The following is a 57,450-nucleotide window of genomic DNA, read 5'->3' on the forward strand; positions in this document are numbered from 1 at the left end:
GGCCATGCTCGACCCCACCATGAGCTACTCCTGCGCCTACTGGCACAACGCGGCCGGGCTGCGGGACGCGCAACTGAAGAAACTCGACATGATCTGCCGCAAGCTGGAACTGAAGCCTGGCGAACGCATGCTCGAAATCGGTTGCGGATGGGGCGGGCTGGCCCGCTATGCGGCAGAACACTACGGCGTCGAGGTGGTCGGTATCACCATCTCGAAAGAGCAGCAGAAACTGGCGCGGGCGCGCTGCGAGGGCCTGCCGGTATCGATCGAGCTGATGGACTATCGGGACCTTACCGAACAATATGACAAGATCGTTTCGGTGGGCATGTTCGAGCATGTCGGCCCGAANAACTACGCCGTCTATTTCGACACGGCGCATCGTGCGCTCAAGGACGACGGACTGTTCCTGCTGCACACCATCGGCAATTCCGTCACGTCGCCGAAGACCGATGCCTGGATCGACAAATACATCTTTCCCAATGGCAAGCTGCCGTCGGCCAAAGAGATCGCATCAACCCTGGAAAGCCGCTTCCTGATCGAGGATTGGCACAACTTTGGTCAGGATTACGACCATACCCTGATGGCCTGGTGGGAAAACTTCGACACCGCCTGGCCTTTCCTGGAAGCCAAGTACGGCAAGCGCTTCTATCGCATGTGGAAATACTATCTGATGAGTTGCGCNGGGTTTTTCCGTTCCCGCCAGGGCCAGCTCTGGCAGCTGGTCCTGAGCAAGCAGGAAAGGGGCGGCACCTACCGTTCGGTGCGGTAACGCGCTTTACAGCAAGCCCAGTTCCGCATCGGTCGCGCTGTGCGCATACTTGTTTCGCGGCGGCCAGGGGCGGGTGCGCCAGTCGGGTGCCGGCGACAAGGAAGACTTCGTTCGGCCGGGCGGCAAGGCGCCGTTCCCGGCTCCCTTCGAATAGTCGTAATAGAGCTTGACCACTTCCTCCAAGGTCGTCTGCTGGGCGGCCGGATGCGAAATACAGGCGTCGACCCACGCGCGCACGCGGGCGTAGCGAGTGTCACCAGGCAGCGTGAAGCCTTCGTAATATTCCAGAAACCAGAAGCGCTCGAAGAACGGCGTGAACACGGTCTCCGCCCAGCCGAACGTTTCGAACAGGAACGGGCCGGACGGCGCGTGTTCCAGCAGGAAATCGTTCAGCAGGGCATATTGCTTCAGCATGTCTTCCCGCAGGGCCGCACAGCGTGCGGGGTCCTGGTTCATCAACCAGGTGTAGCCCTGGCTGAAAANATCGGCATCCATCCGAGTCAGCATGTTTTCCACCGCACGCCGGTAAGGGTCGCGCTGGGCGACCGGCTGTTCCGGATAGATGTCCTCGAGATACTGCAGGATGACCAGGCTTTCCTTGATGATGTGCCCGTCGGCCGTTTCCAGCACCGGCAACGCCGTGGTGCCGCGGGTCTNTTTCAACAGCCAGTCGGGACGCGGCTGAGTGATGTCGATCACCTGAAAGTCGATTTCGTCGCGACGGCCCTTCAACGTCAGCAGAATGTCCAGACGCTGGCAGAACGGACAGACAGGGATGTGGTAAATGATGGGCTTGCTCATGGTCGGGATGGGGTATGGCCCTGGAGAAAAGCTGACGATAACGCAAATGACCAACGTTTGTCCTAGCCAGGCTCAAGGGTATGTCAGGCTGATTCATTCGGGCACGGGCATCGGGGATTTCGCATGATTTCGGCGTGCAAGCGTTCGGCCCGGTAGCACACGGCATAGCCCCGCGCGGCGGCAAGCTGCACGGTAGCCGCGCCAATGTATCGGCTGCCGCCCGTCGTGAGCATGATCTCTTCAATTTCAGCGATTCTCTATTTTCGTTGCAGGGTTTGAGACACCCGGCTTGCCCGGGAAGCCGGGAAGACATCCCGGGATGAGCCTCACCGTCCGTTCGCAGCCTNCCCTCGAAGAGTCATGACCGTACTCGTTGCGCGTGCGACCGGTTTGCCGTCGTCCCGGACGATCTCACATTCGTAGTGTGTCAGCGTCTTTCCGTGCTGGACCTGCCGTGCGGTCGCGGTCAGCACGGATCGCCACACAGGCCTGAAGAAGCTGATCCTGAGATCGATGCTGGCGAAGGTTTCGCCTTCCGCGATGGCGGTCGAGTGCGCGGTTCCGATGGTGGCGTCGGCCAGTTCGCACAACATGCCGCCGTGCACGGTGCCCTGCTGGTTGCCATGGATGGCCGCATCTGCATCCAGTTCGATTTGCGCATACCCCACGTCGACATCCGTAATCCTGAACCCCAGAAGTTGCGAGATTGCAGTGGGATAACGCATCTCCGTTGTGGCATCCGCAGGCAGGCTGCCATCCAGTTGCCGTCGCAGAAACGCGAGCGTAGACAGTTTGCTGTTCATGCATCCTCCGATGAATGACCCCATGAACCGTTCATGCGGATCTGGGCGGCCAGTCTACGGTCGCGCTACAAATATTTATAATCGATTGTTGTTATTGAAAATAATAGGAGAAACCTATTATGAAAATCCAGCATCTCCGCTTTCTGGCTGCGGTGGTGGAGTATGGCGGCGTGATCAAGGCGGCCGAGCGGCTGCATCTTTCGCAGCCCTCCGTGTCGGCCGGCCTCAAGGCGCTGGAGCAGACGCTGGGCCGGCCGCTCTTCGACCGATCCATCCCGGCCAACCGGCCACTTCGCCTGACGCCGGCAGGCCGCCGCTTCTATCGGCATGCGCGCGAGATCCTCAGGCAATGCGATGTGGCGCGTGCCGATTTTCTGGGTGAGGCCGAGGAACTACGACGGATTCGCGTGGGCGTGCTCAATACCCTGCCGCACGAGGCGATTGCCGCGCTGGTTCAAGCGGTGGCAAAACAGGCGCCCAACGTGCGGCTGGAGGTTTGGGAAGCCTCNCCCGAGCGTGTGGCCGGATGGCTCGCCCAGGCGCGGATCGACTTCGGCTGGACGAACGTTAGCGATCTCGCCGCCAACGCGCGCGTATTGTGGCGCGAACCCCTGGTCGCCGTGGTGGCGCCGGACCATCCGCTCGCACAGACGTCTGGGCCCATTTCGGTCCGGGATTTGGGGGCGTATCCGTTTGTACACCGATCGACTTGCGAGCTGGATGCGGTAGGCCGCGCGCAGTTGAAGGCCGCCGGCGTGACGCTGCGTGTGACGGTGCGTGCCGAACGTGAAGAACTTGCTTTCCGGTTGATACGAAACGGGACGGGAATGACCCTGGCGCCGCGCAGCCTCGTGCCGGACGACCTGGTGGCCGTGCCGGTCTCGGGCTTGGGCGTGGCGAGAACCATCGGGCTTGAATGGCGTGAGGGCTTGGATCCGATGTTGCCTGGCCTGCTCGCCGATGCGATGGAGGAGGTGGTGTCGCTGATGCCCGTGTCGGCGGAAACGGGGAGGCAATCGAAACGAGCCGGATAGGAGCGGCGCCGGACCGCACTGATCTGCGTTTAGATCGAGGCGTGCACGTTGCGCTCGACGTTCACTCTGTCGGAAGGCGTGTGGATTTCAGGAACGGGTAGCGTGCGGCGCTTTGCACGCTCAATGGACATCTGGATCATCGTTTTCGCGTGCCCGACAAAGCGTGTCAGCGCCTCGCATTTTTCGCGGCAGATGCAGCTTCGGTCCTCGATTAGGCGGGATACCGTCACTGCGAGCGCATCACACGCGTTCACCAGGCGATCGAAACCCGCCGTGCTGGCGCATTCGCGCAGGCGCATCAGTGCCAGGGCATAGGCCGTGATCCGGTCTTCGGTCAAGGTCTCGGGATGAGTAAAACATTGATGGGCCGTGATGTTTCCCATCTCGTTCAGTGCGTCCACAGCCGCTGCAACCAGATCCTCGGAAATATCCGCCCACTGTTCCAGCCTGGCGGGTGTCGTGACACCGATCCGATGTTTGGAAGTCAGATATTGCATGTTGCGCATGGCATATCTCCTGGTTATCGAGATGGTCAGCAGCGTACGGAGGGGGCTGACTGGCCTGATGATTACGACTGGTGCAAGGCAAACTTTAACGTCTGTACCACTATAGACAGGTTTATTTGTACTACCAGGTGGATTTGAAGCCTTTCCGATAAAACATAGTCCGGATACGGGCGTTGTCGAGCCCGCGATCCGCCCAAGAAAAATAAGACCTGGCTGGGCCGTATTCGTTCTCGGAAGGGAGGGATTCGTGAAGGCCGTATTCGTGGGGAAAGCCGATCCCCGGCGGGTGTGTCAGATGGATTGCGTCTGATCCCGGCCCAGCGCCTTGGATTTATAGAGGGCTTTGTCGGCGCGGGTCAGCAAGGCATCCAGGGTGTCGTCCGGGTCCTGCCATGCCGAAATGCCGATGCTGACCGACCAGGCGACAGGCTGGCTTCCCCTTCCGGTTTCCTGAAATCGATTTGCAACGATCCGGGCCTGTTCGAGATCGGCGTCAGGGAGAATGGCCATGAACTCATCTCNCCCAAAACGCGTGAGCTGGTCCGATGCCCTGAGCGAGGCTTTGACCTTTCTTGCGAACTCGACCAGGATCCTGTCGCCTTCGAGGTGGCCATGCGTGTCGTTGATATCCTTGAAGTTGTCCAGATCGAACAGCATGATCGCCAGCTTGTTGCCATGGCGCCGGGTATGGGCAATCTCCCGCTCGAGCTCTTCCATCGCCGCATTCTTGTTGAGGCATTTGGTCAGGCCGTCGTGGCGGCTGATGAACTCCAGGTCGTGCCGCAGCTTTTCCGACGCGAGCAGGATCAGGCTGATCGTGCCGAGCGGAATCGTGAGGGCGGGAATCGCCACATAGACAAGCTGCGAGGCCGACGTGTCAAACACCCCGGTCGGGGGTGNAANACCGATGAGCAGGGCGCCCAGGCGAACCAGCCGCGAAACGATCATGATCGCCAGCGACGAGACCCAGATATGACGCCCCATCGTCCTGGGCAAGGCCCGCAGCACAAGAAAGAGCTGATCCAGGACGACGATGAGCGTGAACAGGACCATGGTTCCGACGCGCATCCGGATATCGGGCTGGACATACGTGAACCAGACAAACAGCACCACGAACGTCAGCACGAACAGGGCCAGCAGGAGGCGGTTGTATTTCGGCGGCGTGCCGGCGAACTTGCGGGTGCCGACGTTCAACGCCATGAAGGCGAGCAACAGCGTCAGGTTGGCCAGGATGATGCTCAACAGGTCCGGGATATGATCCCGGGCGATGAAGAGCGGAAAACACAGCGCGATGGCCAGCGCGCCCAGGCTCCATTCGCGCAGGCCCCGTATGGTTTTGGGGTAGGTCTGCGCAAGGATCAGCAGGATCCCGCTCATGGCCAGCGCCACGAAGAAGGAAATAATGAAAATGAGCAGCGAGGGGTTCATCTACGGGACAGCGTATGTTCTGGTGGTGCAGCGACCGGGCACAGTCTAGCGTATCGCGCCGTTTCAGCCATCGATCATGGCCGGATCGGGGCGATTTTCCTGCCCCGAGGGGCATTTATTGGGGCGGTTTGTGGCAGATTGGCCCGTCGACCGGATTTTCCACGCTTTCGGCAATCGCGGTGGCGATCTCGTGGACTTCCTCGGGCGTGAAGTGCTCGAAGAGGCGGCGTGCAATCGNGGGCGGAATGCGGACGGCGCGGGTCGTGCCGTCCGACAGCGTCACGGTGACGCCGGCGACGGCGTGGCTGACCAGATCCTCGTCCGATTCGGCGAGCAGCATCTGTGCGTCCATGATCGCGTCGTACTCGGCCTCGAGCGTGTCCTGCAGCTCGTCGTCCAGCCCGTCCGGCAGTTCGATGACAAAGCCATCGATCTCGTCCTGTCGCATCGTGCTCGCGATGCCGTGCCCCGCCGCAAACGCCACGAAACGGTCGCGCAGCGCCTCGTCGAAAAACATGTACTCGAAACCCATTTTGTCGTCCTTTCGCTATGCGCCTGCGCGTCGTGCGGTCATCAAAAACACCGGATAGTCCCGCGTCCCGGTCTCGCGTGCCTTGGCAATGCTGAACACGGTCTGGAACCGCACATCGGCAAACCCTGTCGCAGCGGCGCGCCGGCCCAGGTCGGCGCGGTCGAAGCCGTGATGCACATCGACTTCCGGACCGTGGAACGAGCCGTCCTCCTGATCCAGGTCGGCGATGCACAGGGTGCCGCCGGGATTCAGCAGATCGTGGAAGATGCGCAGGATAGCGTCGGTGTCGGGCACATGGTGCAGCGTCATCGACGTGACGATCAGGTCGAATTGTTGGGTCGGGGCCGGATCGGCGAGCAGATCCAGCTTCATCGGCGTCATGTTGGCCACGCCCTGCGCGGCGATCTTTCCCGCCACCACCTCGAGCATGCCGCCCGAGCTGTCCGCCATCAGGATGGGGCCCAGCTCATCCTTCAGCGGAAAGGACAGCAGGCCCGTGCCGCAGCCGTAGTCGAGTGCGCTCATGCGTTTGTTCAAGGCTACGGCCTGCCGGATGGCCTGCGCAATCTTCAGCCCGCGTTCCTGGAACACCGGGTTGTCGTCCCATTGGCGGGCCTTGGCGTCGAAGTGGGCGGCGTCGAGTTGAGTCGGGCGGGTCGTCATGGTGCAGGAAACGGCGTCAGTTGGCAGGGGCGATGCAGGGCAAAGCCAGACGGGAGACAGGACTATTCTAATTGCCCTGGGCCGAATGGCGTGGATCGCCTGTGTTTTCGGTATCAGCGCTGTATCGCCATCTGGCGCAGATAGGCCAGCAGATCGTCCAGTTGCGCCTCACCCAGCACCGTCGGCGCGAAGCCCGGCATGCTGCGCCGCCCCCAATTGCGAACCGATGCCGGGTCGCGGATCAGCTTACGCAGGAACGGCTCGTTGAAATATTCGGTCGGATTGAACGGCCGGTTCAGGTCGGGGCCCACCGCCGCATCGCCGCCGCCGTTGATCGTATGGCAGGCCGCACAGTGGGTCACGAATACCAGCATTCCGCGTCGCTCCGCACTGTTCGCGGCCGTCCTGGGCTGGATTTGTGGATAGCGCGTTTCCAGCGGCGCCGCGTCCGCAATCCTGGCGATCTGGTAAGGCCATTGCTCGGGCGAGATGCCGGCTTTTTCCGGCGCCCGCCACACCAGATAGAAAGTCCCGGCACTGCCGCCTCCCGGCTTGAGCGCCGGCCACGCGGCATCCGCCGGTTCGATCGCCAGCCAGGGCTGCGCCCCGCCGGCAAGCAGGCCACCCGGGATATTGGCGACAAAGCCGTCGCGTGCGATGAATTGCAGCGACTCGACCTGCGGCAATGACGCGATCAGCGCTGAGAGCGGTATCGCCAGGTAGCGCATCGTGCGGTGGTAGGCCACATCATTTCGAATCTCGATGCTGCGAAGCGCAGGGTGCCTCAGCAGTTCGGTGCGAGTGAAGCGGTGCGGCTGCGTGCCAACGGCAATATCGATCGAGGGTTCTGCCGCACGTGCCATTCCGGACCACGCAATGACCAGCAGGACAGAGGCGGCAAGGTGGAGCAGGTTGCGGACGATGACGGAATGGTGAGCGGGCATGGCGACGTGGAGGAAGGGATGACTCGCGGCCGCATCAAGAGTGGCCGCCCGTTGGAGGCGTCAATTCTGCAGCACGGCTGCCCAGCGCGTCAGTTNTTCTTCGAACGGCATGGCCGCATGGGCCGGGCTGGTCGAGGGCAGCGTGGCGTATCGGATGGCGCGGAGCGTGTCGGGCAGGCTGGGCAGCACGAGCCGGCGATAGAGTTCGGCCGCTTTGCTGCCGTTGAAGCAGACCAGTCCGACGTCCGGATGGTTTGCCAGGAACGCGGCGAGCGCATTCGGCACCACGCTCGAATGCACGATGGCGGCGTCGAGGCTGCCCGGTCGTTGCGCCGCGGCGCAGACGTCCCACAGCGCGATCCCGTTCCGGACCAGGTCTTGTGCGCGGTCTTCGTAGGGCAACTCAGGGCCCGCACCGAAGAGGCGGCCCATGATTTTCCAGAACGCATTCTGCGGCTGTGCGTAGTACTGCTGCCGCTGGAGCGACACCTGGCCGGGCAGGCTGCCGAGGATCAGGATTCGTGTATGCGCGTCGGCGATGGGCGGGAAACCTTGGGCGTGCATCGGCTAGTGTGCGTGAGATGAGTACCTGATGACCTGGCTGATCGAATGGATGCCCGGTACGTAGGCTGCCATGGACACGGCGGCAATTGCAATGAAACCGCCGGGCATCGACATTGCGCCCATACCCGACATGGCCGCGCTCCAGACGATCGTCGCCGCTGCGCCTGCCGCGAAGCGCAGCGGCGATACGCCAAGAAAGACGTGCTGGGACGCCCGCGCGGAAAGCATGGCCTGTCTTCAGCGCTTGCCGTACTCGTCGTGACGGCGCCACCACATGCTCGTTTCGTTGCGTCCCCTGGGTGCGCGGTCGAGCCACTGATACATGCCCCAGAGGCCGTCCAGCCCGCGCGCATAGGTGGAGTAGGTGTGGTAGACGACGCCGCCCTCGAGCGCGAATGCGCTCATGCCGGGCCGCTCGCGCAGATAGGTCGAGACGTCGGTTCCGGTCATGATGGCGTTCTGGACGGGCGGCGATTGGTCGCCGGCTTCCTTGCCCATCGTAAATGGAATCGGTGCCATCGGCGGCTCGCGCCGATAGTTGTATTCGATGCCCGTCTCGCGCTGCTGCGCCTCGGAGTACGAGGCGTCGAAGTCGAAGTTGAAGTCGCCGTCGAGCGATGAGGCCCAGGGAAAGGTCCAGCCCATCCGCTGCTTGTACGCCTGGAGTTTGGCGAACGGTGCCCGCGACACCGCCGCCAACGTGACGTCGTGGTTGGCCAGGTGAACGGCGAAGCCATCGAAGCCGTCCGCAATCGACGAGCACGTCGGACAGCCTGCCTTGTAGTCGGGTCCAAACATGAAATGGTAGACGAGGAGCTGCGAATTCCCGCGGAAGAGGTCAACCAGCGAGGCATTCCCCTCGTCGGTATCGAAGCGATAGTCCTTGTCGACGCGAACCCACGGCAGCGCCTGCCGCCGCCGTGCCATCTCGTCGCTGCGCCGCGTCAGTTCCTTCTCGTCCTCGAGCAACTCGAGCCTTGCTGCGAGCCAGGCTTCACGCGTTCCGATCGTGTGTTTGGTCATCGTATCCATGTCTGTCTCCTTGTTCATGATCTGCCTTGTTTCGGACGCCGCACGGCACGGACCTTTCCGCTCGGGCCGCCGCCGCAATAAAACAGGTTCGCGCCGTCGGACTCCAATCCGCTGACGCCGATGCCGGGCGGCATCTCGAGCCGTTCGAGCACGGCGCCGTTCTCCGGGTCGATGCGGCGGATGTCGCTGCCGTCGTTTTCCCAGGTGCCGTGCCACAACTCGCCGTCGACCCAGGTCACGCCGGTGACGAAGCGGTTGGACTCGAGAGTGCGCAGGATGTCGCCGGTGGCAGGATCGATCTGGTGGATCTTGCGGTCGCGACACTGTCCCACCCACAGGCTGCCTTCGGCCCAGGCGAGCCCCGAGTCGCTGCCATGCCCGGGTGCAGGGATCGACGCCACGACCTCGCCGGTGACGGGATCGATCTTGTCGATGCGCGCGTCTGCGACCTGGTAAAGATGGGTGCCGTCGAAGGCGGTGCCGGCGTCGCCGGCGCGATCGAGCGTATGCGCGAGCTGTCCGCTTTCGGGATCGAAGGCGACCAGCCTGGGTCCGGTTGCGGCCCAGACGTGGTGGCCGTCGTGGGTGACGCCGTGGATCTGGTCGGCACCGGCGAAGGGGCCGTATTCACGCACGATCTCGGCGGCACGTGCCGGTGTCTGGGAGGGGGATTCGACGGTCTTGGCTTGGGGTGCGGTCATCAAATTGACTCCTTTGGGTGCGCCGGAATGGCGCCGTGAGACTCAATTTAGCCGAGCGGCAGCGCGGGGGNGAGTAACAAGATCGTCGTGAATCCGGCCAGCGGCGGCGCCATCCAGCGTTGCGTGCGGGCGCGCCCGATCGAGCGCACCTTTTNCTCTGCCTCCAGTTCGACGAGCGCGCGCTGTACCGTACGCTGGCTGGCCCCGAGCGCCAGCGCGAGGGCCGAGGTCGACCAGGCCGTACCGTCGGCCAGCAGCGCCAGCAGCGACGCCTGGTCGCCGTCGATGGGAGGCACCAGCACGACCACGGCGTCCGCGTCGCGCGGCGTGAGCGCAAAGCCGCGCGTGGTGGCCTCGATATGTGCGAGCGGCGCAGCCAGTGCGCGCAGACGGCCGATTTCCACCCGCAGACGCGCGCGGTGCGTCTCGTCAGGGCGGCGGGTGTGGAACGCGCGCGCGATCAAGGCGTCTCGGCTCACATCGCCCGGCCACGCCTCTGCGAGCGCGCGCGCCAGCGCGAACAGCACCGGCCTGCGCGCCAGCGGCCGCCAGATCGTGCCGGCGCGCAGGCCGCGGCGGCAGGCGTCGACCACCAGTGCGCCCGAGGCGAACAGGGCTTCCACCTCGTCGAGGCGCAGCGATTGTTCGCGGTCCGCGTGGACGCGGCGGGCGGCGGGACGATCGAGCACAGCGCGCGCGTCGCCTACCTCGGCAAGCAGGGCGGGCACGTCCGCGCGTCCGGCCGCATCCAGGGCACGCGTGAGCGCAGCTTGTGCTGTTGCCGTCCGCAACGAGCGCAGCGCCACCTCGGCCGCGGCCAATTCGGCGATCGCCTGCAGCGACGGCGGCAGGCCCTGCGTGTCGAGTGCGGACAGGGTGGATGCGGCCTCGTCGAGGCGGCCGAGCAACAGCAGCCGGCGCACCAGGATCAGACGCGCGTGCAGCGCATTGGCACGATCGGCTCGCGCCTCGAGCGTGACCGTCGCGGCTGCCAGCGTGCGCGGCGAGCCGAGGAGATCGCGCATCGCCAGCGCCACCTCCGCCTCTGCGACCACGCAGCGGGCGTGCGCCACGTGCTCGCGCGCGCCAAAGCTGCGGGCGGCGCGACGCAGCAGCTCGCGGGCGCGCGGGTAGTCGCCGAGCTGGGCCAGGGCGGTGCCGCGCAGGGCGAGCGCCGGCGGGTCGTCGCGCAGGGCGACGCGCTTGAGGGCACCGAGCGCGTCGCCGGCAGCGAGCGCGCGCGCGGCCGCGGCGATCAGGGAATCCATCGCGACAGGGTACCCATCAAGGGAGCCGCGATCAAAGGCGCCGGGCCCTTTCCCGGTCACGGCCCGGTCGTGGCGGACTATTTCCGGGTGATCACGACCTCCAGATACTCGCTGGGGACGACCAGCGAATGCGCGCCTCCGACGTTCTGGCGTTCGAGCAGCGCGCCGATGTCCCGGGTCAGGCTCGCCTGCCGATCGGGGTCGAGTGCGGCGTACACCTTGTAGGTGGGGCCGTAGAAGTTGCGGAACACCTCGATCCAGTGCGCGGCGGATTGATAGCGAAAGTTGAAGCGGCGCCGCTCGCAGCGGATGTCGGTGGCGTCCGGGCCGAACAGCTCGACGATGCGCGGCTCGGTTCCCCACCGCATCGGCGACTGCACGCCGGCCGGCGGCGGCACATAGGAAGCGATCAGGCGAAACAGGTCGCCGATGAAGCCTTCGGGCGTCCAGTTCGCCAGGCCGATGCGGCCGCCGCCACGCACCACGCGCGTCAACTCACGTGCCGCGCGGGCCTGGTCGGGCGCGAACATCACGCCGAACGTGGACAGCGCGACATCGAAGGCACCGTCGGCAAACGGCAGATCTTCCGCATCGGCCGTCTGGAAGCGAACTTCCAGCCCATTGGCGCGGGCGCGTTCGGCGCCTTTTTCGAGCAGCTCCGGCACATAGTCGGTCGAGGTCACGCGGGCAAAGCGGCGCGCCGCCGCCAGTGTGGCGTTGCCGTTGCCGGCGGCCACGTCCAGCACCTCTTCGCCGGCACGCAGGTCCACGGCTTCCGCCAGGTGTTCGCCGACGATCTGCAGCGTGGTGCCGACGATGGCATAGTTGCCGCTCGCCCAAGTGGCGTGCTGGCGCTGCTTGACCGCGCCGAAATCGACCTGGCCCGGGCCGGGGGCAGGCGCCATGGACGGTGCGGCCGGGGTGCAAACATTCAGTTCGGTAGTCATGGGGATGCTCCTCTCCTCATTCGGATGGAATGGGACCGGCGGGGCCGGTCGTCCGCTGCCTGGTTGCCCGGCTTTCAAAGCGATGCGTCGTCCCCGCATCGCAGCCGGCCAGTCAGCGCCCTCATTGTCACGAAGCCCGCTGATTGACACTTCACTTTGCGTCGCGCAAATATGCTCAAGCGTCCGGGATTCGTTGCCCCCGATTGCAGGTTTGCGCTTCCCGATCGATCGCCCGTCGAAAGGTCCACGCCCATGAGTCGAGACACACTTTCCGATCTGCTGCGCACCGTGCGCGTGCGCGGTGCCGTGTTCTATTACGTGAGCTGCAGCGATCCCTGGTCCACCGAGGCGCCGCCGGCCGGCGAGATCGCCGAAGCGGTGATGCCCGGCTGCGAACATGTCATCGAGTACCACATGATCGCCAAGGGCAACGGCTGGGCCGCGGTCGCCGGCCAGCCGCCGGTGAAACTGGCCACCGGCGACATCGTCATGTTTCCGCAGGGCGATCGCCACGTCCTGTCGAGCGCGCCGGGCATCGAGCCGCTGCGCCGGACGGCAGAGTGGGTGTTCTCCACCCGCAACGTTCCCAAGCCCATGCCGATCGCCTTTCATCATGGCGTGGTCGAGCCGGGGTCGCCGCTGCCCGTCGAGGCGGCCGACATGATCGCCGTGTGCGGCTTCCTCGGCTGCGACCTGCGGCCGTTCAATCCCCTGATCGCGGCACTGCCGCCCATCCTGCATCTGCCGGCTGAACGCGCCAGCGGCTGGGCCGCCCGCGTGATCGAGCAGGCGGTCGCCGAATCCAGCAGTCCACGGCCCGGCGGCGACGCCGTGCTCGAACGGCTTGCCGAGATGATGTTCGTCGACGCCGCGCGCCGCTATCTCGACACCCTGCCCGAGAACGCGACCGGCTGGCTCGCCGGACTGCGCGACCGCTACGTCGGCAAGGCGCTCGAACGCATGCACGAACGTCCGGACCAGCCCTGGACGGTCGACGACCTCGCCCGCGAAGTTGGCCTGTCGCGTTCGGCGCTGCACGAACGCTTCATGCAAACCCTCGGCGATCCGCCGATGCACTACCTCGCCAGCTGGCGCATCCAGCTCGGCAGCCGGCTGCTGCGGGAATCGAATCGCACCGTGGCGACCATTGCCCTGGAAGTGGGCTACGAATCCGAAGCCGCGTTCTCGCGCGCGTTCAAGCGTATGGTCGGCCTGCCGCCAGCGGCATGGAAGCGGGCGCAGGCCGGCCGGTAGGCGATGGGGACTGGAAAGATCCGGCCTTGCGTCTTGAAGCCAATGCCTTAAGGTGAAAGCACCTTACGACACAATGGTCCTCACACCGTATCCTCAACCGGGAGCATGACGATGAAAAACAATCTGGACGATATCGGCAAGCTGGTCTTGCGTCTCACCCTCGGCGCCCTGATTCTGCTGCATGGCATCGCCAAGCTCCGGCACGGCATCGCCCCGATCGAGGGCATGGTGACCGGCATGGGCATGCCCGCCTTCTTCGCCTACGGCGTGTATGTCGGCGAAGTGCTCGGCCCGCTCCTGCTCATCGCCGGCTTCTACGCGCGCATCGGCGCCGCGCTGGTCGCCGCCAACATGTTCTTTGCCTTCGCGCTTGCCCACCTCGCGCAGCTCACAAGCCTCAACGAGCAGGGCGGCTGGGCGCTGGAACTGCAGGGCATGTTCTTGTTCACCGCGATTGCGCTGCTACTCATGGGGCCCGGGCGGATCAGTATCAATCGGCGCTGATCGCCGAGGCCAGCGCAATGGCATTGGGACATCCCCGGCCGGACTCGAAACCCGTCAGGGTTGCGAGGTATTTTGACCCTGGCCCGTTTATCCGCCTTTAATCCGCGAGTCTCGTCGCGCGCTTCAGTTGGCGGGGCCAATGGGTGGTGTCTGCGAGCCGCGCGTCGCCGATACCCCTTCAGCGTTCGCCCGCCTCCCGCCACTCGACTGCGCCGAACCTGGCATCGCCGAAATAGTAGGTGTAGAGCAGGCTCACGGTTCTCACGGTCTGCAGGGTGTTGGGAATATCGGGGTATCGCGCATCCCGTCGCGAGGCGTTGTACTTGAGCGTGAGAGCGTGGGGGCCGTGGATGCGCATGGTAAACGCCGCATCTCCCCGGAAGATGCGCTCGGTGCCCCGGTCCTCGGTCGACGCCACATCGCTGACGTAGTAGGAGCGTGCCGTCAAGTCGACGTTGACGCGCTCACCCAATAGCAGGCGCAGCGACAGGAGCGCCTGCGGCGTGGCGCCGTAATGGTAATTGCGCTCACCCTGACCGTGTATGGTCCCGGCGGCTCCGTAGCCCACACCCGCAAGGGCGGTGCCCAGTAGTGCCACGTTGTCCGAAATCCACCATTGCGCGGTCGTGCCGAACGACACCGCGGTGCTCGAGACGCGAAACGTCTGCGGCGAGATGTAGTCGTAACTGCCATAGAGGCCCCAGATGCCGCGGTAGTTGTCGCCCGCCGCGTATTCCTTTCCGATCAGGAGGCCGCGGCTCATGATGTTCTCGAACACGTTGGCGGTCGTCGCGGTGAAATCGAAATCGAAGTAGTCGAACGGACGCGTATAGCGATAGCCGTTCTTCCCGGGCAGCCCATAGGACATGTGAAAGTCTGCGGTGGCCGTATCGCGTTTCACCGTCTGGCCCACGATGCCATCGAGTGCGTCATCGATCTTGTTCCAGCCGAAACGGACATAGCTGTAGGTGGCTGGGTTGTGACTCTGAAACACCGCGCGGAAGCGGTCGCCGAAGGCGAGCCGGTTGAAGCCCAGCGGCGGGGAGATCGCCGCTGCCCCCGTTTCACGCCAGAATCCAGGCGTGTCGCCGCCGTGCTCCAGCAGCAGGTTCGCCATGCGGAACAGCGGTTCGCCGAGAAACGTCCCGCCGAGGCCGGTGGTGACGAAGTCGTTGATGGAAGGCGGCCCCGTCTCGCCGGCGATCTCCCAGATCAGGCTGCCGCCGAAGGTATAGCCAAGCGATTTCCAGTAGTCGAGGCCGGACGAGCGTGCGAGCCCGAAATAAACGGAGCCCTGATACGGATGCATGAACTGGTTCACCGCGAACGGATCGGTGTCGACCACCCATTTGGCGCTCAAATTGTCCCGGATCGTTTGCAGGCTGGTGTCGTAGACCGGTTTGTCGATGAAGTGGTAGTTGAACCGGTTGAGCAGGAAATTGAATCCGATAATCTCCACGGCCGGAAGGGCATAGTTGGGGCGAGCCTCCCTTTTACGGAACCTTCGAGCTGCGCGACAGGNGGTGTCGGTAGGTGTGGGCGCGGCTGGAGACGTGACATCCGTCGCGCTGGCAATATCTTGCGCGAGGAGGGATGGGTCGAAACGATTGGGCGTGAGTTGCCAGCCAGGATTAAACGGCACGAGCACGCGTTCAGGGGTGTCCGCCTCGGCTTCCGCGGCAGGAGCCGGGCCCGGGCTCGCGAGCGCACAAGCGAAAACCGACCCCATGAAGAGCATCCTGAACGTCATGCGGTGCATCGGTCGATCGGTGCCCTGCGGGGTAGCAGCCGGGGTTTTGAGCGTGGTCGTGGCAGAGCCATACATCGGCCAAGACGCCGCCGCGGCATGTCTATTTGATTGCATGATTGCCTCCACTTACGGTCTGAAACGAATCGCGCAAACCCACTTTATACCCTATGTTGCGGCTGTATTAAGTCCAGTCTCGCGTCTTTGAATTCGTGCAAATGAACCGCAGTCACCCTGGCGGGTCTGACCAGGAGCCCACGCAGATGAACTGATATGCCGGATTCCCACGCCGCCTTCGTCGCGCCGCATCCCTGGTCGATCGAGCAGATTGCGTTCGACCGCATCGCGCACGACCGCATCGCCCATGAAGAGACGTGGTTCCATGTGCTCGCAGCGGCCTCGTTTGTGGAGAGCCTGGCGGATTTGTACACCCACAATCTGCTGGACCACATGAAGGGCGATGCCGAAGCCAGCCAATGGCTGCGCGAGCGATGGGAACCGGAGGAACTGCAGCACGGACGCGCACTGCGACGCTACGTGGAGACGGTGTGGCCCGCATTCGACTGGCAGACGGCGTTTGACGGGTTCTGCACGGACTATCGCCCGTATTGCCAAACGGAACTGCTGGAGCCCACGCGTGCACTGGAAATGGTTGCACGCTGCGTCGTGGAAACCGGTACCTCGGGGCTGTATGGTTTGCTGCAGCGAGTCAGTCCNGAGCCCGTGCTGGCCACGCTGGTGGGCCATATCCGTGACGACGAAGTGGGGCACTACAAGTACTTCTATCATGCCTTCCTGCGGTATCGTGAACGGGAACGCCCTTCGCGCTGGCAAGTGGCCCGCGTCATTCGGCAGCGACTCGGGGAAATCGGCCAGGAGGACGCCTACCTGGCGTTGAANAACGCCCATGCCGTGCGCCACCCTGGACAGACATTCGGNCCCCGGGACTTCCAGCGCTTTCAACACACGGCCGGGCATTGGGCGCGTGCCCACTATCCTTACGAGATGACGGTGAAAATGCTGCTCAAGCCGCTGCACCTGCCGGGCCTGGTCAACCGCATGGCGCTTCCGCTGCTGGTGCGTCATGCGCGGCGCGTAGTGGCGCCGTAACGGGGGCTGTCGATAGGCGGGTGTCGCCGGTTGCCGGTTCACCGCAGGGTTCCATCCGCCTGGCGCCGCACCCCATCCGGGAAGGACTGGTTGGCCCAGCAGAACCGAATGTGCAAGGCCGGTCTAGCCCCCGCTCAAGGCCGGGAAAATGTATACAGTCCNCCCATCGGGGACACGATCGGAGAGTGTCTTTCTGTCAATCACGACGGTGTCATCGATACTGAGCATCACATGCCGGCGCAACGCGCCATGTTCGTCGAGCACGTAATCGGCAAAGCCCGGGGCGATCTCGTTGACTGCGCGCAAAACTTCGGAGACCGAGCCGGCAGGCACCGTAATCGTCCGGTTCTCCAGTTGCGGAAAGAACCGGTAAAGATGTTGCGTCATCTGAACAGTAGGCATGGCGTTCAGCCGAATGCACCGAATAGATCGGCGGGAAATTGTTGCCGAGGCATTGCCATGACTCCCCACGGTCCTCCGACACATAGAGATTCCCGGTGGTGCTGCCAAAACATAAACGATCGCCCGCCACATCGAGCGCATGCCTCAGGACGATGTCGTAGGCATTCTCCTGCGGCAGGCCGTGCCGACAAGTCTGCCATGACTGCCCGCCATCGATCGTCCGCGCAACAAACAAACCGCCCGCAATCGCCATGCGTTCCGAATCCGCGCGCGCCGGCACGACCCACGCGGTACGCCCGTCATTCGCGTCTGCTGCGATGGGGAAACCGAAATGCACACCCGCATCGGGCATGCTGACTTNTTTCCAGTTCCGTGCAGCGTCGTCGCTGTAAAAAACGCCGCAGTGGTTTTGCTGCCAGAGATGGTCCGGCTGCCCGGGGCAGGCGGTCACGAAATGCGGGTCATGGCCCCAATCCGCTTCCGGGGTCGGAAGATAGTCCATCGTCATGCCGCGATTACGTCCCGTCCAGGTCCGGCCGCCATCGGTGGTCTCGATGACACCGGCGGTCGATACCGCAACATGAACATGATTCGCATCGCGCGGATCGACAATAATGGAATGGATGCCGGGTTCGAACACCCCGTAATCTATGCTCGCAGGCGTGCCATTCCAGCGGTTCTCGGACGTCGCATCGCCGGCGAACAAATCGCCACCGCGACTCTCGTGGTTCCATAGCGGCTGATTGAGTTCCCAGCTATCACCGCCATCATCGCTGACGAACAGGCCGCCGGGGATCGTGCCGGCATACAGCCTGCCCGGCTGGCTGGCATGGCCAAACGCAATGTTCCAGATCTTGTATACGCTTGCATTGGCATACTCGGGCCGCGCGGACGGCGAGGCCGGATCGAAGTCAGGGGTAGGCAGGTACTTGACGATATAGCGTGCGCCCTCGGGATACTTGAGCGACGTCACATCATCCCAGCTGGCGCCTCCGTCACGCGAACGCGCCAGCTTGGGCCCCCAATGCCCGTGGTCCAGGGAAGCCCACAGGGTGCCATCACGCGGATCGCGCGCCGCGTAACAGACGGGAATGCCCGCATGGACGATAGGACGGGGACGCCAGTTTGAATGGTTGCGATCGAATATGACGGTGCCCTTGCGCGTCCCTAACAGAATCATGTCAGACATCGGTTTCCCTCGCGTATTGGTAACGGCCATGCTCACTCTCCTTTCGCCGGGTCGAACGGGATGGCAACGTGCCCGGCGGTCAACACCTCGATTCACGGCGGGCATAAAGCCCTCGGCAGGCACTCCACACGACAGGATAGCGTATGGATTTGAAAGGCCTAGTTGATTGCCGGTGGGCTTGGGACGGGCAGGGCAGTGGAATGGCCAGGTCTCGCATGTGCCTGTCGAATTGCCAGGCCCGACCCCGTTTCGAGGTGTCTGCTCGCAACGGATTTACGCCAGGGGTTGCAATGCCGCCTGCATCGCCTGCTCGCTCACCGGGTAGGCCAGCACCGCATGGATGGGAAACAGTTCCAGCAGCTTGTCGATATGGTCCTCTTCACGCGGATGCATGAACACGATGACCTTCGCCTGCGGCGCGAAGCGCTGCAGGGTGCGGATCGTGACGTCCAGGTTCGAGACGTTGGCGCCGGCGTAATTGTTACCCCAGCCGTAAATAAATTCCCNCACGAAGAAATCCGGCGGCTGTTTCTGCATCGCCCGATGAAGATTGCGGGCCGAGTCGAAACGCTGCGCCGCAATGCCCAGCTTCTGGTACAGGGCGCTGAAATCGGGGTGGAAGGNGGATTCGATCAGGGAGAAAAGGGTTTGCATGCTACTTTCAGTCGGGTTACCGCTGCGCTTCCATTCGCTCAATCCAGCGCACTTTNTAGCGTGTGCCACTGGATCGGCGCAGGCCGCGTGTTCTCCAGCGCCTCGGCCTGCTTGCGTTTGGCGTATTCCTCCGCACGCTGCATGAATTTCTGAAGATCGGCGTTGGCGATGCGGGTCTGTTCCGCCATCTCGTCGGCGGTCAGTGGCGCGTCGATCAGCTGCACCTCGATACGCAGAACGGCAGGATATTTTTCGGTCAGCGCCTGCAAGATCGCGTCGAGCTTCTTGCCAGGCAGACCATAGCGCAGCGTCTTGGTGAGAAACAGCCGCAAAATTGCCCCGTCGCCCGGGTTGGCGCGGTTGTTGATTACCGCCGCCTCCTTCTGCAGCCAGCCACGCAGCCGCAGCGGCGTGATCTCGACGCCGGGATTCAAGATGGCGATGTGGATTTGTCCCGAAGCCATGCGGAACTCCTGTCATGCAAAGGCGGCATTGTGCAGAAGATTTGCGGTCAGCGCCAACCAGGGTCAGTTCAGCCTGCCCCTTTGGTTTTCTACCGAGTCGTCCGCATCACCGCGCCATCAGCGCGAACACGCCCCAGCCCAGGTATTCACGCGTGTAAGCGGCATAGCGCGCGGGCTCCGACGTCAGTTGGGCGCGCACCTCCTTCGCCAGCTCGTCGTCGGGGTTGGCTTCAAGCCATCGGCGCATGGTCAGCCACTTGGCCGCCTCGTACCGGTCCCAGCTGTCCTGGTCTGCCAGAACCATTTCCACCACGTCGTAGCCGAGACGGCCGAAAGACGCGAGCAGTTCCGGAAGCCGGAGAAAGTCGGAGATCGAACCGGCAAGACACCNCCTGGCAACGTCTTCCGTCGGCGGCATCTGCCGCCAGTAGGGCTCGCCGATGAGGACGATCCCTCCCGGGGCAAGGCTCTGCGCCAGAAGCGCGATCGTGCCCGCGACACCTCNCCCGATCCACGAGGCGCCGACACAGGCTGCCACCCCGGCCTTCTGGTCGGAGACGTAGCCTGTCGCATCGCCGTGGGTGAACTCGACCTGGTCGGCGACACCGAGTTCTTCAGCCCGACGTTTCGCCTGCTCGGTGAACAGCTGGCTCAGGTCGATGCCGGTGCCGACGACGCCGTGATCGCGTGCCCAGGTGCACAGCATCTCTCCCGAACCGCTGCCGAGGTCGAGCACCCGGGTTCCCGTTTCCAGACGCAGCGCCGCGCCGAGCGTGGCGAGCTTTTCGGGCGTGAACGGGTTGTGGATGCGGTGCGCGCTTTCGGTGATGTTGAATATTCGAGCGATGTCCACGGTGGATAGCCTCCTTGGCGTGATGGTTCACCCGGCCGCATCAGCGTTGCATTGCAGGACGTGCCCCACTGTTTTATTACCCGCGGTTTTCAGGTGGGCGGATGGGTTAATGCAAGACCTAAGCCCGTGGCGGTGCGGTCAGTTACCGCGATACGCCAAAATATTCGAGCCAGGGCTCTTTGATTCCTTTAGTCGCTATCGAGACGCTGGCCGAGTGCGCATCTGACGATTATGTTATTTGTTTCATTCATTCCATTGAGTCGGATTCTGCTGTTAAACGTCTCTGCACCGAGCTGCAAATATAGTTTCGCTATGTACTCGTCTGCGAAGCTTGAACTCACAATGCCTACTCCCTCGAAGTCTATGATGACGCGAGTCTCGGTCTCATTTAGTAGGTTTCTCGTGTAGGTGCGAAGAAGCTCACCAGATTGGCGCGTGCCTGCGCCAATCTTCATGTCTCTCAGAAGAACTCTGAGGGCACCATCTTCATCCTCCAAGTTCTCCACCCGCAGATTCACTGGCGTTGCACGAGTATCGAACATTTCGCTCATTTGAACTTCGACCGAAGCGTCGATCTGGGCATCTATGAACGTACCCGGATAGCTGCGGTCGAGCACCAGAACTTTTGGGACGGATTCGGCCTGCCCATTTGCGCGATTGAAGTAGAGAGCAGCGCCACCGCTACTGATTGTGATCTGACCTTTGGTTCGCGCAATGATTTCCGTAGTGCCCCAAAGCCCATTGCCCATGTTGGATCTTGGATTGCGCGTCACGCCCTTCCGGACAGCAAGAGTAATAGCATCAAGAGGGCTGGCGGGTTTATGTATTGAATTGCGGAGCGAACTGTATATGCCGCATCCTTGGTCTGCTACACAGTAGGAAAGCCGGCGTTGCTGCTGCTGCACTTGAAACATGAAGAAACCAGCATGGACCCCAGAATGTTGAAAAACGTTATCAAGCACCTCGTATAACGACCATTCCAACGCATGCAGGGTCCCCCGCTCCCACTCGAGCTGGAAGGAGAGATGATCGATAGTGGCAGCAAGAAGTATGTATGCATCTTCGGGCGTTTCGTACTTCCACACCCGGCCAGCAGGAGACGTTCCAGCCAACTGATCGGCATGAGCGACACGGGGCGTTAAGTAGCTGGTTTCCTCAAGTTCATCAAACGTCTTGTTGACTCGAACGTTTCTGCCGTTGCGACGCAAGTGATCGATCGCGCAAGCGAGGGGCACTAGAATATTTGGGAATGGGCGGAAGCGTTCCTTAAAGTAGAGGACAACTTCACGTGTCTGGGGATTCTTGAAGACGAACTCAATCTCGCAGAGTAAGGCGCTTAAATCGCGATGCTTCTCAAGTGATGTAATGAAGAAAAGTTTTCCTTTTCGCGTGAAGGCGGAGGTTTCATATGGCTTGGACATTTGTTGCGTGCGGAACAAGCGGGGTCAGACACCATATCCATTCATCATTGGTGAACCGGCGTAGCCGATAGCTTGACGCCCAGCGCGTGAAGCAGTTTGAGCATGGTGTCGTAGCGGGGCTTGGCGCCGGNGGTCAGGGCTTTGTACAGGCTTTCGCGTCCCAGCCCGGCATCCTTGGCGAGTTGGGCCATGCCGCGGGCGCGGGCCACGTCGCGCACGGCGGTGAGGAAGACATCGGGGTTGGGGTCGTCCAGTGCGGCGGTGATGTATTCCGCGATGGTTTCCTCGTTGTCGAGATAGTCGGCGGCGTCGAAGGTGGAAAATTTGGCCATGGTTCACTCCTTGTCCAGTGCACGCGCCATCTCGATGGCCCGTTTGATGTCGCGCTTCTGTGTGGACTTGTCGCCGCCCAGCAGAAGCAGATAGATCACCTCGCCTCGCCGGGTGTAGTAGACCCGATAGCCTGGCCCGAAGTGTATGCGCATTTCGGAGACCCCTTCGCCAACCGGTTCGCAGTCGCCAAAATTGCCATGCTCGGCGGAGCGGATGCGGTGGATGATTCGGGCGCGCCCGATTTTGTCCTTCAGGGCTGAAAGCCAGGCATCGAATTCTTCCGAACGCAGAAAGGTGTTCATGCTTCAATGTATCCAATCGGATACCGTATTGCAAGCCTGTTATCACGGGCGGGCATGAAAAGCGCGACTGATTGCTCAATCGCGCTTGGAACAACGATTAAGGTCTTTCGTGTTTCGATCGTTCGACAGGCTCACGATCAACACGAACGGTCTTTTGCTTGCTTAGCCCGGCAACATCGCCAGCAACCCATTCAACCGCCGGACGAAGCTCGCCGGATCGTCGAGCTGGCCGCCTTCCGCCAGCAGCGCCTGCTCGAACAGCAGGTTGGCCCAGTCGGCGAAGCGGGCTTCATCGGACTCGCTGCTGAGCCGCGTGACCAGGGCGTGGGTCGGGTTGATCTCCAGCGTGGGCTTGACGGTCGGCGCGGCCTGGCCGGCGGCCTTCAACAGGCGTTCGAGGTTGGCGCTCATGTCGCCTTCGCCGGTGACCAGGCAGGCGGGCGAGTCGGTGAGCCGGTGGGTGACGCGGACGTCCTTGACGCGCTCGCCGAGCGTGGCCTTGATGCGCTCGACCAGCGGCTTCATCGATTCCTCGGCTTCCTTCTGCGCGGTCTTCTCGGCTTCGTCTTCGAGTTCGCCGAGGTCGAGGCCGCCCTTGGCGACGGACTTGAGCGGCTTGCCGTCAAATTCATTGAGGTTGCTCGCCAGCCATTCGTCGACGCGGTCGGACAGCAGCAGGACCTCGATGCCTTTCTTGCGGAAGATCTCGAGGTGCGGGCTGTGCTGGGCGGCGGCGAAGCTGTCGGCGGTGATGTAGTAGATCGCGCTCTGGCCTTCCTTCATACGGCCGATGTAGTCCTTGAGCGAGACGACCTGGGCGTCGGTGTCGGTGTGGGTGGAGGCGAAGCGGAGTAGCCCGGCGATCTTCTCGCGGTTGGCGAAGTCCTCGCCCGGGCCTTCCTTCAGCACCTTGCCGAAGGCGTTCCAGAACGTGGCGTATTGCTCGGGCTGGTTCTCGGCCATGTCTTCCAAGAGGCCCAGCACCTTCTTCACCGAGCCATTCTTGATGGCGTCGATGTCGCGGCTGTTCTGCAGGATTTCGCGCGAGACGTTGAGCGGCAGGTCGGCCGAGTCGATGACGCCACGCACGAAGCGCAGGTATTGCGGCATCAGCTGCTCGGCGTCGTCCATGATGAAGACGCGGCGCACATACAGTTTTATCCCATGCCGCTTCTCGCGGTCCCAGAGGTCGAACGGCGCTTTCGAGGGCACGTAGAGCAGCGAGATGTATTCCTGCTTGCCCTCGACGCGGTTGTGCGACCAGGCCAGCGGCGGCTCGAAATCGTGGGCGACGTGCTTGTAGAACTCGGTGTACTCGTCCTCGGTGACGTCCTTCTTGGCGCGCGCCCACAGGGCGGAGGCGCGGTTGACGGTTTCGTCCTCGTCGGTGGGCGTCTCCACGCCGTCCTTCCATTCCGTCTTCTTCATCACGATGGGCAGGGTGATGTGGTCGGAATAGGTGCGGATGACCGACTTGATCTTCCAGTCGGACAGGAACTCGTCCTCGCCTTCGCGCAGATGCAGCACGATCTCGGTGCCGCGCGTGGGCTTCTCGACGGTTTCCAGCGTGTAGTCGCCGGCGCCGGCGGATTCCCAGCGCACGCCGTGTTCGGACGTGAGGCCGGCGCGGCGGGTGGTGAGCGTCACCTTGTCGGCGACGATGAAGGCGGAATAGAAGCCGACGCCGAACTGGCCGATCAGCGCGGCGTCCTTCTTCTGGTCGCCGGACAATTGGCTGAAGAATTCACGGGTGCCGGACTTGGCGATGGTGCCGATGTGGTCGATGACTTCCTGCCGGCTCATGCCGATGCCGTTGTCGGAAATCGTCAGCGTGCGCGCCTCTCGGTCGAAGGCGACACGGATCTTGAGGTCGGGGTCGTTTTCATACAGCGCGGCATCCGACAGGCCTTCGAAGCGCAGCTTGTCGGCGGCGTCGGAGGCGTTGGAAATCAGTTCGCGCAGAAAAATGTCCTTGTTGGAATACAAGGAATGGATCATCAGCTGCAGCAGCTGTTTGACTTCGGCCTGGAAGCCCAGGGTTTCTTTGGTGGTGGCGGACATGCCTTGATCTCCCGTAAAACAAACACGACGCAACGGGAAATGGGGGCGGTGCCGAGGTTTTCAAGTCCGGAAGATCGGAACCGGCTGCGACGCCGTCAATCGCAGCGCATGCCTCGCGTCCTGGGGGCGCCGCCCATGCCGACAAAAAAACGGGAACCTGGGTTCCCGTAGATCCACTCAGGGAGAGCGGTGGAGAACGCGTTTATTCCTTGATCTGGTTCAGTTCGACGCGGCGGTTCTGGGCCCTGCCTTCGTCGGTGTCGTTGCTGGCGATCGGCTGCGATTCGCCGTAGCCCTTGGCCACCAGACGGTCGGCGCGGATGCCTTTACTGATCAGATAGTTGCGAACGGTATTGGCGCGGCGCAGCGACAAGCCCATGTTGTAGCGGTCGCTGCCGATGCTGTCGGTGTGGCCCGCCACTTCTATCTTGACGTCGCCCCACTCCTTGAGCTTGGCGAAGTCTTTGTCGATGACGTCGCGGTCTTCCGGACGCAGCGCGGCGCGGTCGAAATTGAAATTCACGCCTTCGAGCACCATGCGATGCGGCGCCGGGACCGGCACGGGGTGACGACCTGCTGCTCAGCCTCCGGTTTCTGCTCCGTCACGGGGCCGGTGCCGGCTCAACGGGCGCGGCGACTGGAATGGGACACCCGTTGGCGTCGACCTCGGTGCCCTTCGGCGTGTCGGGACATTTGTCCTTGCTGTCGACGACGCCGTCGCCATCGCTGTCGACATCTTTCGGAACCGGGCNNACGGCGTGTCGAGCAAGCCCCGGCCGGGACATCCGATCGTGCGGTACAGCTCGTAGCCGATGGTTTTTCCGGTGGGACTGGCTGCATNTGCGGGGTCGTAGAAACGGCCGTCGGCCGCGTGGGTAGAGACAGTGCCCGCGGAAAGAAGGGCAGCGCCCAGGAGATTGAATATCAAGGGGTTGGTTCGCATTTTTGGCCTTTCGTCTAATTGATATCGATTGGGTCTCGATGCAACACAATAAAAGTTGCGTCGCCTGAGCCTTGTATTCGTTGGCAGGGGCGTGGAGCCCTTGCATCAAGCTGCATATGCTCGCTGAACGCTGAATGGTTCACGCGGGCTTGTTCTTGGGCTCAGTGGACTGGAAGTCAGCTTAAGGCTTGGTGGGGTGTGAACGTATCAGTGGGATACGAACACTTTGTAGGACAAATCCCATCCACGTCGCTGATCGGACGCGCAGCAGGCATCGGGCGAGGTCGCAGGCGAGTGCGAAACGCCGCGTCGGAGTAGGGGAAGCGCTTCTAGGCTGACTTGGTCAGCAGTGCCAGCAGTTCGACCTGCGCACTGTAGGCCTTGGCGCGGCGCTTGGTACGGCGGCGGTAGCTGCCGTCGGGCAGCATGTCCCAGGCCTGCACGTTGTCGCGCAGGTAGGGTTTCAGGCCTTCGGCGATCACGCGTTTCTTCAGCTTGGGATTGAGGATGGGGAAACCGGTCTCGATGCGGCGGAAGAAGTTGCGGTCCATCCAGTCGGCCGACGACAGGAAGACCTTGTCGTCGCCGCCGTTCCTGAAATAGAAGATGCGCGTGTGTTCGAGGAAGCGGCCGACCACCGAACGCACGCGGATGTGTTCGGACAGCCCGGGAATGCCGGGCTTGAGCGCGCACACGCCGCGGACGATGAGATCGATCTTCACCCCGGCCTGACTGGCGGCGTAGAGGGCGGCAATGACCTGCGGTTCCAGCAGCGCGTTCATCTTGGCGATGATGGCGGCGGGCTTGCCGGCGGCCGCCAGTTCGGCTTCGTGGTTGATGGCGGCGACGACTTCGCTGTGCAGGGTGAACGGCGACTGTCACAGGCGTTTCAGCTTGCCGGCCTTGCCCAGCCCGGTGATCTGGGTGAACAGGCTGCTGACGTCGGCGGTGATGGTCTCGTCGGTGGTCAGCAGGCCGAAGTCGGTATACAGGCGCGCGGTGCGGGCGTGGTAGTTGCCGGTGCCCAGGTGGGCGTAGCGTCGCAGTTCGCCGTCTTCGCGGCGGATGACCAGCGCCAGTTTGGCGTGGGTCTTGTGGCCGACGACGCCGTAGACGACATGGGCGCCGACTTCCTCCAGCTTGGCGGCCCAGTTGATGTTGGCTTCCTCGTCGAAGCGCGCCATCAGTTCGACCACCACGGTGACCTCCTTGCCCGACTGCGCGGCCTGGATCAGCGCCTGCATCAGCTTGGAGTCGGTGCCGGTGCGGTACACCGTCTGCCGCATGGCGACGACGTGGGNGTCGGCGGCGGCCTGCTCGATGAAGTCGATCACCGGCTGGAAGGATTCGAAGGGGTGGTGCAGCAGGATGTCGCCCTTGCGGATCTGCGCGAAGATGTCCTCGTCCTTGGCCAGCCGCGCGGGCAGGGCGGGGATGAAGGGGGCGAACTTGAGGTCGGGGCGGTCGACCCAGTCGGGCACCTGCATCAGGCGCACGAGGTTCACCGGTCCCTGTTCCTGGTAGAGGTCGTCGGCTTCGAGCTCGAACTGCGCCAGCAGGAAGGCCGCCATCGATTCCGAGCAGTTGTCGGCCACTTCCAGCCGCACGGCCGCGCCGAAGTGGCGTTGCGGCAGTTCGCCCTGCAGCGCCTGGCGCAGGTTCTTGGTTTCCTCGTCGTCGACGAAGAGGTCGGAGTTGCGGGTGACGCGGAACTGGTAGCAGCCTTGCACCGTCATGCCGGCGAACAGTTCGCCGGCGTGGGCGTGCAGGATCGACGACAGGAAGACGAAGCCGTATTCGCAGCCGGCGATCTCTTCCGGCAGGCGGATGACGCGCGGCAGGGAGCGCGGCGCCTGCACCACGGCGGCGCCGGAATTGCGGCCGAAGGCGTCGCGTCCGGACAGTTCGACCGCGAAGTTGAGGCTCTTGTTGAGCACGCGCGGGAAAGGATGCGAGGNGTCGAGCCCCACCGGCGTCAGCACCGGCATCAGTTCGCGGAAGAAGTAGTCGCGGATCCAGGCCGCCTGGGTTTCGCTCCAGTGCGTGCGGCGGATGAAGTGGACGCCGTGTTCGGCGAGCTCGGGAATGATCGCCTTGTTGAACAGTTCGTACTGGCGCGCAACCAGCGCATGCGCCGTTTCCGAGACTGCCCGGAACTGCTGGCGCGGCGTCAGGCCGTCGGGCGAGCGCTGGGTCGAATTGGCGCGGATCTGTTCCTTGAGGCCGGCCACGCGTACCTCGAAGAATTCGTCCATGTTGCTCGAGACGATGCAGAGGAAGCGCAGACGCTCCAGCAGCGGCATGGAAGGGTCTTCGGCCTGGGCCAGCACGCGGCGCTGGAACGCGAGAATGCCGAGCTCTCGGTTGATGAGGGTATCGGGGCTGGGCAGATTCATGATGAATTTATTCGTGGTGTGTTTCAATGATAAACGCCCGTGTTCGACCCTGACATGACAGTTATATGACAACGCCGCATCCAATGGAAATCGAACTCAAGCTGGCGTTGCCGCCGCAGCAGGCTGCGGCCTTCGTGAAACGCATGGCGCGGCGGCGCAGCGTGCCGACACAGCAGGACCTTGTCACCCGTTATTTCGACACCCCGGACTTCGCCTTGAGCGCGCAGGGCGTGGCGCTGCGCGTGCGGCGGGTGGGACGGCGCTGGCTGCAGACGCTGAAGACCGAGGGCGAACGGCAGGGCGGACTGTCGCGGCGCGTCGAATTCGAGATGTCGGTCAGCCGCGGGGCGCCGGACTGGAGCCGGTTCCCGCCGGAGGCGCTGGCCTATGTACCGGAGGCGTTGCGCGCGCAGTTGGCGCCCGTGTTCGAGACGCGTTTCCATCGCACGGCCTGGCTGATTGCCGGCAAAGGCGGCGCGCAGGTCGAGGTGGCGCTCGATGTCGGCGAGGTGGTTGCAGGCGCACGCAGTCAGCCGATCTGCGAGATCGAGCTCGAATTGAAGACCGGCCAGCCGGATGCGCTGTTCGCGCTGGCGCTGGACTGGGCCGCTGCGTTCGACTGCCTGCCGTTCGACGTCAGCAAGGCCGAGCGCGGCGTGCGGCTGGCGCATGGGATTGGGGCGGTGCCGGTGAAGTCCGTGCCGCTCGCGCTGAACGACGGCATGGGTGTGGAAGCGGGCTTTGCCGCGATCGTCCAGGCCTGTCTGGCGCAGTTCCAGGCCAATCTGCCGGGGGTGCGGGCGTCAGACGACATCGAATATGTGCACCAGGCGCGGGTGGCGTTGCGGCGCCTGCGCGCGGCGCTGCGGCTGTTCCGGACGGCGTGCGCGCTGCCGCCCGGGCTGCTGGACGAACTGCGTGCGCTGGCGTCCGCGCTGGGTCCGGCGCGTGACTGGGACGTGCTGTGCGGCGAAACCCTGCCGGCGATCGCGCCGCACTATCCCGACGCCGACGCCTGGCAGCACGGCATGGCGGCGCTGGAGGCGCGCCGCAGCGCAGTGCGGGCGGCGATGCGGGAAGCGCTGGCGCAGGCCCATCCCGGCGCCTGGCTGCTGGCGATGCAGCGCTGGCTGCTGCGGCATGGCTGGCATGCGCATACTGAGGGCCAGACGGTGCCGGCCGCGCAGCGTTTCATCCAGTTGTCGCCGCTGGACGCCTGGGCGCGCCGGGCGCTGCAGAANGGGCATCGTCCGATCGTGCGCGGCGCACGCGATTTCGCCACGCTGCCGCCGGCCCGGCGGCATGCCCTGCGCATCGCGATCAAGCGCCAGCGGTATGCGGCCGAGTTNTTCCAGACGCTGTTCGACGGCAGGCGGCAGGCGGGGTATCTGGCGGCGTTGCGCACGGCCCAGGACAGCCTGGGGCGGGCCAACGACGCGCACATCGCGTCGGGCCTGCTGACGATGGCGGGGAGNGAGGCGGGCGCGATGGGGGACTTTGCCCTCGGCTGGCTGGCGGCGAAACAGGCGGACGTGGCGGACGGCGAATGTGCNGGGGCGATCCGCGCATTCCTGAAATCGAGGCCTTACTGGTAGATTCGTGGCGAACCCCGGCGCCATGCGGCGGTCTTGCCTGTGAACGGATGCCGGATTTTTCGAGGAAAACCGATGGAACTCATTTTGTGGCGACATGCCGAGGCCGATGACGCGATTCCCGACCTCAAGCGCGAACTCACCGACAAGGGCCGCAAGCAGGCGTCGCGCATGGCCGACTGGCTGACGCCGCGGCTGTCGCAGGACATCCGGATCCTAGTCAGCCCCGCCACCCGCACCCTGCAGACCGCGCAGGCTCTGGGGCGAGGCTTCCAGCGGGTGCCGGCGCTGGCGCCGGGGCCAGCNGCGGACGACGTGCTGGCCGCGGCAGACTGGCCGGATGCGGCCTATCCGGTGCTGGTCGTGGGCCACCAGCCCACGCTGGGGCAGGTGGCGATGCGCCTGCTCACCGGGCAGGCGGGCGACCTGTCGGTGAANAAGGGGAGCATCTGGTGGTTCCAGAGCCGTGAGCGGGCGGGGCAGGTGCAGGTGGTATTGCGCGCTGTGGCCACGCCCGACTGGTTATAATCGCCGTGTGACGATACAAGCCATCAAGACCCGACAGCCCAGCCCGACCCCGCAGACGAGGTGCGTCCAGTGCCGGGTTGGCTGAGCAGTCTGCGCGATCTGATCGCGGAAGCGAGCCCGCTGCGCCGCTTCATGTTCGTCCTGCTGGTGTTGGTGCCGCTGGCGGCGCTGGCTGCGGCCTATGTGTGGCTCAATCCGGCGGACTACCGCGTGCTCTACCCGAAACTGTCCGACCGGGCGGGCGGCGAGGTCATCGCCGCGCTCGACCAGCTCAATATTTCCTATCACCTGTCCGCCGCCGACGGCAGCATCGAGGTGCCGGCCGATCAGCTGCATGTGGCGCGTTACCGTCTGGCCGCGCGCGGCCTGCCCCGGTCCGACGCCGACGCGCAGGATGAGGTCGATCGCGCGCCCCGCTTCGGCGCCTCGTCGCTGGAAGAGCAGCAGCGCTATCAGCACGCGCTCGAAAGCGACCTGGCGCGCTCGATCCAGTCGCTGGAAACGGTCGAGCTGGCGCGCGTCCATCTTGCCCTGCCCAAGGTCTCGCCCTTCCTGCGCGATGCGCCGCCGGCCACCGCTGCGGTGCTGGTGCGCCTGCGCCCGAACGCGCAGCTGTCGGCTGAGCAGGTGACGACGATCCAGACCCTGGTGGCGGCCAGCGTGCCACGCATGAAACGGTCCGAGGTGCAGGTATTCGACCCGCGCGGCGTGCTGCTGGGCGACACGGTGCCCGAGGTGGTGCAGTCGCGGCAGCGGGCGGTGGAACAGGATCTGGCGCAGCGGGCGCTGGCCGTGCTGACACCCTGGCTCGGCAAGGACCGCGTGAGCGTGCAGGTCACGGCCACACTGGAGGACAGCGACGTCGAACAGACAGTGGAACGGGTACGCAACGTCGTGGTGGGTGGCCGGACGCATCCGCTCGAGAAGACCGTGCGCACCACGCATACGCCGGAAGGCCGCATCCGGCGCGTGAATGCCATCGTGATCCTGGGATTTGAGGCGAGCGCCGCCGAACTCGGCCGTGCGGGTCAGCTGGCCCGCCAGGCATTGGGGCTGGTGCCGTCGCGCGGCGACACGGTGAATGTCTATGCGCTGCCTGCGACGCACGCCGCGCAGCCCGCTGCAGCCGTCGCGCAGCCGCAGATGCAGCCTCCGCGTTCGCTTGCGCCCATGCCGCCGGCCAGCCAACCGCCGGCGACACCCGGGATCGTTGACTTCCAGCCCTGGATGCTGGCCGCAGTCGGGGGCGGGCTGCTTCTGCTCCTCGGGGTGGCCGTCTGGCGGCGCCCGCGGTCTGTGCCGGCCGTCGAGCCGCCCGCCGTGGACCTCGACGCCGAACTCGAGGCAACCCGAGGCCAGGTGCTGGCCAATCCGCGCGTGACCGCGGATGTCATCAAGCTCTGGATGCGCGCGTGAGCCAGGCCGGCATCGAAAAATCCGCTGCGCTGCTGCTCGCCCTCGGCGAGGACGCCACGGCAGCCGTATTCCGCTACCTGAGTCCGCTCGAGGTCAGCCGGCTGGGCAGCGCCATGCGCGAGCTCGACGTGCTGCCGCGCGAGCGCGTGCGCGCGATCCTGCGCGATTACGCCGCCGAGGCCGCCGAACAGACCGGATTCGCGGCGGATACCGGCCGTTTTCTCGACGAGACGCTGCGACAGGCATTTCGGCCGGAGCGCGCGCAGGCCATGCTGGAACGCCTGGGGGCGCCGGGCGCGCAGGCGCTGGAGAAGCTGGCCTGGCGCGAGCCGGCGGAAATCGCCGGCCTGCTGGAGGCCCAGGCGTCCCAACTGATCGCCGTGGTGGCCGCGCAGCTGCCGCGCGACGTCGCCGCCGCCGTGCTCGAACTGCTGCCCGGCAAGACGCGCGCGGACACCTTGCTGGCCCTGGCGCACAGCGATACGCCGAGCGCCGACATGCTGGGCGACCTGGACGACTGGCTGGCCAGCCTGGACGCCGCCGCGCCGCCGCAGGGCGAAGCCGCGGTGGCCGGCCTGCTGGGGCAGATGAGCGAGGGCAGCGCCGCCGCCGCCTTGAGCCAGCTCGACCGGAACGATGCGGAACTGGCCGCACGGCTGCGCGTGCGCAATCTCGCGTTCGAAGATCTGGCGCGGCTGCCCGAGGCCAGCCGCAAGACCTTCCTGCGCAACGTCGCTGCGCGTACCCTGTTGCATGCCTTGAAGGGCAGCGACGGGCAGGTGCTCGATGCCCTGACGGCCGTGATGAGTCCGACCGCCGCGCAGCGCATGCGCGTCGATCTCGATACGCTGGGCCCGGTGCCGGTGACCACGATCCAGGCCGCGCAGGACGAGGCGGGCGCGAGCCTGCGTCGGCTGGCGGCTGAAGGTGCGATCCAGTGCCCCGAAGAGGAAGCGGCATGAGCACAGACGACACGACGCCGAATACNCCCACCGCATTCGAACAATGGGAAGTGGTGGAACTGGCTGCGTCCGCCGGCCAGGCTGCGCCCGCCGAGGCCGATCCGCAGGCCGAGCTGGCGGCATTGCGCGAGGCCGCGCGTGCCGAAGGGTATGCCGAAGGCCTGGCGGCGGGGCGCGTGGAAGGGGAACAGGCCTGCGGTCGCATGAAGCAGCTGGCCGAGAGCTTTTCCTCGACGCTCGACAACCTCGATTTCCGCCTCGCCGACATGGTGCTGGAACTGGCGCTCGACGTCGCGCGCCAGGTGGTGGCGGGCGAGTTGGCGGCACGTCCGGAGCGCATCCTCGACGTGGTCAATATGGCGCTGAAGCAGATGGCGGAAACCAGCCGCGAGGCGCGCCTGCTGTTGAATCCGGACGACGCCGCGCTGGTGCGCCCGCATCTCGACCAGGTGCTCGACAAGAACCGCCTGCGCATCGTCGAGGATGTGCGCATCGTCCGTGGCGGCTGCCTGATCGAGACCTCGCAGGGCGACCTCGACGCCACGCTGCCGGCACGCTGGCGCCAGGTGGTGCAGGTGCTCGGCAGCAACCAGAACTGGATCGAGTGATGGATCGTACCGTCCGCCTGCGCGAATACCTGGCCGACTGCCGGCGTGCGGTGAGCTGGGCGACGCCGATCGCGACCAGCGGGCGATTGACGAGGGTGTCCGGGCTGGTGATGGAAGCGGTCGGGCTGCGGATGCCGGTGGGCAGCCAGTGCCACATCCAGATTCCCGGCGGCCAGAGCATCGAGGCCGAGGTGGCCGGGTTTGCCGGCGACCGCCTGTTCATCATGCCGGCGACCGATATCTACGGCGTGATGCCGGGCGCCCGNGTCGTGCCCGACAACCCGCTGGCGGCGCAGCCGCCGCGCCTCGGCATGCGCTACATTCCGCGCCGTCGGGCGCAGGACCGGGTGCGCCAGGTGCCGGTGGGCGACACCTTGCTGGGGCGTGTGCTCGACGGCGCCGGCCGGCCGCTCGACGGTCTGGGGCCGCTGATGCTGGAGCGCCGGGTGCCGCTGTACAGCCGCCCGATCAACCCGCTCGAACGTGCGCCGATCCGGCAGACACTGGACGTCGGCGTGCGCGCGATCAACGGTCTCCTGACGGTGGGACGCGGGCAGCGACTCGGCTTGTTCGCCGGCAGCGGCGTCGGCAAGAGCGTGCTGCTCGGCATGATGGCGCGCATGACCGAAGCCGACGTCGTGGTGGTGGGGCTGATCGGCGAACGCGGCCGCGAGGTCAAGGAATTCATCGATCGCATCCTCGGCAGCGAAGGCATGGCGCGGGCGGTGGTGGTGGCGGCGCCGGCCGACCATCCGCCGCTGATGCGGCTGAACGGTGCGGCCTACGCGATGTCGATCGCCGAATACTTCCGTGACCAGGGTAAGCACGTGCTGCTCATCATGGACTCGCTGACCCGCTACGCGATGGCGCAGCGCGAGGTGGCGCTGGCGATTGGCGAGCCGCCCGCCACCAAGGGCTATCCGCCGTCGGTGTTCGCCAAGCTGCCGCAACTGGCCGAACGCGCCGGCAACGGCCGCAGCGGCAGCGGCTCGATCACCGCGTTCTTCACCGTGCTGATGGAAGGCGACGACCAGCAGGATCCGATCGCCGATGCGGCGCGCGCGATCCTCGACGGCCACATCGTGCTCAGCCGCGACCTCGCCGATGCCGGGCACTANCCCGCGATCGACATCGAGGCGTCGATCAGCCGGGCGCAGCCCGACCTGCTGTCGGACGAGGCGCTGGAACGCACCCGCCGTTTCAAGTATCTCTATTCGCGCTATATGCGCAGCCGCGATCTGCTCGCCGTCGGCGCTTACGTGCCGGGTGCCGACCTGGTGCTGGACGAGGGCGTACGGCTGTANCCCCGGATGCAGAGCTACCTGATGCAGGGCATGCGCGAACGCGCGCCGCTGAACGCTGCACGTGACGACCTCGACGAGGTGCTTGGGTGAAGCCGTTTTCGCTGGCACGAGTGCTGCAGCTGGCCGAACGGCGCAGCGAAACCCTGGCGCGCGAAGTCAAGCTGGCGCATGGCGTGTGGTTGCGCGCGCGGCCGGCAGGTGCAGTTGCTGGCCTTGCGCGACGCGCACATCGCGCAGCTGGCAGTCGAGCTGCGCGATGGCGTGACGGCGGCGCAGCTGCTGGAAAAGAATCGGCTGCAGTACGCGCAAGCCGCGGAAATGCAGGTTGCGCAAACCGCCATCGACGACGCCCACCGCGACTGGCAGGCCCGACTGGCCGAATGGATGCAGGCCGAACAGCGGGTGAAGGCACTGCGCCTGCTGGAGCAGCGCCATCTGGCGCAGGCTGCCATCCTGCAGCGGCGCATCGAGCAACGCGATCACGACGAATTGGTGGAGCTGACGCACCGGCGCGATACCGGGCGACGGGGGCGCTGATGCAGCTGCTCGAACTTACACCTGCCGAAATCGCCTTTCTGAAAGCGCCTGCGCCGCCGTCCAGCGGCCTGCCGGCGCGCCTGACCCACAAGCTGGCCGCGACCTTGAGCGCCCGGTTGCGCCTGCCGGTCCAGGCGATGGCGCAACCGGCACCCGAGTTGGCCGACGTGCCGATGACGCCGGCCTGGCTGCCCGATGCCACGCTGGCCGCCCTCTGGCTGACGCGCCGCCTGGGAGGCCGCAGTGCGGTGGGCGGGACGTCCTTCGTTCCCGGCAGCTTCGTGCGGACACTGGATGCCGTGCTGGCGGAAAGCTGGCTGGACGCGCCGGGGGCGGACGCGCTGCCGCCTGCGCTGGCATGGCACATCACGGCTGCGTCCACGCAGGCAAGGCTTGCCCTGCAGTTGCCGCATTCCACAACCGACATGACGCGCTGGGCGCGNGAGGTCATCCGGCATGGCTAGATTCTTCGCGGCAGGTATCTTGCTGCTGGTTCCGTCCTGGGCACTGGCGGCGACCGATACCGCAGGCAGCCTGTTCACCGTGCTGCTGAGCCTGGTGCTCATTCTCGGCGGGTTCGTCGCGGTTGCCTGGTTCGTTCGTCGCTATCTGCCGGGCATGGGCGCGCAGGGCACTGTCAAGGTGGTGGGGACGACCGCGGTGGGTGCGCGCGAGCGCGTGGTGACGGTCGAGGTGGGCGATACCTGGCTACTGCTGGGCGTGGGGGCGGCAATGTGCGCCTGCTGCATACCTTGCCCAAGCCGGAGTCGGTGCAGGAGCACGGACGATGAAGACGCGGGTGTGGTTGTGGCTGCTTCTCGGCTTCTGCGTGCCGGCCTGGGCGGCGGACGCCAGCGTGCCCTTGCTGAGCGTGACGCCGGGCGCGGGAGGACAGGTGCTCGGCGTGCCGGGAACGAGCCTGCCCTGGTTGCTGCTGTTCCCGTTCCTGCCGGCCCTGCTGCTGGCGTTCACCGCGTTCACCCGGATTGCCGTGGTGCTGTTCCTGCTGCGCCAGGGCCTGGGCAGTTCGACCGCGCCGCCGAATCTGGTGCTGATGGGACTGGCGCTGCTGCTGACGGTGTTCGTGATGTCGCCGGCGTTGAAGACCATCAATACCGAGGCCTACCAGCCGTATCTCGCCGGTACGCTCAGCTTCAACGCCGCCGCCGAAAAGGCCGCGTCGCCGCTGAAAATATTCATGCTGCGGCAGACCCGCGCCGAGGATCTCAGCCTGTTCACCGAGAACGATAAAAGCATCGATCCGAAGCAGGTGGACAGCGTGTCGCTGGCGGCGCTTGCACCGGCCTTTCTCACGAGTGAACTCAAGACCGCCTTCCAGATCGGCTTCATGGTCGTGTTGCCGTTCCTGGTCATCGACCTGGTGGTCGCCGCCGTGCTGACCGCGCTCGGCATGATCATGCTGCCGCCGCAGCTGGTGTCGCTGCCCTTGAAGCTGCTGTTGTTCGTCACGGTGGACGGCTGGCACCTGCTGGTCGGCTCGCTGCTCGGGAGCTTCTGATGGAAGGCCTTGCGCGCGACGCGCTCTGGCTGGTGATGCTGATCGCCGCGCCGGTGTTGCTGGCGGGACTGTTGACGGCATTCGCCATCAGCCTGTTCCAGGCCGCCACGCAGATCCTCGAACCGACGCTCTCTTTCGTACCCAAGCTCATCATCGTGCTGCTCGTGCTGGCGCTGCTGGGCAGCTGGATGGGAGGGCAGCTGGTCGAGTTTGCGCGCAGCATGCTGACTGATTTCCCGGGGCTGGTGGAGTGAGCAGATCATGCCCCTGACCGAAGCGAGCCTGTCGGCCTGGGTATTCGCCTTCGCGCGCCTCGCCGGGTGGACCCTGTTCGACCCGCTGGTCGGCCGCCTGCCGTTGCTGCTGCGCCTGTTCCTGGCCGCCGTGCTGGCAGCGGTGCTGGCGCCGGGCCTCGCGCTCGGCGCCACCGCGCCGTTCACACTGCAAGGCATACTCGCTTTGGGCATGGAAGTCGTGTGGGGCGCGGCGCTGGCGTTGTGCGTATGGCTGGTGTTTGCTGCGGTGAGCGCGGCGCTGGTATGGACCGGCCATACCGTGACCGGCGGCCTGCTGTCCCTGACCGCCGAGCAGGCGGCACCCGCGGATGCCGCCTGGCGTGCGCTGGCGGGTTGGCTGGCGGCGATGGCGTTCCTGGGGGCGAGCGGCCATCTGCTGGTCGTGCATGCCCTGCGCGACAGTTTTGCGGCGATGCCGGTCGCCATCCTGCCGGCCGCTACGGACGTGCGCCAGCTGGCCGAAGCCGGCAGCTGGCTGTTCGCCACCGGCGTGCAGCTTGCCCTGCCTCTGCTGGCCTTGGCGCTGCTGGTCCAGCTGGCGTTCGGTATCGTGGCCCGCACCACGCCGGGGCTGGACATGTTCTCGGTCGGGCTCGGCGTGGCGGCATTGGGTCTGGTGGCCATCTGGATTGCTGCGGTGCCGTTGCTGGCGCACGGTGTCGGCCTCGGCATCGAGCAACTCACGGGCTGGCTGGGCAGGCTCAGGTGAATCGAGGCCATGGACAGGTGATCCCCGACGCGTTCTGCGTAGCTGCTATAACGTCAACCTGAAGCAAGCCTGGAGCCTAATGCCGTGACCGAGAACCCGATCTCCGATGCCCTGGTCCTGTTTGGCGCCACGGGCGACCTTGCCCGGCGCAAGATCTTTCCCGCGCTGCACGACATGTTGCGGCATGGCCGCACGCTGCCGCCGATCCTGTGCGTGGCGCATTCCCCGGGGTGGGACATCGAGCGCCTGCGCGCCCACGCCCACGACGGCATCGTCAATTTTGGCGGCGGACTGGATGAAGTGGTGTTCCGCAATCTCGCCAGCCTGCTGACCTATGTCAACGGCGACTACGAAGATCCTGAAACGTACGTGGCGCTGCGCCGCGCCCTGGAGCACCGGAAACATCCGCTCCATTACTTCGCCATCCCGCCGGCCATGTTTCCCGTCGTGGTACGCGGCTTGGCTGCGGCCGGCTGCACCGAAGGCGCGCGGGTCGTGGTGGAGAAACCCTTCGGACGCGACCTGGAATCGGCACGCTCGCTCAACGCGACGCTGTACGAAGCGCTGCCGGAATCTGGGATCTTCCGCATCGACCACTACCTGGGCAAGGAGGCCGTGCAGAACATCCTGTATTTCCGTTTCGCCAACTCCTTCCTCGAACCGATCTGGAACCGCAACCATATCCGGCAAATCCAGATCACCATGTCGGAGAACTTCGGCGTGGCCGGGCGCGGACGCTTTTACGATTCGGTCGGGGCCATCCGCGACGTCCTGCAGAATCACCTGCTGCAGATCCTTGCCCTGCTGGCCATGGAACCGCCGCTGGGAACCAGCGCGGAAGCGGTGCGCGATGAGCAGGCCAAACTGCTCAAGGCCATCCGCCCGCTGGAACCCGGCGACATGGTTCGCGGACAATACGAGGGCTACCGGAAGGAGGAGGGCGTCGCGCGCGGCTCGGATACCGAAACCTACGCAGCCGTACGGTTCTACGTGGACACCTGGCGCTGGGCGGGCGTCCCCTTCATCGTGCGGACCGGCAAGCACCTGCCGCTCACCACCACCGAGATCCGTGCCGAGTTCCAGCTTCCGCCGCAGCGCGTGTTCGCGCTGTCCGAGGCCGGGCCGCTGGCCCCGAATTACCTGCGCATGCGTTTGTCGCCGACCGTGTCCATCGCGCTGGGTGCGCGCACGAAGAATGCGGGCGACCGCATGGTCGGGCGGCCGGTCGAACTCTATGTCTGCAATAACCACCCGGATGAAATGAGCGCCTACGAGCGCCTGCTCGGTGACGCCATGGACGGCGAGGCCATGCTGTTCGCCCGCCAGGACGCGGTGGAAGCGGCCTGGCGCGTGGTGGAACCCGTCCTGTCGCATCGCGACCCGGCGTGTCTCTACGAGCCCGGCACGTGGGGACCGGCCGAGGCCGACCTGCTGCTTGCCGGCGGACGCTGGCATAACCCGCGTCCCCCTCAGGGCTAGGGGCAGGTCCCGTAATCGCAGCATGCATGCCCTGATTTAGAAAAAGCCGGGCGCGACCAGATGGATTAGAATGCGTGATTTATCGTTACATCGCCGGGAACCCGGCGTGTGTCTGAAATAATAGCGGCGGAAAAAATGGCAGAAATGAATAGGATCAGAGGCAGCCTGGTTGCGATCGTCACGCCCATGTCGGACGACGGCGCGCTCGATCTCGACACGCTGCGGCGCCTGATCGACTGGCATATTGCCGAAGGGTCGGACGGCATCGTCATCGTAGGCACCACCGGCGAATCGCCTACGGTCAGCTACGACGAGCATTGCCTGTTGATCCGCACGACGGTCGAGCAGGTGGCCGGACGTGTGCCGGTGATCGCCGGTACCGGCGCGAATTCGACCGCCGAGGCGATCGAGCTGACCGCGTGCGCCAAGGCGGCAGGTGCGCAGGCCGGCCTGTCCGTGGTGCCCTACTACAACAAGCCGACGCAGGAAGGTCTTTACCAGCATTTCCGCAAGATCGCCGAAGCAGTCGACCTGCCGCTGATTCTCTACAATGTGCCGGGACGCACGGTGACCGACCTCTCCAACGATACGACGCTGCGTCTGGCAGACGTGCCCGGCATCGTCGGCATCAAGGACGCGACCGGAAGCATGGAGCGTGCGGCCGATCTGCTGCGTCGCGCGCCCGAAGGGTTCGCGCTGTATACCGGCGACGACGCTTCGGCGCTGCCCTTCATGCTGCTGGGTGGCCACGGCGTGATTTCGGTGACCGCCAACGTCGCGCCGAAAATGATGCACGAGCTGTGCGCCGCGGCATTCGCCGGGAACCTGNNGCGCGCGCGCGAACTCAATAATGCGCTGCTGCCCTTGCACAGCAAGCTGTTTGTCGAGGCCAACCCGATTCCGGTCAAGTGGGCGTGCGCGGAGCTGGGGCTGATTTCGCCCGCCTTGCGCCTGCCCCTGACCCCGTTGTCTGCCGGACTGCATGACACGGTGCGCGACGCACTGCGTCACGCCAAATTGATCTAGCACGGTGCGATGCGCCGTGCCGCTTTGATTCAAGCCTTCGTTTAGGACACCATTTATATGCGTTTATTGCCCCTGTTTGTGATGGTTGCCGTGGCCCTGTCGGGGTGTGGCATCGTGGAATCCAAGAAGATCGATTACAAGTCGGCCGGCAAGCTGCCGACGCTGGAAGTGCCGCCCGATCTGGTGGCGCCGACGGCAGACAACCGTTATGCGATTCCCGATAGCCAGGGCAGTGGCACGGCCACGTTGTCGGCCTACAGCCAGGAGCGCAAGGCGACACCGAGCAGCGCGCAGACCCTGCTCCCCACCGAAGAGAAAGCCCACATCGAACGCGCCGGCAGCCAGCGCTGGCTGGTGGTGCAGGCCACCCCGCAGCAAGTGTGGCCGGTGATCAAGGATTTCTGGCAGGAGAACGGTTTCATCATCAACATGGAATCGCCCGAAACCGGCATCATCGAAACCGACTGGGCGGAAAACCGGGCCAAGATCCCGCAGGACATCATCCGCCGCACGATCGGCAAGGTATTCGACGGCCTGTATTCCACCGCCGAGCGCGACAAGTTCCGCACGCGGATCGAAACCGGCAAGAGCGGCACCGAAATCTACATCAGCCATCGCGGCATGAAGGAAGTCTACGCCACCGAGGCCAAGGACAAGACCGTGTGGGAGCCGCGCCAGCCCGACCCGGAACTCGAGGCCGAGATGCTGCGTCGCCTGATGCTGCGCTTCGGTGTGGAGAAGAGCCGCGTCGATGCGCAGCTGGCCAAACAGCAGACGCCGGAGATGGCGCGCATCGTCCAGGAAGCCGGCGCCCCGGTCCTGGAAATGGATGAAGGCTTCGACCGCGCCTGGCGTCGTGTCGGCCTCGCGCTCGACCGCGTCGGCTTCGCCGTGGAGGACCGCGACCGCTCCAAGGGCATCTACTACGTGCGTTACATCGACCCCGGTATCGACAACGCCAGCAAGCGCGACGAAGGCATGTTCGCCAAGCTCGCCTTCTGGCGCAGCAAGAAGACGCAGACCTCGCCGCAACTGCAAATCGTGGTCAGCGAAGCGGGTGCGAAGAGCCGGGTTGGCGTCACCGGTACCGATGGCAAGGCAGCCGACGCCGACACGCAGAATCGCATCATCAAGCTGTTGCACAACGAGTTGAAGTGACGCAGGGACGGGCGTGATGCGGTTCGCCAGCCTCGGCAGCGGCAGCGAAGGCAACGGCCTGGTGGTCGAGGCCGGCTCCACCCGGGTGTTGATGGACTGCGGTTTCGGGCTGGCCGACAGCATTGCGCGGCTGGCACGGCTCAAGCTGGAGGTCGCTGATCTGGCAGGCATCGTCGTGACCCACGAGCACAGCGACCATATCGGCGGGGTGGGCCGGCTGGCGCGCAAGCACAAATTGCCGGTGTGGCTGACCGCCGGCACGCTGGCCATGGCGCAGGACCTCGACGGCGTGACGGTGCGGGTGATCGACAGCCATGCGGCGTTCGCGGTGGACGATCTGGAAATCCAGCCGTTTCCCGTGCCGCACGATGCGCGCGAACCGGTGCAGTATGTGTTCGGCGACGGCAGTCGCCGTTTGGGCGTGCTGACCGATACCGGCTGCAGCACGCCGCACATCGAGGCCATGCTGGCCGGCATCGACGCGTTGGTGCTGGAATGCAATCACGATGCCGCGATGCTGGAAAACGGGCCGTATCCCGTGAGCCTCAAGCGCCGTGTGGGCGGGCGTTTCGGCCATCTGGAAAACGGCCAGTCGGCGGCCTTGCTGGACAAACTGAAGCACGGCGGGTTGCAATGTGTGATGGCCGCACACGTCTCGCGCAAGAACAACACGGCCGCCCTGGCGCAACGCGCACTGGCCCAGGTGCTGGATTGCGCGGATGGCGACGTGCGTGTGGCCTGCCAGACGGCAGGTTTCGACTGGATCCGGATGTAGCCGGCCAGAATTTAACCGAACCAGAGTATTCACTGGACAGATTTTGACGACTTTTGCTGAACTCGGGCTGGCGCCCGACATCCTGCGTGCCCTCGACGAAATGGGCTACGCGACCCCGACCCCGATCCAGGCGCAAGTGATTCCCCTGGCGCTGCAGGGCGGCGACATTCTCGGTGCCGCGCAGACCGGCACCGGCAAGACGGCGGCCTTCGCGCTGCCGCTGATCCAGCGCCTGCTGCCATTCGCCAACAACGGCACGTCGCCGGCCAAGCATCCGATCCGCGCGTTGATCCTCACCCCCACACGCGAACTGGCGATCCAGGTCGAGGAGGCCGTGCAGGCCTACACCAAGCACGTGCCGCTGCGCTCGCTGGTGGTGTACGGCGGGGTCAACATCAACACGCAGATTCCGATCCTGAAGACTGGCGTCGAAATCCTGGTGGCGACGCCCGGCCGTCTGCTCGATCACGTGCAGAACAAGACGCTGTCGCTCTCCCAGGTCAACACCCTGGTGCTCGACGAAGCCGACCGCATGCTCGACATGGGTTTCATGCCCGACCTCAAGCGCATCGTCGCCCTGTTGCCGATGCAGCGGGTCAACATGATGTTCTCGGCGACCTTCCCGGAGGAAATCCGCAAGCTGGCCGACAGCATCCTCAATAGTCCGACCTTCATCGAGGTGGCGCGTAACGAAACGGCCGTGACGGTCACCCAGGTGGTGCATCCGGTGCACCACGAGCGCAAGCGGGCTTTGCTGGCACACCTGATCAAGAGCCGCGATCTGCGGCAGGTGCTCGTGTTCACAGGGACAAAACTGGGCTGCAACCGGCTCGCCAACGAACTCAACAAGGCCGGCATCCACGCCGACGCCATCCACGGCGACAAGACCCAGCAGGAGCGCATCAAGGAGTTATGGTCATTTCTGGTGTACGGGAAGGTAGAAAGGATGGCGTATCCTGTTGATTGATCACGCCAGATCAACAACCAACAGAAGGTGATACGCCATGGCCAAGTCTACCCTGAAGACTCTTCCACAACCAGAAAAAGACGTTATTGATCCGCTGACCGAGCTGCTGCGGACTGGGGCACGGGAGCTGATCGCACAGGCCGTCGAGGCCGAGCTTCAGGCGCTTCTGGATCAGCATGCCGAGCACCGGCTCCCGGATGGCCGTCAGGCCGTCGTGCGCAATGGCTATTTGCCTGAGCGTACTGTCCAGACCGGCATCGGCAATGTCGACATCAAGGTGCCGAAAGTACGGGATCGGAGTGGTTCCGGGGTTCGCTTCAACAGCACCTTGCTGCCGCCGTACCTGAAGCGAGCCCGGAGTGTGGAGGAAGTGCTTCCCTGGCTGTACCTGAAGGGTGTGAGCACCGGCGATTACCAAGAGGCACTGGCCGCGTTGCTGGGTGATCAGGCCAGGGGCTTGTCGGCCAACACCATCAGTCGCTTGAAGCAGCACTGGATCGATGAGCACCGGGAGTGGTGTCAGCGAGATTTGAGCCAAAGCCGCTACGTGTACTGGTGGGCCGACGGCGTATACAGCAACGTGCGCATGGATGACCGCCTCTGCCTGCTGGTGATCATCGGCGTGACGGAGCATGGGCGCAAGGAGCTGGTTGCGGTTGAGGACGGCTACCGAGAGTCGGAGGCCAGCTGGTCAGAACTGCTGTCGGGACTGCGGGCCCGGGGCCTGACGACCAGCCCGAAGCTGGCCATCGGCGACGGCGCTTTGGGCTTCTGGAAAGCACTGGCCAAGTGCTATCCGGACACCCGCCATCAGCGCTGCTGGGTGCACAAGACGGCGAACATCCTGTCCGCGCTGCCAAAGTCGGTGCAACCGAAAGTCAAGGCGGCGCTGCATGAGATCTGGATGGCCGAGACGCGGGCTGACGCACACAAGGCCTTTGACCGGACTCTGGTTCGCTTCGAGTCGAAGTATCCCGGCGCCATGGAACGGCTGCGCAAGGATCGTGAGGAGCTGCTGGCCTTCTACGACTTCCCGGCAGAACACTGGATCCATATCCGGACGACCAATCCGATCGAATCGACGTTTTCGACGGTGCGCCTGAGAAGCAAGAGAGCGCGGAACTGCGGCTCCCGAGAGACCACGCTGGCGATGGTCTACAAGCTACTGGAAACCGCGCAGAAGCGCTGGAAACGGATCAAGGGATTTGATCTGCTGGCCCTCGTGGTCAACAACGTGAAGTTCAAGGACGGCGAGCAAGTACAGGATCAATCAGACAGGAACGCGGCTTGATGCCCATACACCAGATTTGACAATAACTCTCTTGCCATGGCCTGGCACATAGCGTGCCATGTTGAGGGCGAGCGCCCGGTCGGTGGCCTTCATCACGCCCTTGAAGGTGCCGTCGAAAATGGGCATCACCATGTGGTTCAGCACGTTGTCCCCGGTGAACAAGGTGCGGTCTTCCACGACTTCGATCATCAGGTCGGTCTTGCTGTGCGCGTCGGTCGAGGAATGGATGCGGAAGGTCTTGCCGCCGATCCTGAATTCCTGGCCGTCAGCAGCCTCGACGGTGGGAATCACCGCGCGGGTGCCGTCGGTATAGCCGCCGGTCATGTCAGACATAAACTTGAGCCAGAAGGCGTCGGCGCCGTTCTTGGCCTGCTTGATCATGTCGGGGTGGGCGATGAGCGTGGCCTTCGGCCAGGCTTCCAGGATGGCCTGGTTGCCGAGCCAATGGTCGCCGTGGACGTGGGTGTTGAACACGTGCGTGACCGGTTTGTCTGTCGTCTTTCGAATCTGGGCCACCACCATGCGGCCGACCTGCACGCTGGAGCCCGGATCGATCACCACGACGCCTTCATTCGTGACGATCCAGGCCGGGTTGTTCATGAAGCTCTGGTTGGCTGCTGAGGGCACGCCTTGCGGGCCGTGGATGACGTAGGTGTTGGCGCTGACCTGTTGCGCCGGGTAGGCTCGAACGATGTCATTGGGGCCAGCCAGCGCAGGCGTGCAGAAGACCAGGGTGGCAATCAGGGGGATGAAGCGCATGAGGGTTCTTCATTTGGATTATTGGACAGCAATCATACACAGATTGCGGGTTTTGTTTAATGGTAGAATCGGCCTACCACCATTTTTCGAAAATGATGCGGTTCATCGGCACGCCCAGGTCATGCAGCAGGGTGCTCATGTCCTCGACCATGCCCTTGGGGCCGCATAAGTAATACAGCGTGTCGTCCGGCACTTCGAGCGCATGCAGCTTGACCGGGTCGATGCGGCCGGTGAGGCCGTTCCAGTTCGGGTCGGGCTGCGTCACGGTGATGCTCACGTGCAGATTGTCATGCTTGCGGGCCGTCGCCTCGAGTTCGTCGCGGAACAGGATTTCGCGGCTGTCCGATACGCTGTAGACCAGATGCGCACAGGTCGACAAGGCTGCGTCACGCACATGGCGGAAGATGGACAGCAGCGGCGTGACGCCGACCCCGCCGCCTATCAGCACCACGTTGTCGCTCATCTCGGGCAGGTAGACGAACGGTCCCTGGCCCTGGCTCACGCGCACGCTGTCGCCGACCCGGGCACGCTCGTGCACCCAGCGCGCCACCGGATGGCGCGCGCTGGCCTTGATCGCCAATTCGATCGCACCCTGGTGGATGGGCGAGGTGGTGATGGAATAACCCGAGGTGTGCGTTGCACCGTCGATGTCGATGCTGAGATCCACCCATTGCCCCGGCAGAAACCGGAAGCCGGCATCGGGGAGGGCAAGGCGGAGGCTGTGGATGCTGGGCGTGGCGGGGGTGATCGCCGCAATCCGGGCGTCAAAAATATGCAAGGCTCAATCCTGTTTCTTCTGGAACGTCAGCGACGCCGAGTTGATGCAGTAGCGCGTACCTGTGGGAGCGGGGCCGTCGGGGAAAACGTGCCCCAGGTGCGAACCGCAGTGGCGGCATAGTGCCTCGGCACGTACCATGCCGTAGCTGGTGTCGGTTTNTTCGGCGACCGCGTCGGCGTTCAGGGGCTGATAAAAGCTAGGCCAGCCGGTGCCCGAGTCGAACTTGGTCGTCGATGAAAACAGCGGTTCGCCGCAGGCCGCGCAGCGGTATTCGCCATTCTCGTGATGGTCCCAGTATTGGCCGGTAAATGCCCGTTCGGTCCCGTGTTCTCGCAGGATGCGGTACTGTTCGGGGCTCAGTTCGGCGCGCCATTCGGCGTCGGTTTTGGTTTTATCAAAGCTCATGGTCTTCTCCGATTTCAAAAGAGTGTACCCGCAAGGGGCAGGCCGTGGCTGTAATCCGCTGAAGCGGAAACACCCACGCTCTACCCGAGGTTGACAGCGTCATCGCAGCGGGTTTAATCTTCGTTCAGGTATTAGACTTAGTCTAAAAACCGGATTTCACCCAGCGGCTGGCCTGCTATAAATATGAGGCGGGGCACATTGCTGCAGGGTGAAAATATCAATGCTGCAAAGCATGTCTATGTAAACCAAGGAGATCAGGTTATGCAACTCAAAGGCTCGAAAACCGAAGACCATCTGAAAGCCGCCTTTGCCGGCGAATCGCAGGCCAACCGCCGCTACCTCTATTTCGCAGCCAAGGCTGACGTGGAAGGCTACAACGACGTCGCTGCCGTGTTCCGTTCCACCGCAGAAGGCGAAACCGGCCATGCCCACGGCCATCTGGAATATCTGGAGAAGTGCGGCGATCCCGCTACCGGCATGGCGTTCGGCCCCACCGCCGACAACCTGAAGACGGCGATTGCCGGCGAAACCCATGAGTACACCGACATGTATCCCGGCATGGCCAAGGATGCGCGTTCGGAAGGTTTCGACGAAATCGCCGACTGGTTCGAGACCCTGGCCAAGGCCGAGCGCTCGCACGCCAACAAATTCCAGAAAACCCTGGACACCCTGGGCGCCTAATTTCGCCCAGGCAAAAAGCGGGTCGGGTTCGGCCCGCTTTTTTGAATCTATAGTTGAATTTATACCAAGTCTAAACTGGAGTTCGCATGAGCACACGCGAAGGCAATCTCGAAGCCCCCACCCGTCATCCGCTCGACTGGAAAAACCCGGATTTCTTCAATGAAGAGAAGCTCAACCACGAGCTTGAACGGATTTTCGACATCTGCCATGGCTGCCGTCGCTGCGTCTCGCTATGCACCGCATTCCCCACGCTGTTCGATCTGGTGGACGGATCCTCGACGATGGAGGTGGACGGTGTCGCCAAGGCCGACTACTGGAAAGTGGTCGACGAGTGCTACCTGTGCGACCTCTGCTACATGACCAAATGCCCCTATGTGCCGCCGCATCCGTGGAACCTCGATTTCCCGCATACCATGCTGCGCGCCAAGGCGATCAAATTCAAAAGGGCNGGCACCACGTTCCGCGACAAGTTGCTTTCCAGCACCGACGCGATGGGCAAGCTTGCCTCGATTCCGGTGGTGGTGCAGGCCGTCAACGCCAGCCTGAAGAACAAGCCGATCCGCAAGCTGGTCGGCAGCGTGCTGCACATCCACCCCGACCGCAAGCTGCCCGAATACGACAGCGCGAAATTCCGCTCCACCGCGAAGCCGCGCAGCGATTTCGCCGTGAAGGCCGGCGAACGCACNCCCGGCAAGGTGGCGATCTACGCGACCTGCTACGTGAACTACAACGAGCCCGGCATCGGCCACGACCTGCTGAAACTGCTGGCGCACAATGAAATCCCCGCCGTATTGGTGGAGAAGGAAGCCTGCTGCGGCATGCCCAAGCTGGAACTAGGCGATCTCGATGCCGTCGAAAACCTCAAGGAAACGAACATCCCGCATCTGGTCAAACTCGCCCGCGACGGCTATGCGATCCTGACCGCCGTGCCTTCGTGCACGCTGATGTACAAACAGGAGTTGCCGCTGATGTTCCCGCACGATGCCGACGTGCAGGCGGTGAAGGAAGCGATGTGGGATCCGTTCGAGTACCTGATGGCGCGCAACGTCGACGGCTTGCTGAAGACCGACTTCAAGGACCCGCTCGGCAAGGTGGCCTATCACGTGCCGTGCCACCAGCGCGTGCAGAACATCGGCAACAAGACGCGCGACGCGCTGCAGCTGGCCGGCGCCAAGGTGACGATGGTCGAGCGCTGCTCGGGCCACGACGGCACCTGGGGCGTGAAGAGCGAGTATTTCGACAAGTCGATGAAGATCGGCAAACCGGTATTCCGCCAGATGGCCGAGCCGCAGCCCGATTACGTGAGTTCCGACTGCGCGATTGCCGCGCGTCATATCCTGCAGGGCATGGGCGATTCCACCGCGCAGAAACAGCATCCGATCACGCTGTTGCGCATCGCCTATGGCCTGGAATGAATCGTTGTTTGCAAGGAGAAGAACATGCCGCTGATTACCCGTGACAGCCTGCTGACCCTCGAGGGCTATGCCAAGGTACGCCCCGAAATGCGCGCCGAGGTCATGGCGCACAAGAAGAACCGCATGGTCGAGCTGGGCGACCACGTTACGCTGATCTTCGAGGACGAGAAGACCATGCGCTACCAGATTCAGGAAATGCTGCGCGCCGAGCGCACTTTCGAGGAAGCCGGCATCCAGGACGAGCTCGACGCCTACAACCCGCTGGTTCCGGACGGCACCAACTGGAAGGCCACCATGATGATCCAGTATTCCGACCCGGACGAGCGCAAGCTTGCGCTGGCGAATCTGAAGGGCATCGAGGATCGCGTGTGGGTGCAAGTGGCCGATCAGCCACGCGTGTTTGCCATTGCCGACGAGGACCTGGAGCGCGAGAACGAGGAGAAGACGTCGTCGGTGCATTTCCTGCGCTTCGAGCTCGATCCCACGTCGATTGCGGCCGCCAAATCGAACGCGCCCATACGCATGGGCATCGATCTCGACGCCTACCGCGTGGAATCCATGACGCTGGCAGACAACACTCGGGCTGCGTTGGCGGTCGATTTGTCCTAGATTCATAGTCAGGCGGGAAAACAATTACGACAACGCGCCGCCATCCTTTGAGGAGGTGTGATGCTGGATCAATTGCTGGTTCATCAGGTGCGACGGCGGGTGGAGGCATCCGGACTGCCATTCGTTGTCGAGTTGTGGAATGGCGAACGAGTCGGTGCCGCTGCCGATGCGGCGGTGCGGGTGAAGTTGCACCAGGCCGCCAGTCTCAAGGCCATGGCCGATCCCAGCCTGGGTTCGCTGGCGCGGGCCTATGTCGAGGGCAACCTCGACTTGGAGGGCGATGTCCGTGACATCCTCGCGCTCGGCGACCGCCTGTGCAACGCGGGCGACTGTTCGCCGAAAACTGGATCGGACGGCTGGAAGTGGTGGCGCCACACGCGCAGCAAGGACCGCAAGAACATCCAGTACCACTACGACGTGTCCAACGACTTCTACGGTCTGTGGCTGGACTCGCGGCGCGTCTATTCCTGCGCCTATTTCAAGAACCCGGACATGAGCCTGGACGCCGCGCAGGAAGCCAAGCTCGACCACATCTGTCGCAAGCTCGATCTCCAGTCCGACGAGCAGTTCCTCGACATTGGCTGCGGCTGGGGCGGTCTGATCCTGCATGCCGCGGAGCGCTATGGCGTGCGTGCTGTTGGCATCACCCTGTCGGACGACCAGCATGCGTATGTCAGCGAACAGATCGCCGAACGCGGCCTGACCGGCCGGGTCGAGGTGCGTCGGATGGATTACCGCGACGTGCCGGAGCATGGCGGCTACGACAAGATCGCCAGCGTCGGCATGTTCGAGCACGTCGGCCGCCCCAACCTGCGCACGTATTTCGACAAAATCAATGCGCTGCTGAAGCCGGGCGGGCTGGTGCTCAACCATGGCATCACCACGTCCGAACCTGAAGCCAGCGGCCTGGGCAGCGGCATTTCCGAGTTCATCGAGGATTATGTCTTCCCGGGCGGCGAACTGGTCCATGCTTCCGAGGTGCTGCGTGCCGCCGCAGGCAGCGGCCTCGAATGCCTCGACGCGGAGAACCTGCGCCCCCATTACGGCAAGACCCTGTGGCACTGGGTGACCCGGCTGGAGACACATGCCGACGAGGCTCGCCGGCTGATCGGGGAACAGAAATACCGTATCTGGCGCATCTACATGGCCGGCTCGGCCTACGCGTTCGATCATGGCTGGATGGAGTTGTGGCAGGTGCTGGCAGGCAAGGCGGTCGACGGTACGCAGCCGAGCTATCCGTTCAAGCGGGATTTCATCTACCGCGATGCCTGACCCGGCCGGATGAAATCGGTCCCTGCGCAGACCATCGAGCGCTCAATCAACCGGAGTCCGCCACGAATATGAATTTGCGCCCAATACGCCAGCTTGTCCCGGCCTTCGAGGTCACCGAAGGCGGAGGGGTCACCGTGCATCGCAGCATCGGCACACCGGCGCTGCGGAGCCTCGATCCCTTCCTGATGCTCGACCATTTCGGCAGCGACAACCCGGACGAGTACATCGCCGGTTTCCCGGACCANCCCCACCGCGGCTTCATCACCTTCACCTACATGCTCGACGGCCATATGGAACACCGTGACAGCATGGGCAACCGCGGCGACCTCAAGGCCGGCGGCGTGCAGTGGATGAAGGCGGCGAGCGGCGTCATCCATTCGGAAATGCCGCAGCAGACCAACGGCCTGATGCGCGGCTTCCAGCTCTGGATCAACCTGCCGGCCCGCGAAAAGATGTCCGCGCCGGCCTACCAGGAATTCTCCGCCGCGGCCATTCCCGAAGCGGCCCAGGACGGCGCCCGGGTGCGCGTGCTGGCCGGCGCACTGGACGGCACACGTGGCGTCATCGAGGATCCGGCGACCGACGTCCTCTATCTCGACGTCAGTCTGGCGGCCGATGCGCGTTTCAGCCTGCCGCTGAACGACACGCACAATGCTTTCGTCTACGTCTTCGAGGGTAGCGCCCGCCTGGCCGGCGAGGCGCTGGCGACGCATACCCTGGCGGTGCTGGGGGCAGGCGACACGGTGGCGGTCGAGGCCGGACCCGCCGGCGCCCGCTTGATCCTGGTGGCCGGCCGACCGATCGGCGAGCCCGTGGTGCAGTATGGTCCCTTCGTCATGAATACGCGTGACGAGATCGAGCAGGCCTTCACCGATTACCAGGCCGGCCGGCTGGTGCAGGCCAGGGCGACCATGACGGGGCATTGACGGTAGGATGGCCGGGTGAGCAAACGCGAATCCACATCCGGCGAGCCATCTGACTTCGAGGGGTTAACGTCCTCTCTTGCCGCCGAGCGCCTGCGGACGGAGGGACCGAACGCATTGCCGACCGACGGATCCCGCGGCACGGCAGCGATCGTGTTCGAAGTGATCCGGGAGCCGATGTTCCTGCTGCTCCTCGCTGCAGCGGCCATCTATCTGGTGCTGGGTGACCTGCACGAAGCCCTGATGCTGCTGTTTTTCGTGTGCGTGGTGATGGGCATCACGCTCTATCAGTCCCACAAGACCGAACGTGTCCTGCAGGCCCTGCGCGACCTGACCAGCCCGCGCGCCCTGGTCCTGCGCGATGGCGAGAAGCGGCGCATCGCCGGCAGCGAGGTGGTGCGCGACGATATCCTGATGCTGGCGGAAGGCGACCGTGTGCCCGCGGATGCGTGTCTGCTCATGTGCAACGGCTTGCAGGCGGACGAATCGCTGCTGACAGGCGAAGCGGCGCCGGTGCGAAAAGCGGTGGGCGAAGGGCGGGCGGCCATGGCGCGGCCGGGCGGGGACGATTTGCCGATGGTGTATTCCGGCACCCTGGTCGTGCAGGGGCAGGGCATTGCCCGCGTGACGGCGACCGGGCCGCGCACGGAAATCGGCAGGATCGGCAAGTCGCTGCAGGCCCTGCGCCCCGAGCCGAGTCCCATGCAGAGCCAGGTGCGCCGCATGATGTGGATATTCGCGCTGCTCGGCATCCTGTTGTGCGCTGCGGTCGTCGGGCTGTACGGCCTGACGCGTGGCGCCTGGCTCGATGCCCTGCTGGCCGGCATCACGCTCGCGATTTCGCTGCTGCCGCAGGAGTTTCTGGTGGTGCTCACGGTCTTCCTGGCACTGGGGGCGTGGCGAATATCGCGCAGCAACGTGCTGACGCGGCGCATCCCGGCACTCGAGACGCTGGGTGCCGCCACCGTGCTGTGTGTGGACAAGACCGGCACCATCACCGAGAACCGCATGACGGTGACGCAGCTGGTGACGCGTGACGCACGCTATGCGGTCGATTACGACCATGAGAATTCGCTTCCGGAGGCCTTCCACGAGCTCGTCGAGTTCAGCGTACTGGCCAGCATGGTCGATCCGTTCGACCCGATGGAGAAGGCCTTCCGTCGACTTGCCGACCACTATCTGGCCGGGACCGAACACCTGCACGACGACTGGACGTTGATCCAGCACTATCCGCTGAGCCGCGACATGCTGGCCATGTCTCACGGCTGGCAGGCGACACGCCGGGACGAATACGTGGTGGCCGCCAAAGGGGCGCCGGAAGCCATCGCCGATCTGTGCCATTTGTCCGCTGCGGATACCGCCGCCATCGCGGCACAGGCTGACCGACTGGCGCAGCAGGGGCTGCGCGTCCTGGCCATCGCGCGCGCGACGTTCGCGGGGACAGCCTGGCCACCGCAACAGCATGATTTTCCCTTCGCCTTTCTCGGCATGATCGCGCTGGCTGACCCGGTGCGGCCGCGCGTGCCGGAAGCGATCCGTGTGGCACGCCGTGCCGGGATGAGGGTGGCGATGATCACGGGCGATTACCCCGGCACGGCTGAGGCGGTCGCACGCGCGGCCGGGATCGATCTCGATGGCGGCATCCTCACCGGACCCGAGATCGACGCGCTCGATGATGCGGTGTTGCGGCAGCGTCTCCGGTCTGCCCGGGTATTCGCGCGCGTAGCGCCGGAACAGAAGCTGCGCCTGGTGCAGGCCTTCAAGGCCAACGGCGAGGTGGTGGCGATGACCGGCGACGGCGTCAACGACGCGCCGGCGCTGAAGGCCGCGCACATCGGCATCGCCATGGGCGGGCGCGGCACCGATGTCGCGCGCGAGGCCTCCTCGCTGGTCCTGCTGGACGACGACTTCGCGACCATCGTCGATGCCATCCGGCTCGGCCGGCGCATCTTCGACAATCTGCACAAGGCCATGGCCTACATACTCGCGGTGCACGTGCCGATCGCCGGCATGGCGCTGCTGCCGCTGCTGTTGGGCATGCCGCTGGTGCTCGCGCCGGTGCATATCGTCTTCCTCGAGCTCATCATCGATCCCGCGTGTTCGATCGTGTTCGAAGCCGAGCCGGAAGAGGCGGGGGCCATGGAGCGACCGCCGCGGCGCCCCGATGCGCCGCTGTTCAGCCTGCGCACCATGCTGCTGTCGCTGCTGCAGGGTGCGACGGTATTCCTCGCCGTGGCCGCCGTGTATGGCCTCTCGCTGCTGCGCGGGCAGGGCATCGACGAGGCGCGTGCGCTGACGTTCACCACGCTGGTGATCGGCAACCTGGGACTGATTCTGGTCAACCGCTCCTGGTCGAGCACCCTGCTCGCCTCGCTGCGCATCCGCAACACGGCCTTGTGGAAGGTCGTTGGCGGCACCCTTGGCTTCCTGGCCTGCGTGCTCTACGTGCCCGGCTTGCGCAACATCTTCGGTTTTGCGTACCTGCACGCGGGCGACGTGCTGCTGGCTTTCGCTGCCAGTGCGGCTGGCGTCGCCTGGTTTGAGTGGTTCAAGTGGGTGAGGGGAACGCGCATGGGGCGGGCGCGCGCCTGAGACAGGGGAGTGCGAGCGCATGGAAGGCGGATTGGCCTTGATCCTTGCCGATATTCTGGTGCTGGCGCATCTGCTGTTCGTCGCCTTCGTCATGACAGGCGGGTTCCTGCTCGCACGCTGGCCCCGATTGCTCGTGCTGCACCTGCCTGCCGTCTCTTGGGGTGCCTATATCGAGTTGAGCGGCGGGATCTGTCCCCTGACGCCGCTTGAAAATCACTTGCGCACAGTCGGCGGTGGAACGCCCTACGGCGGCGATTTCGTCGAACGTTACCTGTTGCCGGTCCTTTACCCTGAACACCTGAGCGTCCCGTTGCAGCAGGCGTTGGGTGGGCTGGTGGTGCTGGTCAACCTGGCGGCGTATGGCTGGGTGTACCGGGCCTGGCGGCGGAAATTGGCTGCGTGACGGCTGGCTGCGAGCCCATCATCGAGCGCAGTGCCTGGTCAGCGATCCAGGTCCTGGTCGGCCAGGGAAATCGGATCTTCCTTCGGTTCGAGATGGGTGGTGATGTGGGCGTGCTCGACCGCGGCGCGGATGTCGGCCTCGATGCGTTCCGACCAGTCGTGGCCGTGCTGGACGGTCCAGACACCCGGCACCAGCAGATGGAAGGAGACGAAAGCGCGGGTGCCGGCCTGGCGCGTGCGAAGGGCGTGAAATTCCATCCCTTCCTGACGGTAGCGGTCCAGAATGCGCTCGATCGCCCGGACCTCTTCCTCCGGCAGCGAGACATCCATCAGGCCTGCCGCCGAGCGCTGCAGCAGCTGCCAGCCGGTCCACACGATGTTGAGCGCGACCAGCAGGGCGATCACGGGGTCGAGCCACAGCCAGCCGGTCGCCCATACCAGGGCGACGCCCGCAATGACACCCACCGAGGTCCAGACGTCGGTGAGCAGGTGATGCGCGTCGGCCTCCAGCGTGATCGATTTGTATTTGCGGCCGACGCCCATGAGGATGCGCGCGGTGGCAAGGTTGATGATCGACGCGGCCACTGATACCCCGAGACCGATCCCGACCGTCTCGAGCGGCTGCGGATTGAACAGCCGCTCGAGGGCGGCGTACGCGATGCCGACTGCGGCAAGGAGAATGAGAAAGCCCTCGAATGCGCTGGAGAAATATTCCGCCTTGCCGTGCCCGTGCGCATGATTATCGTCGGCAGGCTGGGAAGCCAGCGACAGCATGGCAAGCGCCATCATCGCGCCTGCCAGGTTGACGAAGGACTCGAGCGCGTCGGAGAGCAGGCCGACCGAACCGGTGAGCCACCAGGCCATGCCCTTGAGCACGATGGTGGCGAGGGCGGCGGCGATGGAGAGCCAAGCGTAACGTTTGAGTGCGGGAGGTAACATCTCGATGCTTCGCGAGGAGCGATTGAAGTGTGCCGGATTGTATCCCAGTGCGGACCGGCTATTCCCGGAAGCATACGCATGCCGGCCATGCAAGCCTGTTCATTCGCGGTCCGGGGAAGCGCGTCCCATGGACTATGGTTAAGCATGATTGCCATGGAGGTATCTTGATGCCGAACACGCTGAACGATGCGATTCAACAGCGTTACGCCTGCCACGAGTTTGCCGAGGGCAAACCTGTATCGACGGATGAACTGGACTGGGTGCTGGAGGCGGGCCGGTTGGCGCCTTCGGCATTCGGCCTGGAGCCATGGCGCTTCATCGTCGTGACTGACGCGGCAGGCCGGGCCGCGGTTGCGCAGGCCTGTTATGGCCAGCCTGCAGCGACGACGGCTGCGGCGCTGGTCGTGATCGTGGCGCTGGTTGCAGCGCTCGAGCCGGACTCGAACTATGTGCGGGCGCGTTTTACAGCGGAAGCCCGAGGCCAGGATGCCGAACCGATTTATTCCGCCTATCGGTCACTCTACCGTGCCGAATCCATGGCGGAGTGGGCACAGGGGCAGTGCAATTTTGCGGCTGCGCAGATGCTGTTGCAGGCGGCGCACATGGGGCTCGGAAGCTGTCCGATCGGAGGGTATGACGCATCTGCGCTGGCAACTGCCGTTGGTCTGCCGGCAGGCGAGGTGCCGGCGCTGGTCATCGCCTTGGGCCGGTGCGGCTATGCTGCACCCGAACGGATCCGCAAGCCGCTCGTTTGATCTCGAGTCTGCCCTGCGCATTGCCGCGACGACGGGCATCTTTCTTGAAGACATCCCGCTGTCGAAGCAATAAAATGCCGGGCATGAAAATCCTGCTTGCTCTGCTCCTGTGCCTGCCGTTTGCCGTCCATGCCGAATGGCTGGATTTCGATCACGAGTTCGATCAGGACAAACCCTGGGTCGAAGTGGCGGCCCAGTTGCCGCCCTATCCCAAGCCCGACAAACTCATACCGTTCGATGTGTCGTCGGCGACCCGCAACAAATTCTTTATCGACGCCGATTCGATCAGTGTCGGTTCCGACAAGGTGGTGCGCTACACCGTGGTGATCGAAGCGGCCGGTGGGGCGAAGAACGTTTCGTACGAAGGACTGCGCTGCGAAACCGGCGAGCGCCGCCTGTATGCCTATGGCCACGACGACGGTAGCTGGTCGAAGGCGCGCAACGCCCAATGGGAAAGCATCCGGGTGCGTTCGTTGCTGTCGTATCACAAGGCCCTGTACGAGGATTATTTCTGCCCCGACGGCATCAATGTCCGCAATGCCAAGGAGGCTGTGGAAAGACTGCGGCGCAGGGGCTACTGATGCAGTCCGTGGTGAAGCACGCGCGGCGCATCGTCGTCAAGGTCGGTTCCAGCCTGGTCACTGCCGAAGGACGCGGTCTCGACCACGCCGCGCTGTCGCGCTGGGCCGAGCAGATTGCCGCGCTGGCCGCGCAGGGTAAGGAAGTGGTGCTGGTGTCCTCGGGCGCGATTGCGGAGGGTATCGCGCGATTGGGCTGGAAGAAGCGTCCGAAGGCCGTCAACGAATTGCAGGCCGCCGCCGCCGTGGGGCAGATGGGGCTGGTGCAGGCATACGAATCGATCTTCCGCACGCACGATCTTCACGCGGCCCAGGTGCTGCTCACCCACGAAGATCTGGCCGACCGTACGCGCTACCTCAATGCACGCTCGACCTTGCGGACCTTGCTGGAATTGAGAGTGGTGCCGATCATCAACGAGAACGACACCGTCGCCACCGACGAAATCCGCCTCGGCGACAACGACACGCTCGGCGCGCTGGTGACCAATCTGATCGAGGCCGACTGCCTTGTCATCCTCACCGATCAGCCCGGGCTCTATACCGCCGACCCGCGCAAGCATCCCGACGCCACGCTGGTGATGGATGCCCACGCCGGCGATCCCGGTCTCGAGCGCATGGCGGGTGGGGCGGGCAGCAACGTCGGTACCGGCGGCATGCTGACCAAGATCCTTGCCGCCAAGCGCGCGGCGCGCGCNGCGCATACGGTGATCTGCAGCGGGCGCGAGGAGGGCGTGCTGCTACGACTGGCAGANGGGGAAGCGATTGGCAGCCAGCTGGTGGCGCGGCAGGCGCCGCTTGCGGCGCGGCGGCAGTGGCTGGCCGATCATCTGCAGCTGCGCGGCGGTGTGGTGCTCGACGACGGAGCGGTGCGGGCGCTGCGCGAAGACGGCAGNAGCCTGTTGCCGGTTGGCGTGAAAGGGATCACCGGCGAATTCGAGCGCGGCGAGGTGGTGGCGATCGTCGACACGGACGGCCACGAAATCGCACGCGGCCTGGTCAATTACAGCGCCAGCGAAGCGCGCCGTATTGCCGGCAAACCGAGCAGCGCGATCGAGGCTGAATTGGGCTACATGGACGAGCCGGAAATGATCCATCGCGACAATCTGGTGCTGCTGGCGTGACCACCACACTGGATTTGCTGCGTCACGGCGAACCTGTCGGCGGCCGCAAATATCGCGGGCAGGTCGATGATCCGCTGTCGGAGAAAGGCTGGGCGCAGATGCATGCGGCCGTGGGCGACATTGCGCCCTGGACCCGCATCGTGTCGTCGCCCTTGCAGCGCTGCCGTGCCTTCGCCGAAATCCTGGCTGACCGCCATGGCCTGTTGCTGACGCTAGACGAGCGGCTGGCGGAAGTCGGGTTCGGCGTATGGGAGGGGCGATCCGCTGCCGAAATCGAGCAGGATGCCCCCGGTGCCGTGGCGCGCTTCAAGCATGATCCCGTGAATGCGCGCCCGGAAGGAGCGGAACCGCTGGCCGAATTTCATGGCCGGGTGGCTGCCGCACTGGCCGCCATTCTGGCCCAGCATCCCGATGAGCATGTGCTGCTGG

General features: G+C 64.4%; 58 protein-coding genes and 3 pseudogenes (2 of these 61 running past the window's edge). 34 read left to right on the forward strand and 27 right to left on the reverse strand.

The window, feature by feature from the left end:
* Positions 1-769 carry the 3' portion of a cyclopropane fatty acyl phospholipid synthase gene (cfa, locus tag HZY77_RS02010; RefSeq protein ID WP_296818225.1) on the forward strand. 404 nt of this gene lie to the left of the window's left edge, so the window shows 769 of its 1,173 coding nt (coding positions 405-1,173); its start codon lies beyond the left edge, outside the window; the stop codon is at positions 767-769.
* Positions 770-775: 6 nt separating this feature from the next.
* Here the strand turns inward: cfa and HZY77_RS02015 are convergent, their stop codons facing one another.
* Both HZY77_RS02015 and HZY77_RS02020 read right to left on the reverse strand, forming a co-directional pair.
* Positions 776-1,570: a glutathione S-transferase family protein gene (locus HZY77_RS02015; RefSeq protein ID WP_296818227.1), complete on the reverse strand. Its 795-nt coding sequence runs from the start codon at positions 1,568-1,570 to the stop codon at positions 776-778.
* Between the two features lie 326 nt (positions 1,571-1,896).
* Positions 1,897-2,373, reverse strand: coding sequence for a PaaI family thioesterase (locus tag HZY77_RS02020; protein ID WP_296818229.1), 477 nt, complete (start codon positions 2,371-2,373; stop codon positions 1,897-1,899).
* Positions 2,374-2,492: 119 nt separating this feature from the next.
* On the opposite strand from HZY77_RS02020, the gene HZY77_RS02025 reads away from it, so the two are divergent.
* Positions 2,493-3,407 (forward strand): LysR family transcriptional regulator, encoded by a 915-nt coding sequence (locus HZY77_RS02025; protein ID WP_296818231.1) that lies wholly within the window; start codon positions 2,493-2,495, stop codon positions 3,405-3,407.
* Between the two features lie 29 nt (positions 3,408-3,436).
* Here the strand turns inward: HZY77_RS02025 and HZY77_RS02030 are convergent, their stop codons facing one another.
* From HZY77_RS02030 to HZY77_RS02080, 11 genes are all read right to left on the reverse strand, one after another.
* A complete protein-coding gene (locus tag HZY77_RS02030) occupies positions 3,437-3,913 on the reverse strand; it encodes a hypothetical protein (RefSeq protein ID WP_296818233.1) in 477 nt (158 codons plus the stop codon).
* 291 nt (positions 3,914-4,204) lie between these two features.
* Positions 4,205-5,341 carry a GGDEF domain-containing protein gene (locus HZY77_RS02035; RefSeq protein ID WP_296818235.1) on the reverse strand — a complete coding sequence of 379 codons (1,137 nt, stop codon included), beginning with the start codon at positions 5,339-5,341 and terminating at the stop codon, positions 4,205-4,207.
* Positions 5,342-5,456: 115 nt separating this feature from the next.
* On the reverse strand, positions 5,457-5,873 hold the full coding sequence (locus tag HZY77_RS02040; RefSeq protein ID WP_296818237.1) for a hypothetical protein: 417 nt from the start codon (positions 5,871-5,873) through the stop codon (positions 5,457-5,459).
* 15 nt (positions 5,874-5,888) lie between these two features.
* On the reverse strand, positions 5,889-6,536 hold the full coding sequence (locus tag HZY77_RS02045; protein WP_296818239.1) for a class I SAM-dependent methyltransferase: 648 nt from the start codon (positions 6,534-6,536) through the stop codon (positions 5,889-5,891).
* 113 nt (positions 6,537-6,649) lie between these two features.
* Positions 6,650-7,480: a cytochrome c gene (locus HZY77_RS02050; RefSeq protein WP_296818241.1), complete on the reverse strand. Its 831-nt coding sequence runs from the start codon at positions 7,478-7,480 to the stop codon at positions 6,650-6,652.
* A 60-nt stretch (positions 7,481-7,540) separates the two neighbouring features.
* Positions 7,541-8,044: a DNA-deoxyinosine glycosylase gene (locus HZY77_RS02055; RefSeq protein WP_296818242.1), complete on the reverse strand. Its 504-nt coding sequence runs from the start codon at positions 8,042-8,044 to the stop codon at positions 7,541-7,543.
* Between the two features lie 3 nt (positions 8,045-8,047).
* Positions 8,048-8,272, reverse strand: a complete 225-nt coding sequence (locus HZY77_RS02060) for a hypothetical protein (RefSeq protein WP_296818245.1) — start codon at positions 8,270-8,272, stop codon at positions 8,048-8,050.
* A 9-nt stretch (positions 8,273-8,281) separates the two neighbouring features.
* The gene (locus HZY77_RS02065) at positions 8,282-9,076 is read right to left on the reverse strand and encodes a DUF899 domain-containing protein (protein ID WP_296818247.1); all 795 of its coding nucleotides are present in this window, start codon (positions 9,074-9,076) and stop codon (positions 8,282-8,284) included.
* Positions 9,077-9,090: 14 nt separating this feature from the next.
* Complete coding sequence (locus tag HZY77_RS02070; protein WP_296818249.1) at positions 9,091-9,777, reverse strand: hypothetical protein; 687 nt, start codon at positions 9,775-9,777, stop codon at positions 9,091-9,093.
* 47 nt (positions 9,778-9,824) lie between these two features.
* A complete protein-coding gene (locus tag HZY77_RS02075; protein WP_296818252.1) occupies positions 9,825-11,045 on the reverse strand; it encodes a helix-turn-helix domain-containing protein in 1,221 nt (406 codons plus the stop codon).
* Positions 11,046-11,122: 77 nt separating this feature from the next.
* A complete protein-coding gene (locus HZY77_RS02080) occupies positions 11,123-11,992 on the reverse strand; it encodes a class I SAM-dependent methyltransferase (protein WP_296818254.1) in 870 nt (289 codons plus the stop codon).
* Between the two features lie 252 nt (positions 11,993-12,244).
* On the opposite strand from HZY77_RS02080, the gene HZY77_RS02085 reads away from it, so the two are divergent.
* The gene (locus tag HZY77_RS02085; protein ID WP_296818256.1) at positions 12,245-13,246 is read left to right on the forward strand and encodes an AraC family transcriptional regulator; all 1,002 of its coding nucleotides are present in this window, start codon (positions 12,245-12,247) and stop codon (positions 13,244-13,246) included.
* Between the two features lie 111 nt (positions 13,247-13,357).
* Positions 13,358-13,750, forward strand: coding sequence for a DoxX family protein (locus HZY77_RS02090; protein ID WP_296818258.1), 393 nt, complete (start codon positions 13,358-13,360; stop codon positions 13,748-13,750).
* 178 nt (positions 13,751-13,928) lie between these two features.
* Here HZY77_RS02090 and HZY77_RS02095 read toward each other — a convergent pair whose 3' ends face one another.
* Positions 13,929-15,209: a DUF3943 domain-containing protein gene (locus tag HZY77_RS02095; protein WP_296818260.1), complete on the reverse strand. Its 1,281-nt coding sequence runs from the start codon at positions 15,207-15,209 to the stop codon at positions 13,929-13,931.
* Positions 15,210-15,770: 561 nt separating this feature from the next.
* Here HZY77_RS02095 and HZY77_RS02100 point away from each other — a divergent pair.
* Positions 15,771-16,607, forward strand: a complete 837-nt coding sequence (locus HZY77_RS02100; protein WP_296818262.1) for a ferritin-like domain-containing protein — start codon at positions 15,771-15,773, stop codon at positions 16,605-16,607.
* 1,864 nt (positions 16,608-18,471) lie between these two features.
* Here the strand turns inward: HZY77_RS02100 and HZY77_RS02110 are convergent.
* From HZY77_RS02110 to ppk1, 9 genes and pseudogenes are all read right to left on the reverse strand, one after another.
* Entirely contained in the window at positions 18,472-18,852 is a 381-nt protein-coding gene (locus HZY77_RS02110; RefSeq protein WP_296818264.1) for a hypothetical protein, read from the reverse strand.
* A gap of 38 nt (positions 18,853-18,890) precedes the next feature.
* Positions 18,891-19,316, reverse strand: a complete 426-nt coding sequence (locus HZY77_RS02115; protein ID WP_296818266.1) for a hypothetical protein — start codon at positions 19,314-19,316, stop codon at positions 18,891-18,893.
* A 106-nt stretch (positions 19,317-19,422) separates the two neighbouring features.
* Positions 19,423-20,169, reverse strand: coding sequence for a class I SAM-dependent methyltransferase (locus HZY77_RS02120; protein ID WP_296818268.1), 747 nt, complete (start codon positions 20,167-20,169; stop codon positions 19,423-19,425).
* Positions 20,170-20,357: 188 nt separating this feature from the next.
* Complete coding sequence (locus HZY77_RS02125; protein WP_296818270.1) at positions 20,358-21,608, reverse strand: STAS-like domain-containing protein; 1,251 nt, start codon at positions 21,606-21,608, stop codon at positions 20,358-20,360.
* A gap of 26 nt (positions 21,609-21,634) precedes the next feature.
* Entirely contained in the window at positions 21,635-21,922 is a 288-nt protein-coding gene (locus HZY77_RS02130; RefSeq protein ID WP_296818273.1) for an addiction module antidote protein, read from the reverse strand.
* Positions 21,923-21,925: 3 nt separating this feature from the next.
* Entirely contained in the window at positions 21,926-22,225 is a 300-nt protein-coding gene (locus HZY77_RS02135; protein ID WP_296818275.1) for a type II toxin-antitoxin system RelE/ParE family toxin, read from the reverse strand.
* Between the two features lie 162 nt (positions 22,226-22,387).
* On the reverse strand, positions 22,388-24,286 hold the full coding sequence (gene htpG, locus HZY77_RS02140; RefSeq protein ID WP_296818277.1) for a molecular chaperone HtpG: 1,899 nt from the start codon (positions 24,284-24,286) through the stop codon (positions 22,388-22,390).
* Positions 24,287-24,488: 202 nt separating this feature from the next.
* A complete protein-coding gene (locus HZY77_RS02145; RefSeq protein WP_296818279.1) occupies positions 24,489-24,848 on the reverse strand; it encodes an OmpA family protein in 360 nt (119 codons plus the stop codon).
* 710 nt (positions 24,849-25,558) lie between these two features.
* Positions 25,559-27,625 (reverse strand): annotated as a pseudogene (gene ppk1 / locus HZY77_RS02150) (polyphosphate kinase 1).
* A gap of 65 nt (positions 27,626-27,690) precedes the next feature.
* Between ppk1 and HZY77_RS02155 the strand changes: the two are divergent.
* From HZY77_RS02155 to HZY77_RS02240, 18 genes and pseudogenes are all read left to right on the forward strand, one after another.
* Entirely contained in the window at positions 27,691-29,220 is a 1,530-nt protein-coding gene (locus HZY77_RS02155; protein WP_296818281.1) for a CYTH and CHAD domain-containing protein, read from the forward strand.
* Between the two features lie 72 nt (positions 29,221-29,292).
* The gene (locus HZY77_RS02160) at positions 29,293-29,745 is read left to right on the forward strand and encodes a histidine phosphatase family protein (RefSeq protein WP_296818283.1); all 453 of its coding nucleotides are present in this window, start codon (positions 29,293-29,295) and stop codon (positions 29,743-29,745) included.
* 69 nt (positions 29,746-29,814) lie between these two features.
* Complete coding sequence (fliF, locus tag HZY77_RS02165) at positions 29,815-31,161, forward strand: flagellar basal-body MS-ring/collar protein FliF (RefSeq protein WP_296818285.1); 1,347 nt, start codon at positions 29,815-29,817, stop codon at positions 31,159-31,161.
* On the forward strand, positions 31,158-32,123 hold the full coding sequence (locus HZY77_RS02170; protein ID WP_296818287.1) for a FliG C-terminal domain-containing protein: 966 nt from the start codon (positions 31,158-31,160) through the stop codon (positions 32,121-32,123). The genes fliF and HZY77_RS02170 overlap by 4 nt, the downstream gene beginning before the upstream one ends.
* Positions 32,120-32,731 carry a flagellar assembly protein FliH gene (locus HZY77_RS02175; RefSeq protein WP_296631771.1) on the forward strand — a complete coding sequence of 204 codons (612 nt, stop codon included), beginning with the start codon at positions 32,120-32,122 and terminating at the stop codon, positions 32,729-32,731. Before HZY77_RS02170 ends, HZY77_RS02175 begins: the two co-directional genes overlap by 4 nt.
* Positions 32,731-34,125, forward strand: a complete 1,395-nt coding sequence (gene fliI / locus HZY77_RS02180) for a flagellar protein export ATPase FliI (protein ID WP_296818291.1) — start codon at positions 32,731-32,733, stop codon at positions 34,123-34,125. Before HZY77_RS02175 ends, fliI begins: the two co-directional genes overlap by 1 nt.
* Before the next feature lie 78 nt (positions 34,126-34,203).
* Positions 34,204-34,572: a flagellar export protein FliJ gene (locus HZY77_RS02185; protein WP_296818293.1), complete on the forward strand. Its 369-nt coding sequence runs from the start codon at positions 34,204-34,206 to the stop codon at positions 34,570-34,572.
* Positions 34,572-35,036 (forward strand): hypothetical protein, encoded by a 465-nt coding sequence (locus tag HZY77_RS02190; protein ID WP_296818295.1) that lies wholly within the window; start codon positions 34,572-34,574, stop codon positions 35,034-35,036. Before HZY77_RS02185 ends, HZY77_RS02190 begins: the two co-directional genes overlap by 1 nt.
* Before the next feature lie 154 nt (positions 35,037-35,190).
* Positions 35,191-35,241: pseudogene (locus HZY77_RS02195) on the forward strand (flagellar biosynthetic protein FliO); the annotation flags it as partial.
* Positions 35,242-35,359: 118 nt separating this feature from the next.
* Positions 35,360-36,091, forward strand: a complete 732-nt coding sequence (gene fliP, locus HZY77_RS02200) for a flagellar type III secretion system pore protein FliP (protein WP_296818297.1) — start codon at positions 35,360-35,362, stop codon at positions 36,089-36,091.
* The gene (gene fliQ / locus HZY77_RS02205; RefSeq protein ID WP_296818299.1) at positions 36,091-36,345 is read left to right on the forward strand and encodes a flagellar biosynthesis protein FliQ; all 255 of its coding nucleotides are present in this window, start codon (positions 36,091-36,093) and stop codon (positions 36,343-36,345) included. The genes fliP and fliQ overlap by 1 nt, the downstream gene beginning before the upstream one ends.
* Before the next feature lie 7 nt (positions 36,346-36,352).
* Positions 36,353-37,096: a flagellar biosynthetic protein FliR gene (locus tag HZY77_RS02210; protein WP_296818301.1), complete on the forward strand. Its 744-nt coding sequence runs from the start codon at positions 36,353-36,355 to the stop codon at positions 37,094-37,096.
* Between the two features lie 84 nt (positions 37,097-37,180).
* Positions 37,181-38,575, forward strand: a complete 1,395-nt coding sequence (gene zwf / locus HZY77_RS02215) for a glucose-6-phosphate dehydrogenase (RefSeq protein ID WP_296818303.1) — start codon at positions 37,181-37,183, stop codon at positions 38,573-38,575.
* A gap of 135 nt (positions 38,576-38,710) precedes the next feature.
* Complete coding sequence (gene dapA, locus HZY77_RS02220) at positions 38,711-39,601, forward strand: 4-hydroxy-tetrahydrodipicolinate synthase (RefSeq protein ID WP_296818305.1); 891 nt, start codon at positions 38,711-38,713, stop codon at positions 39,599-39,601.
* A 57-nt stretch (positions 39,602-39,658) separates the two neighbouring features.
* Positions 39,659-40,759: an outer membrane protein assembly factor BamC gene (gene bamC / locus HZY77_RS02225; RefSeq protein WP_296818308.1), complete on the forward strand. Its 1,101-nt coding sequence runs from the start codon at positions 39,659-39,661 to the stop codon at positions 40,757-40,759.
* 16 nt (positions 40,760-40,775) lie between these two features.
* A complete protein-coding gene (locus tag HZY77_RS02230) occupies positions 40,776-41,534 on the forward strand; it encodes an MBL fold metallo-hydrolase (protein ID WP_296820784.1) in 759 nt (252 codons plus the stop codon).
* A 43-nt stretch (positions 41,535-41,577) separates the two neighbouring features.
* A pseudogene (locus HZY77_RS02235) lies at positions 41,578-42,456 on the forward strand (DEAD/DEAH box helicase); the annotation flags it as partial.
* An 82-nt stretch (positions 42,457-42,538) separates the two neighbouring features.
* Positions 42,539-43,792 (forward strand): IS256-like element ISMaq7 family transposase, encoded by a 1,254-nt coding sequence (locus HZY77_RS02240; protein ID WP_296816209.1) that lies wholly within the window; start codon positions 42,539-42,541, stop codon positions 43,790-43,792.
* On the opposite strand, the gene HZY77_RS02245 is transcribed toward HZY77_RS02240, so the two are convergent.
* From HZY77_RS02245 to msrB, 3 genes are all read right to left on the reverse strand, one after another.
* Positions 43,772-44,551 carry an MBL fold metallo-hydrolase gene (locus HZY77_RS02245; RefSeq protein WP_296818310.1) on the reverse strand — a complete coding sequence of 260 codons (780 nt, stop codon included), beginning with the start codon at positions 44,549-44,551 and terminating at the stop codon, positions 43,772-43,774. The genes HZY77_RS02240 and HZY77_RS02245 overlap by 21 nt on opposite strands.
* 73 nt (positions 44,552-44,624) lie before the next feature.
* Positions 44,625-45,329, reverse strand: a complete 705-nt coding sequence (locus tag HZY77_RS02250) for an FAD-dependent oxidoreductase (protein WP_296818312.1) — start codon at positions 45,327-45,329, stop codon at positions 44,625-44,627.
* A gap of 3 nt (positions 45,330-45,332) precedes the next feature.
* Positions 45,333-45,734: a peptide-methionine (R)-S-oxide reductase MsrB gene (msrB, locus tag HZY77_RS02255; protein WP_296818314.1), complete on the reverse strand. Its 402-nt coding sequence runs from the start codon at positions 45,732-45,734 to the stop codon at positions 45,333-45,335.
* Between the two features lie 261 nt (positions 45,735-45,995).
* On the opposite strand from msrB, the gene HZY77_RS02260 reads away from it, so the two are divergent.
* The 7 genes from HZY77_RS02260 to HZY77_RS02290 all read left to right on the forward strand — a co-directional run bounded on the left by HZY77_RS02260 (position 45,996) and on the right by HZY77_RS02290 (position 53,629).
* Complete coding sequence (locus tag HZY77_RS02260) at positions 45,996-46,415, forward strand: rubrerythrin family protein (protein WP_018508286.1); 420 nt, start codon at positions 45,996-45,998, stop codon at positions 46,413-46,415.
* Between the two features lie 86 nt (positions 46,416-46,501).
* Positions 46,502-47,830, forward strand: coding sequence for a heterodisulfide reductase-related iron-sulfur binding cluster (locus tag HZY77_RS02265; RefSeq protein ID WP_296818316.1), 1,329 nt, complete (start codon positions 46,502-46,504; stop codon positions 47,828-47,830).
* A 24-nt stretch (positions 47,831-47,854) separates the two neighbouring features.
* On the forward strand, positions 47,855-48,439 hold the full coding sequence (locus HZY77_RS02270) for a DUF3501 family protein (RefSeq protein WP_296818318.1): 585 nt from the start codon (positions 47,855-47,857) through the stop codon (positions 48,437-48,439).
* Positions 48,440-48,499: 60 nt separating this feature from the next.
* Complete coding sequence (locus HZY77_RS02275) at positions 48,500-49,711, forward strand: cyclopropane-fatty-acyl-phospholipid synthase family protein (RefSeq protein WP_296818319.1); 1,212 nt, start codon at positions 48,500-48,502, stop codon at positions 49,709-49,711.
* 68 nt (positions 49,712-49,779) lie between these two features.
* The gene (locus tag HZY77_RS02280) at positions 49,780-50,637 is read left to right on the forward strand and encodes a pirin family protein (RefSeq protein ID WP_296818321.1); all 858 of its coding nucleotides are present in this window, start codon (positions 49,780-49,782) and stop codon (positions 50,635-50,637) included.
* Between the two features lie 15 nt (positions 50,638-50,652).
* On the forward strand, positions 50,653-53,226 hold the full coding sequence (locus HZY77_RS02285; RefSeq protein WP_296818323.1) for a cation-translocating P-type ATPase: 2,574 nt from the start codon (positions 50,653-50,655) through the stop codon (positions 53,224-53,226).
* A gap of 19 nt (positions 53,227-53,245) precedes the next feature.
* The gene (locus HZY77_RS02290; protein ID WP_296818325.1) at positions 53,246-53,629 is read left to right on the forward strand and encodes a DUF2784 domain-containing protein; all 384 of its coding nucleotides are present in this window, start codon (positions 53,246-53,248) and stop codon (positions 53,627-53,629) included.
* A 38-nt stretch (positions 53,630-53,667) separates the two neighbouring features.
* Here HZY77_RS02290 and HZY77_RS02295 read toward each other — a convergent pair whose 3' ends face one another.
* Positions 53,668-54,567, reverse strand: coding sequence for a cation diffusion facilitator family transporter (locus HZY77_RS02295; protein WP_296818326.1), 900 nt, complete (start codon positions 54,565-54,567; stop codon positions 53,668-53,670).
* 167 nt (positions 54,568-54,734) lie between these two features.
* Between HZY77_RS02295 and HZY77_RS02300 the strand changes: the two genes are divergently transcribed.
* The 4 genes from HZY77_RS02300 to HZY77_RS02315 all read left to right on the forward strand — a co-directional run.
* Positions 54,735-55,322 carry a nitroreductase family protein gene (locus tag HZY77_RS02300; protein WP_296818328.1) on the forward strand — a complete coding sequence of 196 codons (588 nt, stop codon included), beginning with the start codon at positions 54,735-54,737 and terminating at the stop codon, positions 55,320-55,322.
* A gap of 83 nt (positions 55,323-55,405) precedes the next feature.
* The gene (locus HZY77_RS02305; protein ID WP_296818330.1) at positions 55,406-55,903 is read left to right on the forward strand and encodes a CNP1-like family protein; all 498 of its coding nucleotides are present in this window, start codon (positions 55,406-55,408) and stop codon (positions 55,901-55,903) included.
* On the forward strand, positions 55,903-57,021 hold the full coding sequence (proB, locus tag HZY77_RS02310; RefSeq protein WP_296818332.1) for a glutamate 5-kinase: 1,119 nt from the start codon (positions 55,903-55,905) through the stop codon (positions 57,019-57,021). Before HZY77_RS02305 ends, proB begins: the two co-directional genes overlap by 1 nt.
* Positions 57,018-57,450 carry the 5' portion of a histidine phosphatase family protein gene (locus HZY77_RS02315; protein ID WP_296818334.1) on the forward strand. 164 nt of this gene lie beyond the right edge of the window, so the window shows 433 of its 597 coding nt (coding positions 1-433); the start codon lies at positions 57,018-57,020; its stop codon lies beyond the right edge, outside the window. The genes proB and HZY77_RS02315 overlap by 4 nt, the downstream gene beginning before the upstream one ends.

Origin of the sequence: Thiobacillus sp., assembly GCF_013693775.1 — a bacterium.
Lineage (GTDB): Bacteria > Pseudomonadota > Gammaproteobacteria > Burkholderiales > Thiobacillaceae > Thiobacillus.

Excerpts from the sequence above, each read along its gene's own strand:
- HZY77_RS02270 (WP_296818318.1), top strand. The coding sequence starts at position 47,855 with ATGCCGCTGATTACCCGTGACAGCCTGCTGACCCTCGAGGGCTATGCC.
- htpG (WP_296818277.1), bottom strand. The coding sequence starts at position 24,286 with ATGTCCGCCACCACCAAAGAAACCCTGGGCTTCCAGGCCGAAGTCAAA.
- HZY77_RS02080 (WP_296818254.1), bottom strand. The coding sequence starts at position 11,992 with ATGACTACCGAACTGAATGTTTGCACCCCGGCCGCACCGTCCATGGCG.
- HZY77_RS02230 (WP_296820784.1), top strand. The coding sequence starts at position 40,776 with ATGCGGTTCGCCAGCCTCGGCAGCGGCAGCGAAGGCAACGGCCTGGTG.
- HZY77_RS02240 (WP_296816209.1), top strand. The coding sequence starts at position 42,539 with ATGGCCAAGTCTACCCTGAAGACTCTTCCACAACCAGAAAAAGACGTT.
- HZY77_RS02135 (WP_296818275.1), bottom strand. The coding sequence starts at position 22,225 with ATGAACACCTTTCTGCGTTCGGAAGAATTCGATGCCTGGCTTTCAGCC.
- HZY77_RS02210 (WP_296818301.1), top strand. The coding sequence starts at position 36,353 with ATGCCCCTGACCGAAGCGAGCCTGTCGGCCTGGGTATTCGCCTTCGCG.
- HZY77_RS02185 (WP_296818293.1), top strand. The coding sequence starts at position 34,204 with ATGGCGTGTGGTTGCGCGCGCGGCCGGCAGGTGCAGTTGCTGGCCTTG.
- HZY77_RS02290 (WP_296818325.1), top strand. The coding sequence starts at position 53,246 with ATGGAAGGCGGATTGGCCTTGATCCTTGCCGATATTCTGGTGCTGGCG.
- HZY77_RS02050 (WP_296818241.1), bottom strand. The coding sequence starts at position 7,480 with ATGCCCGCTCACCATTCCGTCATCGTCCGCAACCTGCTCCACCTTGCC.
- HZY77_RS02045 (WP_296818239.1), bottom strand. The coding sequence starts at position 6,536 with ATGACGACCCGCCCGACTCAACTCGACGCCGCCCACTTCGACGCCAAG.
- HZY77_RS02030 (WP_296818233.1), bottom strand. The coding sequence starts at position 3,913 with ATGCGCAACATGCAATATCTGACTTCCAAACATCGGATCGGTGTCACG.
- HZY77_RS02305 (WP_296818330.1), top strand. The coding sequence starts at position 55,406 with ATGAAAATCCTGCTTGCTCTGCTCCTGTGCCTGCCGTTTGCCGTCCAT.
- HZY77_RS02245 (WP_296818310.1), bottom strand. The coding sequence starts at position 44,551 with ATGCGCTTCATCCCCCTGATTGCCACCCTGGTCTTCTGCACGCCTGCG.
- fliP (WP_296818297.1), top strand. The coding sequence starts at position 35,360 with ATGAAGACGCGGGTGTGGTTGTGGCTGCTTCTCGGCTTCTGCGTGCCG.
- bamC (WP_296818308.1), top strand. The coding sequence starts at position 39,659 with ATGCGTTTATTGCCCCTGTTTGTGATGGTTGCCGTGGCCCTGTCGGGG.
- fliQ (WP_296818299.1), top strand. The coding sequence starts at position 36,091 with ATGGAAGGCCTTGCGCGCGACGCGCTCTGGCTGGTGATGCTGATCGCC.
- HZY77_RS02085 (WP_296818256.1), top strand. The coding sequence starts at position 12,245 with ATGAGTCGAGACACACTTTCCGATCTGCTGCGCACCGTGCGCGTGCGC.
- HZY77_RS02260 (WP_018508286.1), top strand. The coding sequence starts at position 45,996 with ATGCAACTCAAAGGCTCGAAAACCGAAGACCATCTGAAAGCCGCCTTT.
- HZY77_RS02070 (WP_296818249.1), bottom strand. The coding sequence starts at position 9,777 with ATGACCGCACCCCAAGCCAAGACCGTCGAATCCCCCTCCCAGACACCG.
- HZY77_RS02295 (WP_296818326.1), bottom strand. The coding sequence starts at position 54,567 with ATGTTACCTCCCGCACTCAAACGTTACGCTTGGCTCTCCATCGCCGCC.
- HZY77_RS02060 (WP_296818245.1), bottom strand. The coding sequence starts at position 8,272 with ATGCTTTCCGCGCGGGCGTCCCAGCACGTCTTTCTTGGCGTATCGCCG.
- HZY77_RS02300 (WP_296818328.1), top strand. The coding sequence starts at position 54,735 with ATGCCGAACACGCTGAACGATGCGATTCAACAGCGTTACGCCTGCCAC.
- HZY77_RS02065 (WP_296818247.1), bottom strand. The coding sequence starts at position 9,076 with ATGGATACGATGACCAAACACACGATCGGAACGCGTGAAGCCTGGCTC.
- HZY77_RS02090 (WP_296818258.1), top strand. The coding sequence starts at position 13,358 with ATGAAAAACAATCTGGACGATATCGGCAAGCTGGTCTTGCGTCTCACC.
- HZY77_RS02275 (WP_296818319.1), top strand. The coding sequence starts at position 48,500 with ATGCTGGATCAATTGCTGGTTCATCAGGTGCGACGGCGGGTGGAGGCA.